Below are 57671 nucleotides of genomic sequence, written 5' to 3'. Positions count from 1 at the left end.
CTGTGCACGCCCCAATTCTCCAATCGCATGAAGGGTTTGAGGTGAAGGCAATCGCAAGTATGTATCGAGGGAGAGTTCAGAATGTACAGCGTAGCACAGGTATTCAACAGGTATACACGAATTGGCAGGACATGATCGATCAGGAGGAGTTGGACCTTGTTGTTGTGGCTTCCGCCCCTCCAAATCATTATGATATGACAATGGTAGCACTTCGCAAAGGAGTGCATGTGTTGTGTGAGAAGCCGCTAGGTATGAATGCAGTGGAAACGAAAGCGATGCTTGAGCAGCAGCGGCTCTCTGACGTGCGGGGTTTTGTTCATTTCCAATGGAGACTAACTCCCGTCAGACAAGCGATTAAACAAATCATCCAAAGTGGAAAATTAGGTCGTATTCAGCATATGAAATATCATGGCAGCTTCTCGGGGTATTCGATGTTAACGAACCAGTCACGCGGCTGGGAAGGCAGTAAGAGCGCGGGCGGCGGGATGTTGTTTGCGATTGGGTCGCATATGATCGATGCTTTACAATGGTGGATGGATAAGAAGATTAGCGATGTGTATGCGGAATTGAGCACGAAAGTTCCAACACATGCTAGTGCAAGTGATGATAGAGCGGAGCAGCGGGATGCAGATGATGCTTTTTCAGTTATCGGTCACTTTCAGCAAGGGGCATCATTTGTTGTAGATTTATTATTTTCAGCGGTGCGAGGAAATGGCTGGTGCTTGGAGGTTTACGGGACTAAGGGCACGCTTCGTATGACTAATGATACGGATGTCGAAGTGAGTGAGGGAGGAGCATTTGAACAGATTGCTCTGTCAGTGTGTGAGCCTCCGTCGGGGTTGGCTGATTCAGCAGTGCCGTATTACAGTGGTTTGTATCCGATGCTGAATGGTGTTTACCAATCCATTGTGGAGGGAAAGACGGCATGCGATATCCCTACCTTCGTTGATGGGCATCGTGTGCAGCTTGTGTTGGATGCGATTCAGCAGTCAGCTGAGCAGCATAGAAAGGTCATGATTGTATAGCTTATTCGTGTTGTAGAGTAAGACGGAGCGTGAATAGGTAGAGCGGATCGTGCACCTAATAAAGGATGATTTCGCATTCGTTATAAGATGCACGATCCGTACTTCACCTTCTATTTAAAATGGATATTCACGAGGCTCGTTCTGTGTAGATATCCACTGTAAAGTCGTAAACTCCTCAAGCGACCATTTGCCGCCAAAACGGCCTAATCCAGACATTTTTTCTCCGCCAAATGCAATGAGTGGCTCATCATTCACGCTCTGGTCATTGACGTGAACCATACCGGATACAATTTGTTTGGCTACCTGAACCCCTTTTTCTATAGAACCGGCATGCACAGCAGCACTTAAACCATAAGGACTGTCGTTCGCTATCGCAATACCTTCTTGTTCTGTTTTAAAAGGAATGATCGTCGCAACGGGCCCAAACATTTCATGTTGAGCGGTAGCAACGTCATTGGTATTGGAAGTTAAGACGAATGGAGACATGACGTTCCCATTTATTTGGCCCTCCAACACTACTTGTGCGCCTTCCTGTTTAGCCTTTGTAATGGTTTCCGTAATCCGTTCTACCGCTTGTTTGTTAATGAGTGGGCCAATCATATTGGAATGGTCTCGGGGGTCACCCACTTTCAACATGTTGGCAGCTTTCACGAACTGTTCGACAAAGGTCTCATAAATGCTTTCATGGACAATGATACGATTAATGGCCATGCAGATTTGACCATTATGAAAGAACTTTCCGTAAATGGCGGATTGGACCGAGCGTTCTACATCTGCATCTTCCAAGACGAGTAGTGGATTGTTTCCACCTAATTCCAAAGCAGCTTTCTTCATCGTTCTAGCACAAACTTGAGCAATATGTAGTCCTGTCTGTGTGGAACCGGTAAACGAAATGACCCGTGGAATAGGGTTTTCTGTGAAGCTATCCTCAATTTCACTGCTCGATGCGACGATAACATGCAAAAGTCCTGCTGGAAGACCAGCCTCTTCGAAAATTTTTGCTATCAACAAGCCTCCGCTAATCGCAGTTTGCTTATCTGGCTTCAAGACGACGCCATTTCCGGCTGCTAATGCAGGCGCTACTGAGCGCATAGACAAGTACATAGGGAAATTAAATGGACTGATGACGCCAACTACTCCAACAGGTCGACGGAAGACTCGATTTTCTTTATTAGGAATAAGGGATGGAACTATTTCTGCAACCATGCGCATTGGAAAGCTCGCCGCTTCTCTTGTAATAGAAATACAAAAGTCCAGTTCAACACTTGCTTTGGCATAGGTGGAACCAGTTTCCTTAATAAGAAGTTCACATATTTCATCACGCCGCGCCTTCATGATGGCAATGGCTTTTTCGAACACTTCTGCTTTTTGAAAAGCATTTACAGACTCCCATTCTGACTGTGCTTTTTGTGCGGCTGTATAGGCTTCCTGAACATCATTTTTGTTAGCAAGTTTAATAGTTGATATGATGTCATCGTTATACGGATTTTTATTTTCGTACATCGTGGTGCTGTTTCCCTCACGCCATTCGCCACCTATATATTGCAAGTTCCAATCGCTATATGTATTCATATGATTCCATCCCTTTCTATGATCATAGTAGTTATTAGATTTGAGGCTAGTAATATCAACTGTGAATGCTAGTCAAATTATGAATATGCAGAGAAAGAACTTATAACATTTTAAACGGGATTGAAATGGATGAATCTCAAACTTGTGTAGACAATTGCAGCATAGAAGGAAGGATTTGATGAGCAATGACGGGAATGCAATCTTACTATACTACAAGCATGAAGTGATTGGGTATGGACGATTTCAAAGACGAAAATAAATTTGATGTCACGAAAGAGAAAGTTATATAAAACAAAGAGAATGGAGAAATAATGAACTTCTCGTACATTGGTTATTTTTAGTATATAATAAATCCATTCATAGACATATAAAGAGGGGGAGCGAAATGAACGATATTGTATCTCCAGAGCTTCATCGCAAATTATTTAAACGTACCTTAATAGTAATCGTAATCTCTCAAATGTTCGGAGGAGCGGGTTTGGCGGCCGGAATTACTGTAGGAGCCTTGCTTGCTCAGGAAATGTTGGGCACAGACAGCTATGCAGGAGTGCCAGTAGCGTTGTTTACTCTCGGGTCTGCAGTAGCAGCGTTAATGGTAGGGCGACTATCACAGCGATATAGTCGGCGAGTGGGTCTCGTAACAGGATTTATGACGGGTGGAATCGGGGCAATTGGTATTGTAATCGCAGCTATATATAGCAACATTGTATTATTGTTTGCCTCACTGCTCGTATATGGCGTGGGCACTGCAACTAATTTGCAGGCACGGTATGCAGGAACAGACTTGGCCTTGCCGCATCAGCGGGCTACTGCTATTAGTATTGCGATGGTATCGACGACTTTTGGTGCTGTAGCGGGACCTAATCTGGTAGAGGTGATGGGGGCATTTGCTGCTTCGATTGGGGTGCCTGCACTAGCCGGACCATTTATACTTGGAGCAGTTGCTTACATACTCGCAGGTCTTGTGCTGTATTTGTTTCTCCGTCCTGATCCATTGGTGCTGGCGAAAGTAATTGCCGCTGCCAATGAGCAAGCCGCTATTCGAGATACGAATCAGGTGCATTCGCATTCAGTTGGTGTAAACAAAAAGGTTGTTGCACTTGGGGCAACGGTTATGGTCGTGACACAGTTGACGATGATCGCAATTATGACGATGACACCTATTCATATGATGCATCATGGGCATGGATTAAGTGACGTCGGACTTGTTATCGGTATTCATGTCGGAGCCATGTATCTTCCTTCGCTCATTACAGGTGTTTTGGTAGATAGGTTAGGACGCACAGTCATTATTGTCGCGGCAGGGATAACCCTTCTCTCTTCGGGTATATTGGCAGCGCTGGCGCCTCCTGATTCACTGCCTTTGCTAATTGCAGCGCTTGCTTTGCTTGGGCTTGGTTGGAATTTTGGACTAATTAGTGGTACGGCTCTAATCGTTGACGGCACGGAAACGAGCACGCGGGCTAAGACGCAAGGATCAGTAGATGTGCTGGTTGCGTTGGCAGGAGCGTCCGGCGGTGTTGTGTCTGGGGTTGTTGCGGCTCACTACAGCTTTGGTACGCTTTCGATTGTCGGGGGGTTGCTTTCGTTACTACTCATTCCGGCTGTAATTGGGGTGAAGGGGAAAACGAGGCAAGTACAATGAGGCCATCAGTATGTTAATCATATTTACGATACTATTCATAATAGTTAATGAAGCTTATTTTTGCGCAAGAACATACTCAAACATTCGTAAGAAGGATTCCATGGAATTATTGTGGCTAAGGATCTATTATGAAGTACCCCTTCTAAAAGTTCGAATCATATGATTTATAGTATAAATCAGGCCTGAAAGATGCTTTAAGCAGCAGCTATTAGGCTTTTTTTGTTTTTTTGTAACCAAATATCGATGGCAAAAAAAGTTGAATTGTATGTGGGTGGGGATATTTGGTACGATAATTATGTTGCATAGTAAAAATTAACCAACAAATATATGTGCAAGAAGGGCATGGTGTGAAGTAAGCCAGCTTTTGAAGAGAGAATGTAATTTTAGATAGAAAAACCAGAAACAAAAAGTGTGACATGTGAACGACAGCGCTTTAGAGGAGAGGATCTACCTTATGAAACATAGTTGGTTAGGCAAAGACAATCTTTATTTGGATGAGGTACATGTGACCACTATCGGGCATGTAACAATTGGCTGCTATGGAGGTCATACAGGATCAGGTTCATGGAAAAACGAAGATGGCGCATTTGTACTTGTCGATCCTCAAGGACAGTGGGCATTTACGATGGTGTTGGACGCCCATTACAGCGCTGAAAGTGCAGAATGGCTAATGGAGGCTCTAGAGCAGAAGCAAGAACAGTTGTTGTCTCTATTACGTGGCGAAGATGCTTTTGCAAAATTAGAATCTTTCTTTGTAAACCTCTTTCAAAGTGAATCATCGATAGAGGCTTGCCGCAGTATGAAAGGTGAAACTGCTTGTATTATCGTTTACCAATGTGGGCCGTATGTGTGGTGGTTGTCTGTAGGCGATTGCGCTGCCTATGTGCTTCATCCTGAGTTGAAGCGGTTAGGTCAAGTTGCACTGAACCAGAGGCAGTTTTTTGAATGGGTAGGCCATGTAAACAGTTTTTCTTTACCTGTACCGTGCTATACAGTGGGAAGGAGGCAGCTTCGGAAAGGTCGCAATGAGATCGTTGTGCTGACAGACGGTGTGCTGGATACGGAAGATAACTATTTTGACAATCTGAATCACTTGTATGAAGCGTTGTATCAGGAGCGTCCGACTTCAGCGTGTGTGGATGAAGTACTTCAACATGTGTATCGTATGGATGGCAAGGATAGCGCGACCATTGTTTGTTGGGGCTACCACAGTGAGGAAGAGGGATTAATTCCATCTGATCTTATGCAAAAGTAAACCATAACTTATAGAAAGAAGGAACGAATATGTCAACACTTGTTGAATCCAGACTTAAAGAGTTGGGACTTGTACTGCCAGAAGTAAGCAACCCTGCTGGAAGCTATGCGAATTATGTCGTTGTAAATGGAATGATGTTTGTTTCAGGGAAAGGGCCGTCTGGCAAGCCGAAAGGAAAATTGGGAAAAGAGTTTACAGCAGAGGAAGGCTACCAATTTGCGAGGGAAGCAGCTATTGAGGTACTAGCTGTGGTCAAGGATGCTCTAGGAACGCTGGATCGCGTGAAAAGGGTTGTCAAAGTGCAGGGATTTATCAATGCAGTGCCTGAATTTGAAGAGCATGCGAAGGTGCTGAATGGATATTCCGATTTAATGTATGAAGTATTTGCAGATAAAGGCGTGCACGCAAGATCAGTACTTGGGGCAATATCGGTTAGAGACAATCTCCCGATTATCGTCGATTCTATTTTCTTGGTAGAAGAATAAAAAAGGGATAGTTTCTTACTTTGTAGGGAGGGATCATACATGTTTGAGAAGAGTGCGCAACTATACGATGTTATATATAGCTTTAAAGATTATAAGCAAGAATCAGAGCAAATTCGCGAATATATTCAGAGCCGACATCCTGATGCAAAGTCGGTATTGGACGTAGCCTGCGGCACAGGTAAACATGTTGAATTTTTGAATCAACATTATAAAGTGGATGGAATTGATCTGAATAAGGAATTCGTAGCACTTGCGCAGCAGAGAAATCTGGATTCGAGCTTCTGGTGTGAAGATATGACTCAGTTTGATGTAGGTCATAAATATGATGTGGTCATGTGCTTGTTCAGCTCGATAGCATATGCGAAAACGCTAGATGCTGTTGTGCGTACAGTGCAGCAGTTTAGCAATCATTTAGAGGATGGCGGCTTGATATTAATTGAGCCATGGTTTACTCCTGATGCGTGGCAGCAAGGATTCGTCTCGATGATTCAGCACCAAACAGAAGAATATCACATTTGCCGAATGACTCATGCGGATACGGAAAATGAGTTGTCGATCTTGAACTTTGAATATTTAATAGGTTCGAAGGCAGGTATTGAACATAGGAAAGAACGCCATGAGCTAGGGTTGTTTAGGCAAGAAGAACTAACACGAGCCTTTGAATCGGTAAGGATGAAAGTGGAATATGATCCCGTTGGGCTGATCGGCAGAGGTATGTATGTACTACGTTTAGCGAGGTGGAAATAAGATGGATTGTTACCAAAAGTTAATCGTAAAACCGCTTACGGGTGATTTACGCCATGATACCTACCAATTTCTTGTGGATAATGGTCGTCCAGATACTGCACAGCATTGCTTAGATGTCGGGGATGAAGCGCGTAATATTGCTCTTCAATATGGTATCGATCCTGATGCAGCCGCCTATAGCGGATATTTGCATGATATAAGTGCAGTTATTCCGAACGAAGAACGGATCGCCACTGCGCAGGAGCTTAGCATTGAAGTGCTTCTGGAGGAGGAGGTTTTTCCGATGATTATTCATCAGAAGCTGTCTAGACAAATGGCGATTGATCTTTTTAAAGTGGATGACCATCAGATCGTAGATGCTGCAGGATGTCATACGACTTTACGCGCCAATCCAACAGAGCTAGATAAAGTACTATTCGTAGCAGATAAGATTGCGTGGGATCAACCAGGCAAACCTCCTTATTGGTATGAGATTAAACAAGCATTGGAACAATCGCTGGATAAAGCTTGTTTTAGCTATATCGATTATTTATGGCAGCGGCAGGCGCAGTTGAAGGTGGTTCATCCGTGGCTGCGAGATGCATATTATGAGTTAAGGGTTAAGTTATAAGCTTTATTACTCATGCGATAAATCATTTTTTTTTAGGAGGAAAATATGAACGTATTTATTAGAATAGCTAGTTCATTTCTTTCTTCGTTCCTAATCAGTTTCACGCTAGCCTATATCAATACGGTTCCTGAATCTGAACGTTTGTCTAACACCTATTACTTTTCTTTTTTTGATCAATTCATGTTACTATTTATAGTTTTGTTATTGATTTATATTGTAGTGGCCGTTCTTTATTCTATAGGAGTGGATAATCAACTTAGAACAATGAAAGTAAGTACTTCTATAAGAGAAATGATTGCCATTCTGTTATACATTGTTGGCGGATTTATTACGGTATTTATTTTCTTTGGATTATTAACTGGATTGTCTTATAGGGGATTTGTGATCGGGTCCGTTTTATATGGAGGAGCATTTGCACTTGTGTATTATTTGGTCACTAGAATGTTACAATTTGTTTGTATACGGATACTCAAAAATCGAGGAAGTAGGCACGCGTTGTAGATAATTGAACGAGAACTTTATTCGAATCATTTTAATGAAGAAGAGGGATATGACGTTATTGTACTGATGGGAGTAAAGAGATAAGCTGTCCAAGGGGAAAAACAAGGACTAGAAAGAGGCGAATAGAAAAAGAGCGATAAAGTGATTGATAATCAATCATTTTATCGCTCTTTTTGCTGTAATACCGATGGCCGGACTCGAACCGGCAAGCCTTGCGGCACCGCATTTTGAGTGCGGCGTGTCTGCCAATTCCACCACATCGGCAAATCGTATGGGGCGACCGAGGGGAATTGAACCCCCGAATGCCGGATCCACAAACCGGTGCGTTAACCACTTCGCCACGATCGCCATAACGTTTGCCTTACAAGAATATAATTTATCATACGTACGAATTGAACGCAACAAACAAATTATGGCAAATAAAGTGTGAGTCAATAATGTTGATGAAAGCACATCAGTTTCTCTTCGACATATGTCTGTACTCAGTAGCAAGAATATTTTATTTTTTCTTAAACGAATCTTTATTTCTTCTTTATTTATCGTCTGTAGACTAATGACATCTTATCTTGGTTCATTCCGATACTGTACTTGACTGTGACAAGGAACGCTAAAATTACACACATCGTACACACGTTGGTCACATGTACGCTGTATAGTGAGTCCACACCCGCACTTTTATAACCTCGCACAAGTGGACATCAGGGAGCCACTTACCCCAGATTTTTTACAACTTCAACAGAAGTCTATCTAATTGCTCATATATCTCCACATTATACTGATGGTGCAACGATACGGGATACTAGTGGTAGGATAGATGATAGGGAGGAAGAAAATAATGAGAAAAAATGTTGCTCCTGCTCATGTTTATGATGGTCATCGTTGTTACTTGAAGCGCCGCTACTGGCGACAATGCAGAAGGAGTGCAAACATTAGACGTAGGGCAGACAACCACCGAGCAGCATCGTGCAAGAAGGTGGCTAATTAAATGGAAAAGAAACTAATTCTCGTCGAAGGCTGTCCGAAGTGGGGAGAACGTATTCGGGAGCAACTAGCGTGTGATAGGGAAAATTGGATTATTCAATGTCATATCAACAAGCTAGAAAATTTTCAAGAATGTGTATCTAATTGTTCAGATTGTATTGATGCTGCTGTAGTTGATTTGCATGTAGAAGGTTATTTCTCGGGATTAGAGCTCTTGAGGAAAATTAAGGAGGAGTTTAATTGTCCGATTGTAGTGTTGTCATCTCATGTCGATCTCGAATGGATGATTGAAGCCAATCAAGCTGGTATGAATAATTTTTTGGGTAAAAGTTATCTTCATGAGCTGCCTAGCATTATTAGACATACAATGAAGCGTAATCCTCTATGGTCTAATTCTTCTGTCCAACTTCTAATAGAAAACCACTCCCGCTTATTATATGAAGCCCGCTCAAAAGTATTAACTCACATGGAAAAAGAAATACTTCGTTTAATTTATAAAGGATATACGTTGTCACGAGTACAAGAAGAGCTCTGCATTGCTGAGAGAACTGTCAAAAATCATGTCAATCGAATTTTAAAAAAGCTTCAAGTTAATTCTAGCAAGGAAGCGGCAAAACTTGCTCATCATAAAAAAATGCTTCATACATAAATGTGAGAGGGCATTGAGCGTCTATGCTCTAGTAATGTACTTGGCGAGTGCAGCTTTGATTTATGGTGGATATTACTTTAAAGGGTACCTAATAAAGTTAGTACTTATATCATTTTCCATATGGAACTATTATGGATGTAACAGAGCTAACCTGATTAGGGGGAATAAAATTGAACCTAGCAGCATTTATACAAATTTTTCTGTCAGTTATTTTTTTTGCGAGTGCAGCTTCTAAGTTTATGAATCCGCTACCATTTCGCAGGACACTTGAACAACTCGGTGTGGTTGGCAAGTTGGTTCCCCTAGGTACTCGAGTAATTCCGGCGACTGAATTCATCGTTGCGATCCTGATATTAGTAGAGGAGACGCGTGTAATCGGACAAATCGGTATTGGTGCGCTATTGCTAAGCTTTAGCTGGTCTGTATGGCGAGCGAGGGGGAAAGAACTGGATTGTAACTGTTTCGGTAATCTTTTGCCCGAGCAATTTGGAATGAAGACGATGGCTAGAATTCTATTGCTTGCAGCAATGGTTGTCTACTTATTTGTTTACTCGCAGCCGACAGGGCTTCAGGTGGCACAAATGCAAGAATGGCTAGCGGCCTTATTTATTACATTATCCATATTGACAGGATACGGGCTACTTAGCGCCATGCATCAATTTCGAAAGACAACGCTCAAAAAGTGAGGTGACGTAATGAATATCATGCAATGGGCCCAACTTGTTATGTTCGTGATGCTAATTGTGGTCACTATCTCGTTGGCACAGGTCTATCAGCGTTCTATTAAAAGGGAGCTTTATAACACGAATAGAGGTTTTTCAAAGGGGGAAGAGTTCCCTCTTCTGAGTTTACCAAGTATGTCGGGAGAAATGATATCTTTAGTCCGCCCGAGTACGGAAGGTACTATAGTCACATTCACTTCAACTAATTGTGCTTATTGTGCATCATTATATCCAACGTTAACCCCATTTCAAGAAAAACAGCCTCAGCTTAAAGTTGTCAGTCTTATGGTAGGAGACATGGAATCGATCACGGAGAAAGTTAATGAATTTAAGATAAAAACACCTATTTCACTGATCGAGGAAGATGATTTGTCGAGCTTTAATGTGAATGTGCTTCCTTTTGCCTACTTTTTAAACAAAGAGGGGATAGTGGTAGCTAAAGGATCGGTGAACTCGGAAGATGATTTAAAATTACTACTACAAATGTCACGATCCGCTTAAATAAATTTGAATGTAACGGAGGGGAGTTCACTGAGTGATAGTAGTCAGCGCTCCGCTTGGAAGGCTGCCGCAATTATCGGTGGTATGTTGTGGAGATTTGAACGTGGAATGTTCGTATTTACCGTGGTGTTATTTACTATCGTGGCAATCATTCCAGCCATACAAATATATGTGACGGAAGGTGTTATTAATGCGTTAGCACAAATCACCACATCGGAAGGACAGAACGGAAGTGCTGTTAATAAAACCTTCGTTTGGATTACCCTACAATCTGCACTGCTTATTGGTCTACTAGTTATTACTTTTCTAAGCGATCGAATTTCTTTACGCCTAAGAATGAAAATGGCCTATCACATTGAAGCACAAATCGCAGATAAAGCAGTCAAGCTCCCATTGATCACCTACGATCAACCAGACTATTACGACCGATTACAAAGAGTCTCTAACGGGATAAGCAATCGTGCCATGACCGTTATACAGGAATTATTTTCACTAGGTAGAGATAGTTTTTCATTCGTCGCCATATTCCTTGTACTTGTCGGGTTCCACTGGTCCATGGCAATAGCACTTCTCCTTATTGTGGTCCCTTCTTTTATCATCAATATTCGCATCGGACAAGCCCATTTTTGGCAGATGATTAGCCAAACTACGGCACTTCGCAAGTCTCGTTATTTGTTCTCGTTGTTGACTGGGCGAGATTCGGCCAAAGAGATTCGTACTTATGGGATAGCTCCTTATCTACGTCAAATATGGTCTAAGCTTTATTGGAAAAATGCAGATGAGCAAATTGAGTTACAGACGAAGGGCATGAGGTTTAATGCGGTTCAGGAGGGTGTCGTTGAAGGGGCTTTATACGCAGTAAGTATGTTATTAGTGTGGTTATGTGCAGGTGGAGCTCTATCTATCGGTTCATTTGTCTCTATTACGCAAGCGATTCGCGGATCACAACAGAGCTCTGAAGCGATGGCACGTAATTTATCTCATTTTTATCAAGATGCCTTACACGTAGGGGAATGGATTTTGTTTATGAAGATGGAAGAGGAGAAGCTACCGAAAAATCCGTTGATGTTGTGTGGACCATTGCAGAAGGGCATCCAAGCTCAAGAAATAACATTTCAATACCCGAATTCAACACAACCCATTCTGAAAGACATATCCGTGCAGATTAAACCGGGGCAGCGAGTCGCTATTGTTGGTCACAATGGAGCGGGGAAAAGTACGCTAGTGAAGTGTTTAATCGGATTATACACACCTCAGGAAGGAACCGTTATGTATGATGGGGTCCCGATCATTGAACTGGATCCGAAAACGTATCGTCAGCGAATTACAGCTGTTTTTCAAGACTATATGCAATATCAATTGTCTGTGCGTGAAAATATTGGATTCGGTCAATTGAATCATATCGACAACGAGGAAGAATTGATAGAAGCAGCGCGTAAAAGTGGTCTGGGAGGATGGGTTTTTGAGCAATCACAAGGTGTGGATACACCACTCGGCGTTATGTTTGAAGGAGGACAAGAGCTGTCTCAAGGACAGTGGCAAAAGATTGCACTTAGTCGAGCCTTTTTCAGAGATGCCGAAATTGTGGTATTAGATGAGCCTACAGCCTCCATGGATCCGATGGCGGAAGCCGAGTTATTTCGCTTATTCTCATCCTTAACCGCAAATAAAATTTCGTTGATGGTGTCACATCGGCTTGGCAGCTGTAAGCATGCGGATCTTATTCTCGTACTCGATCAAGGTCGTGTTATCGAACAAGGAAATCATAGGGAGCTCATGCAGATGAGCGGTCTCTATGCAAAGATGTTTCATGCTCAAGCAGAACTATACTATGACAAGGAGGTGATAATATGATAAATCCAACATATGATAGCAGTTGCTATTGTACTCAAGTTAAATGTGTCAATAAGAGAGTTTACAGAATAAGACAATGCGATAACAATAGTTTTTGCGATTGTTAGTAATAATGAAACAACTGGCTAGGGGAGTGGCAGGGGTAGATGCGCCGTTTGATAGTTGTAAGCATGTGGGTCTTACTCTCGTGCTGGATCAAGCGTATCCTTGAACAAGGGAGTTATAGAGAGCTAATGTAAATGGGTTCTCTATGCAGCAATGAGTTTCATGCTCAAGCTGAATGATACTATGACAAGGAGGTGAAACCATGATATTTACGCCATCTAATTGCATCTGTACTACGATTAAATGTATCGCAAAGGGATATAAAGAGTACAGAATTAGAGATTGTGGTAATACTAGTTTCTGTGATTGTTAGTAAATCTGAAGCAGCTGGTTAGGGATTGTTCCTAGCCAGCTGTTTTCCTGTTTACAGGTTATTACTATGCGACGGACTTTATTGAAGTACTCGCTAGTTAAGGTGTTGTAAAGATATGACAAAATTGATTTAATAAATAGTAGTGGAGGTGTGCATGTGGAAATCAACATGATCTCGGATACAGACTACACAGTATCAGGTGTATCGATACATAATTTCAGAGCACAGCGGTACTATGTGTTTGATTTTGAAGCAACAGGAATTAATCATGAGACAGAACGTAGCCGAGATTATTTGGATGAATTACTTGTTTAAGCGTTACGAGATTTACACCGAAGATTGCAGAAGACATGATGCATTGGGCGACAGTATATTAATTGGGCGAATCTTTTTGAGGCTGTTAGAAGAATTAGAAGCTAGAAATATTCAAAATATTGAGTTTAATGATCCCGTTGTCGTGAAGCGATTTCAGATTATCCCATTAGCATAGTTTCATTTAGTTTCAATCCATTCTAGCTTTGTGAAAAGGAGTATTATATATGAACCCTTATAAAGAAGATGATAGAGCAATTGAGATTGTAGAAGTGCAGGAAGAGGAAAAATCAATTCTTAGGCAACTGCTTGAGCTGTATGAATATGATTTTAGTGAATTTAATGATCGGGATGTCAATAAGCTAGGTTTGTATGGATATACCTACTTCGACCATTATTGGACGGATGATGATCGAGATGCCTATTTTATTAAAGTGAACGGTAATTTAGCTGGATTTATTATGATTAACGAGCATTGTCATTTATATCCAAATGAAACAGCCAAGTCGATAGCCGAATTTTTTGTTATGCGCAAATATCGAAAGTCGGGCGTTGGCATAGAAGCGGCAATGCATATTTTTGATAAGTATACAGGAAATTGGGAAGTGCTGCAGCACGGAAAGAACGATGTATCCAAGTTATTTTGGGAAAAAGTTATTCATGCGTATACGGATGGGAAATTTGAGTTGAAAGATGTTGTTACGGAAGATTGGACGGGTCAAGGTATCGTATTTAATAATGCTGCTCGATAGTTGTTGCGGCAAGGCAGGTAACCATAAGTAACAACATGCGTTAATCCAAGATGATGAACATTAACGTGAAAATGCTTAGCATTTTTTCCATTTGGATAAGGGGATGAGATTACTGCAAGAACAATTAATCACCATTATGCGAGTTAACAATCACTTGCTAAGAGACCTCGCCCTGGTTAAACAACTAAACTTACCTCATTGGTGTATCGCAGCAGGCTACGTTAGAAATGCAGTGTGGGATTACCTGCATGGATACACAGTTCCTACTTCATTGAATGATGTGGATATTCTTTATTATGATCCCAATCATCTGTGTGAGGATACAGAGAAGCTGTATGAGGCTGTATTAAGAGAGCGGGTGGGGGAATATAACTGGTCGATCAAAAATCAAGCGAGAATGCATCTTCGAAATGATGCAGGTCCTTATGCATCGGTTGTGGACGCGATGAAGAGCTGGCCTGAGACGGCTACGGCTACAGGAATCTACTTGGATGAAGACAATCAGATACAAGTTGTTGCGCCGCATGGTCTGGAAGATTTGTTTGACCTAGTGATTCGCAGGAGCCCTTATTTTAATAATATAGACTATTTCCATACTAGAATATATCAGAAAAAATGGCTTAATACTTATCCGAAATTACGTGTTATAGAGTGAGGGGAAATAAATTGTACGGGCGTAATGATAGCTGGATATTATGCAATAATTAAGGAGGACAAGATGTATACATACAGACCGATGCAAGTGGAAGATGCACATCAGTTAGTACAGATTGATCGCTCTGAGACGATTGATTATGTGTATGAAATGCAAGATGGTAAGTTGGTTGAACAAAATGCGGGGCATGAATGTTCGAGTTGGGACGATGCATTGATTGTTGAAATGAAAGAGCGATTCATCTATGAATTGAGCCATGGAGGAGCAGCTCTAGGAGCTTATGATGGCGATATACTTATTGGATTTGGTGTGCTTGGTCATCAGTTCCGTGGTGAAGAGCAGGATCGACTCGTTATCGACTTGATGTATGTATCTAGAAATTATCGCAGGCAGGGAATAGCTACAACGATCATGAATGAACTTAGTGATGAAGCGCGTAAAAGAGGAGCGAAATATTTATACGTGTCCTCAACGGAGACGCGGTCTGCCGTTTATTTTTATAAGCATCAAGGCTGTGATATAACGAATGACATTGATCAAGAGTTGTTCGCCAAAGAACCGCTCGACATCCATATGCTCAAACTATTATAATTGGCATAATATTGAAACGCAATGCATTCCTTTCTATGATTTAGCCGAGTGTTTGCCGCACTCGGTTTCTTTAAGTAGTCTAAGGACAGAAGCTGGAGAGGCATGGGCTCATGGCTTATTCAAATGAATGTGACTTTATACAAATAGATTATTTACTGCAAGGTAATGAAACGCAGCGGGAGGTCTATTCCGTGTTGCGTCGTTTAAACATAATGCAACTACTTCGCTCCTATAATCCGATTTTTGTCGGCACGATTCCAATCGATATACATGTATCAAACAGTGATTTGGATATTGTTTGTGAAGTACATGATTTGGAAGCTTTCGTGGACTATACGTCAGCTGCATTTCAATGGGAGGAACAATACCAGCACACGATTCATTCCGATATGCTAAATCCTTATGCAGTGGTAAACTTTCGCTTTCAAGATTGGGAGATTGAGATATTTGCTCAGCCAATACCAACAACACGTCAAAATGGGTACCGTCACATGATGGTGGAGCATCGAATTTTGCAGCTGTTGGGGAGCGATGGTTACGACGCAATTAGGCAGTTGAAGGAGAACGGATATAAGACGGAGCCGGCTTTCGCAGAGCTGCTGCAGCTTGAAGGAGATCCATATGAGAGACTGCTGGAGCTATCAGATTGGGACGAGGAACAGTTGAGCCAATTCATTATACGGTTTCGGAGCTTCAACTAATCCTATTTCATTTGGGGTGATCACATGAGTGCTTTTAAGCAGGCGCGCGCAGCCGAAATCGAGTATCACGAACAGTTTTATAAACAGGCGGAATTGTTTGAGTCTGGCACTTGGCTGTCCAAGCCGGTACAAGTGGTGCTTGATTACTTGGATAAGCTGCTAAAAAATAATTCGCTAGAAGACAATTTGCAAAAGGGTGCTGCGTTTCGAGTATTGGATCTTGCTTGCGGGGTTGGCAGAAACAGTATTCCTATTGCCAAGCGAATTCGTGAGCAAGATGGCGTCGTAGTATGCGTGGATCTTATTCCATCTGCCATTGATAAATTAATGGACAATGCTAGGAATCATGGAATTAACGATCGAATAGAAGGTGTTGTGGCGGATGCTGAACATTATGTGATTCATCGAGACTCATTTGACTACATCGTCTCTTGCTCCTGTTTGGAGCATATGTCGTCTGAAGAAGCTTTTCGTGCTGTGGTGAAAAGGATGATTCGTGGGACGAAAAGTGGCGGTGTGAATTGTATTTTAATGAGTACAGAAATAACCGAAGTCGATCAAATTACTAGGGAAACGGTTGCTGGCGTAATAGAGCTTAATCTGCGAACAGAAGAAGCTTTCCGCATTTTGCAGGAGCTGTATGAAGATTGGGATGTTCAATTGGAAAAGGGAAGCGGATTTATGAACAAGAATGAATGTAATGGTTCAAAGTTCAGTTAATAAAAATCGCCAATCAAGGGAGAATGCAGAGATGGAGAGGATACCTATGAGCACGATTCGATTGGAATATGTCACACCGCATCACCCAGATGTACAACCTACTGTTGCTAGACTGGATGAAGATTTGCTGCGACGGTACCCGCCTGAAGATATTTTTGGGATGGACTTCAATGATCCGCATATTGATGAAGTTCAATTTGTATTAGCTTATGATGGCGAAACTCCTGTTGGCTGCGGAGCCATTCGCCCATTAAATGAAGAAATGACGGAATTAAAACGCTTTTTCGTAGATGCAGCGTATCGACAGCAAGGAATCGCTGCAAAAATATTAATGAGGCTTGAGCTTCTTGCTAGAGAGCAAAAGTATACAACGATTCGCTTGGAGACGGGAGACAAGCAGCCGGAATCTATTCATTTTTACAAAAAATACGGTTTCTATGAAATTGAGCGATTCGGTCCATATGCTGATAGTGACAGCAGCCTTTGTTTTGAAAAAATTTTGTCAGACCAATTATCATGATTGTCATGTTTGATGTTCGTCAAGTATAATTGGATGGAGTTAATTATTGTAAAAATATGCTGGGGGTCGATGATATGGGACGTGTTGTATTATTCGAGCTAAATAGTCAGCATCCAGAACAGGCAGCGGCGTTTTATTCGAAGGTGTTCGATTGGAAAGTAACAGCTCAAGATTGGGGCTATCATTCCATCGTAACAGGTGCGGATAATCATGTAGGAATAGATGGCGGCATCGTTGAAGGGCCTGTCGATTATCCACACGGCACTCGGGTAACGATAGAAGTGGAATGTATCGATACGGCTATATCTCGGTCTGTGGAACAAGGTGCGAAAGTACTCCGGGATAAAATGGAGTTTGATGATTTTTATCTTGCTTATCTCGTTGATCCTACGGGAATAAGTTTTGGGCTTATCCAATATAGGAGTAAAGGCTAAAAGTGATTGCATAATCGCATAGAAATATAACAAAATGGAGCAGCCGAACTGCTCTATTTTGTTATACCTATACGAAAATAGAAGGACTATTTTTGACCTATATTCAAATTAGTATTGGAATAGAATAGCAATCGTTTAGTATAATAGTTGAGAGGATTGTAAAAGGGGAGGCTATGTCTATGAAATTCGCTGAGTTTCGCTATGAACGACCGGATATGCAAGCTGTAGGGGAGCAATTTAGACAGTTGATTAGTGCTTTTCATGCCGCAAATAGTCTTGAAGAGCAAGAGCAAGTAATTACAGAAATTAACAAGCTTCGTAATGAAATTGGAACTCTTGGTCAATTGGCTGTCGTACGTCACTCGATTGATACAACAGATGAGTTTTATAAGGCAGAGCAAGACTTTGTTAATGAGGCGCTGCCCATTTTTCAAGAATACGTCAGCGAGTACTATGAGGCGCTTGTGCAATCCCCATTCCGTGCACAACTGGAGCAAAAGTGGGGCAGCCAGCTGTTTCAATTAGCTGAGTTGTCCGTGAAGACGTTCAGTCCAGAAGTTATCGAAGACCTTCAATTGGAGAACAAGCTGTCTACAGAATATGATCAGCTTATCGCATCCGCGAAAATACCATTTGAAGGTGAAGAGCGTACGTTGGCACAGCTCGTCCCGTTTGAGATGTCCACAGATCGTGAACTTAGAAAGCGTGCTGCTGAAGCAAGATATCAATTTATGGCGGACAACGAAGCTGCGCTTGATCGTATTTATGATGATCTTGTCAAAGTGCGTACGAAAATAGCGAAGAAGCTTGGTTTTGAGAATTTTGTCGAGCTAGGCTATGCACGAATGAGTCGTACTGACTATAATGCAGACATGGTTGCGAAATTTAGACAACAGGTGGCAGATGGAATCGTTCCAGTGGCTTCTAAGCTTAAGGAGCGTCAGCGTAACCGCATTGGTGTAGAGCAGCTGAACTACTATGATGAAAACTTTACCTTTAAGTCTGGTAATGCAACGCCCAAAGGCGATCCAGAGTGGATTGAGAACAACGGCGCGAAGATGTATGAGGAGCTTTCGCCTGAAACGCATGAATTTTTCACATTTATGCAGGAGCATGACCTGATGGATCTGGTGAGCAAAAAAGGCAAGCAAAGCGGTGGCTATTGTACATATTTTAACGATTACAAGGCTCCATTTATTTTCTCCAACTTTAACGGTACATTGGATGATATCGATGTCCTTACACATGAGGTTGGTCATGCTTTCCAAGTGTATGAAAGCCGACATTTTGAAGTGCCTGAATATTTGTGGCCAACGATGGAGTCTGCTGAGATTCATTCGATGAGCATGGAGTTCTTTGCATGGCCTTGGATGGACAAATTCTTTGAGGAAGATGCGGACAAGTATAAATTTAACCATCTTGCCTCCTCATTGAGCTTCATTCCATACGGCGTCGCTGTGGATGCCTTCCAACACTATGTATACAGCAATCCGGAAGCAACACCTGCTGAGCGTAAGCAAGCATGGCGCGATCTGGAGAAGAAATACTTGCCGCATCGCAACTATGCAGGCAATGATTACTTAGAGCAAGGTGGATTCTGGCATAAGCAGAGTCATATTTTCACGGCACCATTCTATTACATCGACTATACATTGGCTCAAATTTGCGCCTTCCAATTCTGGAAGCGTGCGAATGAGGATTGGAAGTCAGCTTGGGCTGACTACTTAACGCTATGTAAAGAAGGTGGAAGCAAGTCCTTCACAAGCTTGGTGAAAGTGGCAGGGCTATTGTCTCCATTTGAAGATGGCTGTGTGGAATCTGTTATTGGCAACATTGAAAGCTATTTGAATGGAATTGATGATACAGTATTGTAAAATGAACAAAGGTTCTATAACGATGGAATAAAGGTAACGGAGCCATACGCTATGCGTGTGGCTTTTTTATATGAAAATCTATTGTTGTGAGGAATAATATGGTATTGTTAATATGGTTAACTTTTCTTAAATGAACCCCGCGATTAGAAAGAGTGACTCAATAATACGGTGATTTCTAGACAAAAGGAGGCATGCGACATGTGCAACTAAGAGGAGGTAACGACCAATGTGCAAGTATGAACAGCTAGAAGTCATGAACTTGGATCAGATTAGCAGCAGTATTCAAGATACGTATACGAACTTCGTGTTGAACAAAGTCAATGAAAGTTGTCTTCGAATCGCTGTCATTACAGGAGAATACCGATGGCACTATCATGAGACATGCGATGAAATGTTCATCGTGATTGAAGGTGAACTGTTCATTGATTTTCAGGATAGACCAACCGTTTCCTTAAAGCCTCATGATGTGATTACGATTCCTAAGGGAGTGATCCATCGAACTCGTGCTTTACAGCGAACTGTGAATTTATGTTTCGAACACTTGGACGGAGACACCGTATTCATAGACGAGTCAGCACTCTAATTCTATGAATTCGTGGGGTGTTATAGATGAGTAACAAACATAAGCAGAGTTTAATCAATCAATTGGATCTTATTATTAATGATTTTGTCGTAAAAGAATCGGTTCCAGGTTTAGCGATAGGCGTGGTATATAATAAGGAAATCATTTATACAAAAGGTTTTGGTGTTAAAAATGTGGATACGAAAGAGCCTGTGAACGAACACTCGTTATTCCACATGGCATCGGTTTCGAAAACGTTTGTCTCGACGGGCATTATGCAGTTGGTTGAGAAAGGGAGGATAGATCTGGATTCCCATGTTATCGAATACCTTCCTTACTTTCAATTGGAAGATGACCGGTATAAGAACATTACGATTAGGCAAATGTTAAGCCACGTATCAGGTATGCCAGATGAAGATGAGTTTAACTGGGATAAGCCTCAGTTTGATGATGAAGCTCTAGAGCGGTATGTAAAGAGCATTCGTGATCGCTCATTGATGTGGGAACCTGGCACTAAGTATGCGTACAGCAATATGGCGTATGAAGTATTAGGCGATGTCATTCATAAAGTGTCTGGCAAGTCTTTTGAGCAGTATATGAAGGATCATATTCTTGATGTTCTCGGCATGAATGAAAGTCACTTTTTGAAATTATCTATACCGGAAGAGAAGATTGTTACGCCGCATGTACTAAGCATTGACGAAGGATACACATCCATAGTTAGTGATATATTCCCTTACAACCGTTCGCATGGTCCAAGCTCTACCCTCATCTCTAATCCAATAGAGATGTGCCGATATGCATTGGCTCATTTGCAAAATGGCAGCTTGAATGGAGCTTGTATTGTAGAAGCGGCAAGCTATGCTGCGATGTGGCAGAGTCAGGTTATGACAGGGATGGGTGGAATATTCAACGAAATGTGCCTAGGCTGGTATTTTGGCGAATATAAAGGTCATCGCGTGTTTACCCATAGCGGTCGTGATACAGGGTTTAGAAGTAACTTTATTCTTCTGCCTGATCTTGGTGCAGCAGTTGTTCTTATGATAAATTCGGATTATATTGGCACTCAAATTATGTGTACAAGTATTATGGATGTGCTGATGGGTGAAGAAGTTCCATATACGAAGCAGTCGCTGGCCCGCTTGATGGCTAAGACGATCATCAATGATGGGATAGCAAAGGCATGGGACCGCTATCATGCGATCCGATTGGAAGGGTTGGAGCCGTATTTGCTCATCGAAGGTGAATTCAACTATGTAGCTTATGAGCTTATGAGAGCAGGGCGGTTGAATGAGGCGATCGATATGTTGAGCATCTCGCTTGCTCAGTATCCAGATTCCTCGAACTTGCATGACAGCATGGCAGAACTGCTCTTGATGCGAGGGGATAAGCAGCTTGCATTAGAGCATTATAAGCGATCTGTTGAATTGGACCCTTCACATGAAGAAGGGGTTCACATAATAGAGAAGCTATTAAGTGAACGATAGTAAATAGTTATTATCCTGAGTTCGATCAAAGAACAGAATGAGAAATGAAGCTGCCCGATAGTTGGTTTACATACCAGCTATCGGGCAGTTGTGATTTTAGAAGAATACTACTGAGATTAATATAATGATGACGAGTTAATTGTAGGGCGTTTTAAAGGGGCATTTCACGGGCGAGTTCTGCAATGCGTCGGTTAGCTTCTCCTATATACTTCCCGCCATGATAACAGATAACAGTATCGATTTCATATTGCGCAAGTTGGTGTAGGGAATGGTAGGCTGTACGTAAATCTAGCGTATGCATCGCATCGGGACCAAATAATTGTCCCTTCGTTACAACCATTGTGTCACCTGCGATGAGTGTTTTGCTGGAGTGATGATATAAGCTGATATGTCCGGGTGTGTGTCCTGGTGTCGGTATAACCGTAAGCCCGCCGCAATATGGCAGTTGTTCACCGTCTTGCAAGGTTCGATGAACATTTGCACGGGGAGGATGTTTAAGCATGAACAGAAAGGCGGAGCGCCATTGCTCAGGCAGCTGTGGAGGGAGTGAGGCTTCGGCCTGTTTAATGGCTTCGGGTGTGAGTTTTAATAACGTTTTATCTCCCTGTATGTAGGGTTGCTCGAAGGGGCTCGATAGTACCTCTATGTCAAAATTGGATTGCTTAATGATATCTGGCAAACTGCCGATGTGATCCAAGTCTTGGTGGGTAATGATGATACTTGTGATTTCCTTAGTGGACTTTCCTAATTTACGAAAAGCCTCTTCAAGCAAGGGTAATTGTCTAGGATATCCTGTATCCACGAGTACCAAATTGTTTTCATCCCATAGCAGTGTAGGGTAGATGGTTTCTACTTTACCCATCATAGAAGTGGAAAGAGTGAGCATTTCAATTTCGATGTTCTTTGCTAACGTCACGTTTATCCTATCCCCTTTCAAACATAGCTCTATGCAAGATGCTATTATACAAAAGAGGGATTAAAATGTAAATTAAAATATTAAATATAACATAAAAATAAAATAATGTCAATATGTATTTATTCTCATCTATTATTGATGATAAATATGCTGCTCATGTTCTGTATTGTAGTAAAGGGTTATGGTAATAAAGTATTTATTAAATTTTTGAAATATGTATATATTCCTATTTTATATAGGACTTTAGATTCTGTTTTTTTCTGTCAATTGTAGAAAAAGGGTTATTCATTTTGTCGAAAATATGCGAGAATAAAAGGTGATGCTATTTAAGCTTCCAGCATGAAAATAGTTGGAAGGTATGTAACGTTAAAATAAGTATGAATGCATGCTTTTATGAAATGGCATGCATACCTGTACACTTGATAGAGGAGAGGGGAATGGATGGAACATCATCATATGCACGGCACCTATGACGTATTGCTTGTCATTTTATCATTGATAATAGCGGTGGCTGCCTCCTATACAACATTGGACTTAGCTGGCCGTGTGGCAATGACAAGTGGGAAGAATCGTACAAGATGGCTCATACTTGGTGCTGCTTCTATGGGGATGGGTATATGGTCAATGCATTTTGTCGGTATGTTGGCTTTTTCGCTTCCGGTGCCAGTTTCCTATGATTTATTCATTGTCATTCTTTCTGTTATTATTGCAATCGCAGCTTCATTTGTTGCGCTGTATGTAGTTGGGCGCAAGCAACTTAAGCTCAGACAACTATTAGTTGGCTCCTCCTTGCTGGCAACTGGCATATCTTCGATGCATTATGTGGGTATGGAAGCGATGCTCATTGATATCACCTATGAACCGATCATGTTCTCGGTATCCATATTAATTGCAATCGTGGCCTCTATCGCGGCGTTATGGTTAGCTTTTTATTTCCGCAAAGAAAATGAAAAGTACGCTGTAAGTAAAAAACTCGCCAGCGGAGTCATTATGGGTGTGGCTATTGTAGGCATGCACTACACGGGAATGGAAGCGGCCCAATTTCATATGGTCGATGAAAAGTTGACGGTTGCAGGGATGTCCCTCGATCAGCGATTGCTGGGGTATGTCATTACAGCTGGAACAATGTTGACATTAGGGCTATCATTAATTGGCATATTTGTGGATAAGCGCTTGTCTCGCAAGGATTCACATATTAGGAAAAATGAAAAATGGTATCGATCTCTGTATGAAAACAATCGCGACGGCATTCTTTCTGTTAGTCTTAGCGGTCGAATTATTGGCTTTAATCCTGCTGCTACTAAGATTACAGGCTTGGAAGAGGATTATTTTTATAATCGTTCGATTATAGATATAGCTCCTATTGTTGTGGAAGAAGAGCGCAAGCGTACGAAGCGACTGTTTCTGCGTTCGCTCCGGGGCAAGACGATTAGTTATGAGACAGCGATTATTCATCAAAATGGCAGCCTCGTTCATTTGAGTGTCATTAATGTGCCCGTTTATGTTGAAGGTAAAATTGTAGGGCATTACGTGATTGCCAAAGATAGTACGAGAGAGAAGAAAGCAGAGCAGAAAATTCGTCATATGGCATTTCATGATGAACTAACTGGACTGCCGAATCGCCGGAAATTTGATCAAGTGGTTGTACAAGCGATTGAAAAGTACAAAAGTTCTGACCACACCTTCTCTGTGATGGTAATGGATATCGACCGCTTTAAAATGATTAATGACTCTTTAGGTCACGCTTATGGGGATCGTCTGCTTCAAATGGTCACACAACGTTTGCATGATGCTATAAGCGGCTATGAGGCAACGATTGCAAGAATGGGGGGAGACGAGTTCACGGTGGTGTGCTTCGGCAGTAAATCACACATTGAACCTATCTCATCTGAGATTGCAAGCCGTATGTTGAAGGAGGCCCAGCTTCCGTATCATTTGAAAGATAATGATTTTTATATTAGCGCTTCTATCGGAATAGCTATTTACCCAGAGCATGGAACAGAGTCTGCTGAATTGATGAAAAATGCGGATACGGCCATGTACGAAGTGAAGAAAAATGGAAAGAACGGCTACCAATATTATTCGGAGCATTTAGATGCCCATTTGCTAGAACGAATTGAATTGGAGGCTGATCTTCGCAAAGCGATTCAGCGCAATGAATTAATCATTTATTATCAGCCCCAAATTCACGCCCAAAATAGTTCATTGATTGGCATCGAAGCGCTCCTTCGCTGGAATCATCCAACCAGAGGGATTATTTCACCGTCTACCTTTATCCCTATCGCTGAGGAATCGGGACTTATTGTTGAAATTAGTGAATGGGTTATGCGACAAGCCTGTCTTCAAATGCGGAAATGGCAGCAGGAATGGGAACTGTATATTCCCGTATCTGTTAACTTATCTACACAGCAGTTTCATCAGAACAATCTGGCTCATAAGGTAGAGCAGATTTTGTTAGAGGTTGGCTTGGAGGCGAAGTATTTAGAGTTGGAAATTACAGAAAGCATGATGATGGATATTTGCCGATCTACGTCCACGCTGCAGGAGCTTAAGGACCTAGGCGTGCGCATCAGTATGGATGACTTCGGAACAGGGTATAGTTCATTGAACTACTTGAAAATGTTCCCGATCGGGAAGCTCAAAATCGATCAATCTTTCATTCGAGATTTAACGAATAGTGAGAGTGATAAAGCGATTGTAGCGACGATTATATCGATGGCTCATCATCTGAAAATGAACGTCATCGCGGAAGGCGTAGAGACAGCAGAACAGCTTGCCTTTTTGAAGGAGAGTGGCTGCGATGATATTCAAGGCTATTATTTCAGCCGCCCATTGCCTGCGAAAGAGCTGCAGCAGGTGTTTCTGGGTAAGTGTAAACAGGATGGGAAGGTTGGAGCTGCTGAATTTTAAAGATTTGACTTTGCTATGAACGTGAAAATAGCGCTCTTTTTCTGTTTGCTGCAGGAAGAGGGTGCTTTTTGCTATAGGCAATAAGGAGTTGCAAAAAAAGAATCGTTGTACCTATAATTGGTAGGGGAGACCTGTTAAGAGTTAGAAAGGAGCTGCTTTCGTGAGCGAATATTGGATTTTTACAGGTACTTACGGTTCGGCCGATCAGGAAGGAATTCATATTCTGTCTTTAAACAGCAAGACTAGCAATTGGGAGAAGATTGCGGGTGTGAAGGGCATCAATAGTCCATCGTTTCTAGCGATTGATGCGAAGCGTAATCTACTGTTTGCTGCTAGTGAAACGATGGATGGGGAAGTTGTTTCCTACCAAATTGATTCGCAACTGGTTACGCTAAAAGAGTTGAGCAGGCAGAAGACGAACGGCGATCATCCTTGTCACATTAGCATGGATGCGACGGGTTGTTGGTTGTTGGCGGTGAATTATACAAGTGGCAATGTATCTGTATTTCCTGTGGATGAGCATGGTGTTATAGGGGAGCTGTGCGATCATCTTCACCATGAAGGCAGCAGTATCCGTCAAGATAGACAAGAGGCACCGCATCCGCATTCTATTTTTAATATGCCTAACACTCCATTCTGGGTTGTGCCCGACTTAGGCTGCGATCAGTTGTTTGTATATAAGTTGGATACGGTTACCGGCAAGCTGCAGCAGCAGACCATCGTATCAACGATTCCAGGGGCTGGACCCCGCCATGCCGTGTTCCATCCACATCAGCCATGGCTATACATTATTGAAGAATTAAGCTCGACGATTACAGCGTATCATTATGATCGTGAAAATGGCTTCCTGCGAGAGATTCAACGTGTTACGACGCTTCCTGAAGGATACGATCAAGTAACGATTAGTGCGGATATTCATATTGATGCTGCTGGGGCTTATTTATACGGTTCTAATCGTGGGCATGATAGTTTGGCGGTATACCGGATTCAACACGATGGGACGTTGATTCAGATCGGGCACGTCTCCGTGGAAGGAGCGATGCCACGCAATTTTGTTATCACACCGGATGACCGCTGGTTGATGGTGGCGAATCAGGATTCTGATTCTGTGACTCTTTTTGAATTGATAGATGGTATGCCTGTGTATACAGGCAGGAAGCAGGGATTGTACAAGCCGGTGTGTGTGAAGGTGTTGGAAGTGGAGTAGTATGAATTAGTCTGAGTCCGTAGTTAACAGTATATGAAAAAGCATCTCAACACTCTCTTCAATAGACAGGAGTGTGAGATGCTTTTCGTTGTTTGCATTCCAATCTACCATTGTAATCTATGTGCTTATGTGGCTCTATCTACGTCTATGCGTGTTGTTTCAATCCGTTCTTTATCGGTGTAGTTTGGATCGTAATCAAGCTTTAACTAGAACGGCTTCATGCCAAGCGTATCGACTTTCTCAGCTGAAACATCAACCCCCATTCTGCTCGTTATATCGCGATAATGCCCTGCACGCCGCTTAATGGCGCCGTTTGTTTCATCTAAGTCCGCTTCTAATCCATTCAGCACCATAATGCTGACACCGAATCCAGCGGGAAGCAGTCCTTTTGCAATCTCATCAGCTGAAGGCTTCCATCTGCCGACCATGACGTCATGCGCAGAAGGCTTTGGTGCTTGTGGAGTCATCCAGAACAGAATCGCAGTTGCAAATCCGAGCTTGCCATCTGCTACGATAGATTCTGGATGTTTCAGTAATACGTTTTTATCACCATAGATGATTGCGCTCATTAATCCATAGTTAAAGTTCCAGCTCAGCATGATTGGGCCACGGCCGTAGTATCGCTTTTCTGGAAAGCCGGGGAACTCTTTGCTGCTAGCAGGGTCTACGAAGTTAGACTTGTTCTGTCCTGTTCTGCCTGCGATATTTTCATTCCAATATAGCCCCCAACGGAGCTCGCCACCTGGTGCTTTGTCCCAGCCGCCGCCTGTTTCGTGAGAGAGATTCGCTAATAACGCAGCTAGGTCGCGTTTGCGATCTTTTTCTAGCCCTTCATTTAAGAAACTGCCGAAGTCCACAATTTGAGAAACGATGGATTTATTTTTGTGTTCGACCGAATTGTAGTCAGCAGAGCGAACGATGAGCGTTTCTGTTTTTCCTTTTTTATCGAGTCGAAATATTTCTTGTGCAGAGGGGTTACCTTCACGATAGTTTACTTTATATTTAATGTTGGCTACTAGTCGTACGGCGCCGATTAAATTTTCATACGAATAGTAGTCGCCTTGTTGGTCGTTGTAATCTTTCTTATTTTTGTTGAAATGATGCCATTGCTCTGAGCCCAGTCGGTTAGGGAACAGCGTGTCATATTCCTTCTTAGGTAGTGCGGTTTCGACAGCATCGACTGCATTGGAGGGAGAAAAGTCATCGTCGATTCCTTCCCATAACATTTGGATTTGTTGTTTATTCAAAATGCGGCTCTCCCCAACGGCTAGCTTACTGCTTAGTAATTGTTCATGTTGGAGAGCTTTTTCACTTGTGCAGATGCAGCTTCCTTGGGCGGATACTGTTGTTGCTCCGAATGGAACAGCGAATAGGCTGGCTGCTAGTGCCATTGTGATGGCTTGTTGACAACCCCTCTTTGTAAGCGGATACATAATAGTGCGCATCATCATGTCCCCTTTATTAAATAACTAATGTTCCTCGTTGTTGTTCATTTATATGGTGAAAAATATGAAATATGATAAGGGGAAAAAGGTACTTCATAGTGAAGCACTGCTCTATATTGTGTATCCAAAATCAAACAGCTTTTATAAGGGCTTGTCTTTTATAATCAACTGGGCTCATGTAGTCTAACGTTCCATATGTGCGGTGCTTGTTGTACCAATTAACATAGTCATATAACTCCAACGTAAGATGTTGCAGGCTACGATAGTTCATTTGGTTAATAATTCTGTTTACACAGCCATCTGTTCAGGACTTTTACATAAGTTAAGTCGCTAACAACGACGCGTTTAGCTCATTGGGTTGTTGCTCTTCATTACAGAGCCTTGTGTGGCTTATGCTAGTATACTTGGCAATCGTGTACGTAGAAACGAGCCCCTGTTTCTTCAATAAAATAAATAAATGCCCCTTAAATAGGGGCATTTATTTATTTTATTGTATCTTACAAAGGAGTTGCTTCTTTCATAGTTATCACCTCCTTAAAGAGTATACTAATGCTATACGTAACTATTTATAACTATTCTTTTAGTTGAGAGTAATGCTATTTCTTCATTTATATATGCTTCTTTCAACTTGTTAAGTGTGCGATTAAACATGAGTACTCTACTTGATTGAGGAAGATAGATTCCTTTCAAAGCCATATTAGCAGCGACCTTCCATGTTTGTGCACATAAATTTATCTCTTCGACTAATGTTGAAATGTCATCATGAAAGTTCTTACCTTCTTTTAAAAATTCAGAATATAAATAACGAGAATTAGCTACTTCTGATAATGCAGTATATAATTGCGAAAAAGTTTCACCTGCTAGATCGTCATTCTCGTTAATACGATGCGCTTCCAAGTCTGAAATAAAGGAATGAATGGATTTAATACCAAATAACTTGTATAAGGTCGGGTCAAAAGCATTATTGTTTGGTATTCTTCCATCCAAAAAAGTGCAATTGTCGTTTATGACATGAAAGAATTGGTCATGTGTAATATTTTTATTTGCTCGTGAACAATCCAACCATTCTAATTCGCAATTATAAGGTTCATTTGTATGATCGAGAAAGTGTGAGATATTGACTGCTTCTTTAAGATCATTTATATGAATCTTATCTTTAATTTGATAGTGATCATCCAAGAAAACAAAATACTCATCACTATGTGCTATTAGTGTAATGCAGTGCTCCATATGTATTTTGCTATAATTTATATTTTTATTAAAATGAAAAGTGTCAACATAAACAACTACAGGTTCATTTATGCTTAATAAATAAAATATCTTTTGAACAAAGTCATCGAAGTCAGTAGACGCCTCTACATTAATAATAATGTTATTTATTAGATGAAGTTCTTCTTTTGAGGAGTAGTGCTTAGGTAGTAATGTGCCAATTTGATCATTACGATTATTTACATAGAATAGACCGATATGTTTCCACAATGATAAAAAGCCCTTATACCCTTTATGATCTAAAATGTTATTTATAGCTAATGTATAACAATCTTCTCCTAAAGCTTTTTGAGATCTAACCGACATATTTTCTAACATATTAACCCACCTTTTGTAGAGTTAATGAAAATATATGAATGCACGGATTATCAGGCAAGCGGATCGTATTAAACTCAGTTGCAGGATCTAGATGTAAAGTTTGAATCCATATTTTAGGTTTCAGTGAATGGATGGAACTATCTTTAGTGTGAACATAACCACATTCAAAGGCCACTTGTTCCATAAACATTGGATAATTTGATATCCAGTCTGTTAGAGCGAAAATATTGCGACTTTTTAGGTCATTATTTTGACGTAGTTCCATGTATTCTTTGTAAGAGCCATTTTCTGAGGAGCCCAATATATAAATTGTAGAGTAACTATCATCAGGAACTATAATGGATTGGTTTTCTAATTCTATGTTGTTAAACTTATTTTCTTTTGTGGGGAATATAAACGGGATTCCGTTAACTGTTATTTCATGCTCGTTTGGTAAATATTCAGCTGGATAAGATGAACCAAAACTTGTCAGATCACCTTTCGAAGACGATTCTTCATATGTAAAAGCGTTATTATTGTAATAAGAATTTAAGTTAATTTTATAATAATCCACAACAAAATCTCCTATTCTCATATTCTACTATGATTTATTAAGAGCACAATGATTCTTAGAAGAAGTGAACATAACTAGAACGATGGTCAATAGATGTTTTGCAAATCCCAATTACATTTTGATAAGCATTGCTATCAAATTCGCCCTCTAATGACATTGGTCATTACTTGATCATGCTGCTGTTAGTCACTTGGTTTGTTGTATAGGGGGTGGTTAAGGAATCCCTTGTTGGGATATTTTAAATAAGGTTTGGAAGAAAAAGTAACATTTGATTGTGTAGTATAAGCAAGTTCAATTCGATGTATGACTCAGATTACGTAGCTCGTGTTGAGGAAGTGTGATAAAAGTCCTTTTTGATTTACAAATTCTTGAATTAATTGGACATGTACAGTATGATTACACACATTTTTAGTTTTGTAAATATGTTTTTTTTAATTTAAGTTGTGACCTACACTTTGGGTAGCGTCAAGATTTTTGTGTAAATGAAAATAACCTTCCCTTGTAGAAGATTGCGTTAGTCCTTGGTCATGAACATAGCTTGAAGTTCGGTACGTGCTTGATAAAAGCCAAGGTGACAGCGAGTAGCAAATCGTTGGTTGTAGCCTTCGAACTGTGCTATTAAGAACTTTTCCAGTGCTTCTTCATGCGGAAACTAGTCAATTAATAAATTGCATAAACTATCTATTAATACTGAATATATCTGATAATACAGTTTATATTGAAAAAAGAATATCTTATAGTGATAATGAAAAAATGAATGAAGTGATTTATTGGTAAGAAACTATAGAATAAGGAAAGAGGCGCTATTCATACATGAAAACTAATAGCTATGATGTTGTTATTGTTGGAAATGGAGCGTTAGGATTATCTTTAGCGCTTACATTACTTAAAAGAAAATTACGGGTAGCATTAGTAGGCGAATCTCATAAACCATGGGCAGCATCGACAGCTGCAGGTGCGATGTTGGGGTGTTTTGGTGAAGTAACAAGTACGCTTTTGAAAAGTCAACCTGGTCGCCTTAAACATGAACTTGCGGTACGAGCAACAGCTTTATGGGATGAGTGGCTACATGAGCTGAATGATATTTCAGGCGTTGATGATGATCTGCGTGTGGCAGATGGTACGATTGTTATTAACAATACAGTAGGTTATTCCAATTTAGATGATGCTAACTTTGAAGCAATAAGACATTCATTGGTTGAATATAATGAGCCGTTTGAAGATATGGATCCTTCAGAGGTGAAGTGGCTAAAAGCAGATTCACTCTCACGTCCTACAAAAGCTATGTATATACCAAAAGAGCATGCCGTAAACTCGCTTAAATTATTACAAAAATTAGAGAGTGCTTTTATCTCTCTTGGTGGTACGTTAATCGCGGAATCTGGTGTTAAAATAGATTCTAATGCTGGTAGAGTTCATGCATTAGTGCTTCAGTCTGGGGAAAGAATTATTAGCAATAAAATTGTTTTAGCTGCGGGTGTCAAATCTCAGGATTTGCTAGATACTGTTCCTGATGTTGCTGAACGTATCCCACGATTGGTTAGTGGTTATGGTGTTTCTGCATTAGTAAGTACAGAGGGAATGCCAACTTTAAATAATGTTATTAGAACTCCAAATAGAGCATTTGCATGTGGTTTGCATGTTCTCCCGCGCAGTGAGGGAGAGGTGTACATTGGAGCAACTAATGTTATTTCTCCTAAGGCAGTAGACACACCTTTAATAGATGACGTTATATTCCTCTTAGAATGTGCACACCGCCAGTTGCGCAAGGACTTAGCTACTAATGGTCGAATAACAAAGCTCCAAGTAGGAAATAGACCTGTTTCACTAGATGGATTTCCTCTTTTGGGTGAAACCGATCTAAATGGTCTATGGATTATGACAGGGACTTATCGAGATGGGTTGACTCTCTCCCCGTATTTATCTCGAGAAATGGCTAAACTTATCTGCGGTGAGGCAGCCGATTCTGATTTAGAGATGTTTAAGCCAGTTCGTTCCCCTATCCAACCGCTCACTCGTGAAGAAGTTATACAGGAAGCTGTGGAACATATGCTAGCTACTGGATATGAAAGTGATTGGCGTATTCCTTCTGGATGGCATCACCATATCGAGCACAACTTCTTTACTGAATACGAGAACTTTGCCAAAAATCTTGATCCCGTATATACGCCGCCTGCAGACTTACTTGTTGCATCTACCAATAATCGTAGTATTATGAAAATCCTATATAAGTATTATAGTGCTGTAAAACAATTTGAAACGGTCTAAACTTTATTCAGTCCATGACATTTAGTGACTCTTGATATAGAGGCAAAAGGAATGGCCTCTTCTCTTGTCCTATTTATTTTTAGATACACATTTCAATAGTAAGTGTCATTATATCGTTATCGTTATGGTGGACGGCACAGTTTGCCGGTACCAATTTGTTACGTTTTCGTTAATGGCACTTACTATCGATCTATTTGCAGCTGTACTTGCCGTAAGGTTGAGCTATTGAATTTTCTTCGATAAGGCAATAAGTTCATTTTCTACTGAAGTATGATTGTTTTTTCTGAAAATCCAACCATGTATTCTAAAGCTATGGAATTATGTAAGGGGATAGTTGGGATGAATATAGAAAATAATGAATTCACATATTCTCTGACTCATGCGCAAAAAAGAATCTGGTATATTGAAAAGATTTATCCGAATACCTCGATCAATAATATTGGCGGGACAGTTAATATTAAGGGTTCTATAGAAGTTGAATACTTGGAAAAGGCGATAAAAACCTTCATTAAAGATAATGATGGCATCCGCCTTCAACTCACTGAAACAGGCGGAGAAATAAAGCAATATATAGCCGATTCCACACCTTCCAAGATTGATTTTTTTGATTTCAGTCAACTTGTAGATCCTAATATAGCTTTCTACAATTGGTTGGATGAAGAAAAAACGAAACCTTTTGAAATAGAAAACAAACCGTTGTATTACTTTGCTATTTATAAAATATCTCAGGATCACTGTGGATATTTTATAAAGTTTAATCATTTAATAGCTGATGGTTGGTCCATCAATATATTGACGGAACATATCAGTAAATCTTACGAAGCATTAATCATGGGGATTGCCTTAGACGAGAGGTCTAATCGATCGTATGTAGACTACATTGAACTAGAAGAAGGGTACTTTAATTCTGAGAGATTCAAGAAGAATAAAATATATTGGAACAACAAGTTTGAAAATCTCCCTGAATTTATAAATGAAAATAATACAGTTGTAGGTAAACGAAAAGAATACGTATTAAATGTAGATGTATCTACAAGCATAAGAAGTTTCTTGAAAGATTATAAGTGTTCGATGAATACTTTTTTCGTTAGCCTTTACATGCTGTATATTCATAAATCCACTCAATTAAATGATGTAGTAATAGGGACTCCGGTACTAAATCGATCCGGCAGAATAGAAAGAAGTATATTTGGTATGTTTACGTCAACGATGCCTTTAAGGTATTCAATCAAATCTAGCAACTCCATTATAGATACCATTAATGAAATCAGTAGAGAATTGACACAATGTTATTTTCACCAAAGATACCCCTATGATTTATTAATACAAGACTTAAAGCTTAAGGAAAAGTTTCAAACAGGTTTGTTTCATGTATGCGTTAATTATTATAATACGCAGCTTAATACTAAAATAAATGGATTTCCTGTTGAAAACATCGAATTTTATAATGGTAATCAATTTTATCCGCTGCAATTGATTATTAAGGATTGGTCCGAGACAGGAGAGCTCACATTATGTTTCGACTACAAAATCGATAGCTATACCGAGCATGAAGTAGATGGAATATACGAGAGTTTAATAAACCTGAACGAACAAATTGTAAATCATCCTACTAAATCGATAGAACAATTGATGTTGTTGTCCAGCCTAGAGATGGAGAATTTAGTGTACAGCTTCAACAGTTCTAATGGCGATTATCCATTACATATGACGATTATTGATTTGTTTGAAGAACAGGTATCGAGGACTCCTGAAAATATTGCAATAAGACATAATCATAGGGTTTTGACGTATAGGGAGCTAAATGAACAAGCTAATCAGCTTGCAAGAGTACTTGTTAATAAAGGCATAGGAACAGAAGAGATTGTTGGCTTATTAACGGTTCATTCCATTGAAACGGTAATTGGTATTCTCGCTATACTTAAAGCAGGAGGATCGTATTTACCGATCGATCCTAGTTTCCCAAAAGATAGAATTAAATATATGTTACAGGATTCAGGCGCTAAATTACTGCTTATGTATTCAATCGATGGGTTATTGGATTATGGTCTAGAAACGATTGATCTGTCTGATTCCAGGTTGTATACGGGTAGAGCTGATAATCTTAACGTTTCTAGCAATTGGAGTCATTTGGTATATGTTATTTATACTTCTGGCTCAACTGGAAAACCAAAAGGAACAATGATTGAGCATCGTAGTTTGCTTAATTACATCTGGTGGGCGAAATTGATGTATGTAGATGATGAACATAATGTGTTTCCACTATATTCGTCACTAGCTTCTGACTTAACGGTTACTTCTATTTTCACCCCTCTAATTAGTGGAGGGAGTATAGTTGTATACAGCGATGAAGATGATAAGGACTATGTGATTTACCGTATTATAAAAGAAAATATCGTGAATATTGTGAAGATTACTCCAGCACATTTGTCCCTGATTAAGGAAATGAACTGTAACAACTCTAATATTAAGCGTTTCATCGTGGGTGGAGAAGATCTTAAAGTTGGTTTAACAAGGACGATTCATGACAATTTTGATGGGAAAATAGAAATATATAACGAATACGGTCCGACGGAAACAACAGTTGGCTGCATGATACATCAATATAATTACAACACAGATAACAGAATTTCAGTTCCGATTGGTGTACCTGCAGCGAATGTACAAATTTATATTTTAGACAACAATCTGAAGCCTGTCCCGAAATTTATAGTTGGTGAGATCTACATCTCCGGGGATGGAGTGGCTAGAGGATATCTTAATAATGAGGAGCTTACAAACTCAAAGTTTATTGATAACCCATTTATTAAAGGGAAGAGAATGTATGCTACTGGAGATTTAGCGAAATTTATGGAAGACGGAACGATAGAATATATTGGGCGCATTGGCCAGCAGGTTAAAATTAATGGCTATCGGATTGAATTAGGTGAGATCGAAAGTTGTCTCTTGAATCATGAATCTATTCAAGACGCTGTAGTCGTAGATTATAAAAGTAAAGACAGCGGTTATCTCTGTGCATATATTGTAAGAAAAAATGATGTCTCGGATAGTGAACTAACACGCTATCTTGAATCATTTTTACCGAGCTATATGATTCCGCGATATTTTACCGTGATAGATAGCATTCCGCTCACTGCTAGTGGAAAGTTAAATAAAAATCTATTACCTGAGCCTGAATTTAAGGTTAGTAGTGAAGAATCACGGTCTTATCGATCAGAGCAGGAAATGATTCTTATTGACGCAATTATGCGGATATTGAATGTGACTGAAGTAAGCCCTCAGATGAATTTTTATCAACTTGGAGGAGACTCAATCAAGGCTATACAAATTGCTTCAAAATTGTTTCAAGAGGGATACAAACTCAAAGTTGGAGATATTTTATCGTTTCCTATTATTGAAGAGATGGCGAGGCATGTAGAGAAAATAGAACGATTTAAGAGCGCGCCGATTCTTTGTGAAGGAGAAATTAACTATACTCCAATTGTTTCGTGGTTCCTTTCCCTTAATCTTGCCAATATTAATCACTACAATCAAAGTATTTTGCTAGGTTTAAAAGTAGATTTGGATATTAATAACCTTGGAAAAATTATGAAGCAACTCGTCATACATCATGATTCATTTAGAATCAACTTGAATTTAAAAACGGGAAGTATGCGTTATAATAATGACTTGCTAAATAATGACTTTAGCATTAAAGTATTTGATCTATCAGATTTTTCGTATATGGAGCAACTTGAGAAGATAAAGGAATTAGGCACCCAATTAAAGAAAAGTTTCAATATTGAAAATGATGTATTGCTGCGTGCTTGTCTTTTTATATTATCTCCAGAAGATAAGAGATTGTTACTGACTGCTCATCATCTTTCTGTTGATGGTGTTTCATGGAGAATACTAATAGATGACATCTATCTGTTGATGAAGCAGGCAAGTAATGGTGAGCAGCTAACATTATTAACAAAATCACATTCCTATCAGAAATGGTCTGAAACATTAAATGAATTTATCAAAATGGACAATGAAAAAGAACTAGCGTATTGGCAGGAGCTTAACGCTGCTACGCCGTTCTTACATGTAGACTATCCTAATAATGAATCCCTCATTGAGTCAAGTGAATTGATATCCGCAAATTTATCACAACATGAAACGTTACTTTTCCTAAAAGATGCAAATCGAGCCTATAATACGAAATCCATTGATTTATTATTGTCCTCTTTGAAACTGACTGTGGATGAAACAATAAGTAATGAAAAAGTGATCGTTGAAATAGAATCTCATGGTCGTGAAGAGCTCGGTGACAGCAACGAGTATGAATTTAATAGCACTGTAGGCTGGTTTACCAGTATGTATCCTATAAAGTTGGGTTTCAACAGGAATGATTTAGGAGATTGTATAAAATCAATTAAAGAAGAAATTCGAAATGTGCCTCATAATGGGATCGGTTTTGGTGTGTATAAGTATCTTATGGGCGCATTGGAGATGTCGACAGAGGAACCCCCAATTCGTTTTAACTACTTAGGAGAAATCGATTATTCGATGTATTCTGATACTTTATCTGTCCTATATCAATGTGATACAGGCTTGGACTATGATGAGAAAAATGGTGTGACTGCCTTAATCGATATTAATGTAATCATTGTTGATAGTCAGTTACATGTTGAAATGAGGTTTAGTAACAAATTAAATAAGCAGACGATGAATCGTTTTTTTGATCAATATATGGATAATTTGCGGAACGTTATTCTCCACTGTACTACAAGTAAGAAAGTACAATTTACTCCTTCAGATTTTGAAACAGTCAAGGTTTCACAAAGAGAAATAGATTCATTATTTAAGTAAACTTCATAGAATTAGGTGATTGTTGTTATATGAATCTTTTTTGTATACCTCATCTTGGAGGATATTCCTCATCATTTGCTCCATGGAAAAGGAAAATAGATAGCAGTATTACAATACGACCATTAGAGTTACCAGGTCGAGGCGCTCGGATGTCGGAACCTTTATGTGGGGACTTTTCCAGCGCTGCAGAGGATATGTATAGAAAGATTAGCCAAACAGTAGAACGAGGAGAAAAATATGCAATTCTAGGACACAGTATGGGGGCCTTGCTTGCTTACGAGGTAACTGTTTTGATACAGCAATCGGTAATGCAACAACCAGATATATTATTCTTATCGGGAAGATGCCCGCCTCATATTGTATTAGATGAGCCGTTACTACACGATCAAAGTGATAGGGAAATTTTAGAGCATTTATTCAAATTTGATAGTATCCCCGAAGAGCTGCTTGTAAATCAAGAGCTGCAAAAAGTATTTCTTCCTATATTGAAAATGGATTATAAAATATTAGCAGACTATAAACCTAGTTCAACGGTTGTAAAATGTCCAATTCGCGTACTTGGCGGGATAGATGATGTGGGTGTAAAAGAGTCTCATTTATCACAATGGCAAGAATATACGACAGGGCCTTTTAAACTGCATATGCTAGAGGGGGATCACTTTTTTATCTATGAGAATTCTGAAGCTGTAATGAAACTTGTTTCAGAGCAGTTGGAAATATGAATCGGAGGGGAAATATCATGAGCAATGAACTAATATCTGATGTGATAGATATGTTGGTCGAAATCACAGACGGACAACGTGATTACAGTCGTGTTGTATTATCATCAAGTCTATTGGAATTGGGGATAGATTCATTTGAATTTGTAAAACTGGTTGTAATCATTGAAGCTAAGTATGATATTGAATTTGATGATGAAGACTTAAACTTTAAAAGATTTTCTACGATGCATAATTTAATTACCTTTATTGATGAAAAACGAAAAAAAGTCGAGTCTGATGAAAAAGAGTCTATGGAAGAAAGGGTATGACATTTGAACAGACTATAATAAGTTTGAAAGATAAATATCATGTGCCTGGGGTTGCAGTTTCTATAGTAAGTAGATCGGGTGACCCAAAGATGTATTGTTCGGGATGGGCTAATAAAAAAGATGATATTTACATTTCGGAAAAAACGAAATTTCAGGTAGCTTCAGTTTCCAAGCCAGTCACTGCACTAGGTATTATGAAGCTAGTAGAACAGGGGGATGTGGATTTAGATAAAGCTATTTCCCATTACGTAAATAGATGGAGCTTTCCACCATCTCCTTATGATACAAATAAAATAACCATAAGACAGTTGCTAAGTCATACTTCAGGTCTTAACTCACCATTATATCTAGGAACAACTGTTCAAAGGAATCCTTACCATATTGAACATTCGATGAATGGAAGTATGAATAGGAAAACGAGACTGAAAGTCATTCGTGAGCCAGGAACTGTTTTTTCATACTCCGGTGGTGGATACTCTCTTCTTCAATTACTAATCGAAGAAGTTAGTAATATGAGCTTTTCTTCATTTATGGAAAAAAATATATTCGAACCGCTAGGTATGAATAATAGTTCGTTTGAACATCCAATAAGACCGATGAATCAAATAGCTAAATGTTATGATAGTCTCGGAAGAGTTCTCCCTGATTACCTTTATATTGAAAAAGCTGCGGCAGGACTTTATTCTACGGTTGAAGATATGAGCAAATTTGCTGCGTGCAATCTAAGGATGTCGAGTGAAGAGGGGAGCGATGAAAGAGACTTTATACAAAGCAAATATGCAAAATTATTATATACAAGAGTAGAAAGATCCATCCCGCATAGTTTAGGATTTTCAATGTTATCAATCAATAATCACAAAGTGTTTTTTTATACAGGTTTAAATAGGGGATGGAATTCTATCATTATACTGGTTCCAAAATGCGAAGAGGGCTTGGTGATACTGACTAATAGCAACATCGGTGGAAATTTTATTTATGATGTGACGAAGTTATGGTTAGAGTCACTAATTGGGTCTGTTTCTGAGTATTACACGAAACGAATGAGGATATCAAAAAATAATCGGCTCTTCATTTTAATGAAAGAGAACTGGTATAATAAATGGGGATAATTTACATGAAAATAAATCGGAGGAATCGCGCATGTCTTTCATACAAGTAAACAATCTTAAAAAGCATTACGACTACTATGAAAAAGAGGTCGGTCTTAAAAGCTCTTTGAAAAATCTATTTTACAGAAAAAAGATGATTAAAGAAGCTGTAAACGATATTTCATTTACTATTGAAGAAGGTGAAATTGTTGGATTTCTCGGACCAAATGGGGCAGGGAAGACAACGACCCTAAAGATGTTATCGGGCATTTTGTTTCCGACTGAAGGAAGTCTTTCTGTGGGTGGATACATACCTTGGGAGCGAAAAAAGAATTTTAAAATGATGTTTTCTATTGTTATGGGCAATAAAGGTCAATTGAATTGGGATCTACCTGCGAACGAATCTTTGTTTCTTACAAAATGTATCTATGAAATTGAAGACGACCAATATAACAGAACAGTAGAAGAACTATCAGAATTATTGGATGTTAAAGACTTAATGAAAGTACAAGTTCGACGACTTTCACTAGGTGAAAGAATGAAAATGGAGCTTATAGCTGCACTATTGCATAATCCAAAAGTAATTTATTTAGACGAACCAACTATCGGATTGGATTTCATGTCTCAAAAAAAGATCAGGGAATTTTTCAAATTTTATAATCAGCAGCAAAAAACTACAATCATACTTACTAGTCACTACATGGCTGATATTGAGGATTTATGTAGTCGCTCAATCATTATAAATAATGGGAAGATTGCATTCGATGGTGAGCTCAAAAGTTTGAGTGAGCAAATAAGCACGGGTAAGTATGTTAAATTACAGATGGACAAAGAGATTGATGAAAGTGAACTTCGCAGCTATGGAAATGTCGTAAGTTTTGATGGCTACAATGCAACAATTGAAGTTCAAAAACAACTTGTTAATGAATGTATTATATCAATATTAAATAATTTTCCGGTTGTTGATTTCACTATAGAAGATATATCCATTGAAGAGGGGATATCTTACTTTTATAGAAAAGGTGAAGTAATTCATGAGACGGATTGATAAGTATATATACAGTTATAAAGTTGGATTTCAAAGTGCGACCGAATATAGAATGGATTTTATTCTAAGTATTTTCGCTAGTATTTTCCCGATTTTTGTTCAGTATTTTGTATGGAAAGCAGTTTTTTCCGCTACTCCTGTTTATAACGGATATACATTTAACAGCATGATGCTATACATCATTGTAGCAACTGTCGTTTCAAGGTTCGTATCAGCTGGTTTTGAATACGAAATTTCTTCGGATATAAAAAATGGGCATTTAAGCAGATTTATTACAATGCCTGTATCTTATTTGTTTTTTAGAGTTTTTAGATTTTTAGGCCAAAAAATTATACATTTAGTTATCTGCGCTCTTATCCTCATTTGTTTATCATTTATTATGAAAATGTTATCTTTTGAACTTGTTTATCATCAACTATTTCTATTTATTATTTCTATAATTTTAGCACTAATATTGAACTTTATTATCTTCTATATTGTATCTACAATATCATTTTGGATGGCGGAAATATGGGGAGTCGTTATTGCTCTTCGTCTTGTGATTAATATCGCCAGTGGCGGGATACTCCCAATTGCTGTATTTGGAGAAAGTATTGCAAGTGTACTAAACGTGTTGCCTTTTAAATATACAATTTCATTTCCGTTAAGCATTCTACTTGATGACATACCACTAGGTGAAGTGATGGAAGGGTTCGCTTTACAGTGCGTTTGGATTGCAGTATTTGCAATTCTAGCAAAGATCGCATGGGATCGAGGTATGAAAAAATATATTGCTGCTGGGGGATAAGTGAATGAAGCCTTACCCGAAATATTACTTGGTGTTTAAGACGTTCTTAAAAAACAACTTAATTGGTTATATGGAATATCGAGCTAACTTTTTCATGGAGTTTATTAGTGAAATAGCTTACGTGGCATTAAAATTGGTTTATATATATGCAATATTCAAGACAGGTGTATCCATTAATGGAAACTCATCGGCCTACATACTCGCAATCGGTGGTAACCATATGATATTAACCGGTATTTTTGTGGGATTCTTTATGATGAATTTCCTAGACCTATCATATAGAGTTCGAGATGGCACTCTTGATTTCTTAATTACCAAACCGATATCTTTACAATTCATGATTAGTTTCCGCTCGTTTCAACTAGGAGCTACTATCCCGAATTTTGTAATAGGAATAGCCATGCTTGTCATTGGTATTCGTGAGATGGGAGTAGAAATAAGCTTTTGGAATTTCATCATGTATCTCCTTCTAATGATATCCTCTATAATTCTTACGTATTCTATATTTTTAATTATGCAGCTACCTACCTTCTGGATCGTCAAGACTGATGCGTTAACAAATATTATGGAATCCATTTGGGATTACAATAATATGCCTATGAATATTTATGGTAAACGAATCATAATAGGAGGTATTTTCTTTATTCCACTATTTGTCATATCTAATTTCCCATTGTTAGCTTTAACAGGTCAGCTTGAGAGTCATTTAATGATTTGGGGGATAGGGGTTTCTGTTCCATTTTTGATTCTATCAAGGATTCTATGGAAAACAGCAATAAAACGATATAGCAGTGCAAGTAGCTAACGGAAATACCATTTACAGATGAAGTTGCTCTATTTCACTTTTGCGAAATTCAAGTTTCTTTAATAAAAATGTTATTGGGTGGTGAAATGATGTACTACAGTACAATTTTAGATAATTTGGGCAATACGCCCTTAGTTAAAATGGAGCTCAATAACCATAAGCAAGCTATGAATTTATATGCAAAATTGGAGTTTTATAACCCAACGGGAAGTGTTAAAGATAGAGCAGCCTCTTACGTCCTAGAAAAACTATTGAACAACAAAGAAATAAACTATGATACTACCATTATCGAATCAACATCAGGAAACTTTGGCATTGCTCTATCCTCTTATTGTAAAAAATATGGATTGAAATTTTGTTGCGTTATTGACGCAGCGATAACCGATACGAATGAAAATATAATTAGAAGCTTAGGAGCTGAGGTAATTAAAATTACTGAAGCAGACAGCAGTGGTGGGTACTTATTAAATCGTATCAAAAAAGTGAATGAAATATTGGTTGAACGACCGAACTCATACTGGATTAATCAGTATGCTAATCCCTATAATGCAGAGGCATATTATACGGGGCTAGGTAATGAGTTGTGTGAGCAGCTGAATAATATTGATTACATTTTTATCGGTGTGAGTTCAGGCGGAACCATTACAGGGATATCTCGCAAAATTAAGGAGAGGTTTCCTCATGCAAAGGTGATTGCAGTTGATATTGTAGGCTCTGTTATTTTTGGTGGAAAACCACAAAAAAGGCATATACCAGGTATGGGTTCGAGTATGAGACCAGAAATATTAGCACATTCGCAAATAGATGACATCATAATAATTGATGAAGTTTCTTGTATTTTTGGTTGCCATGAATTATTAGAAAAACACTCCATTTTTGCTGGAGGTTCCTCAGGAGCTGTATATTCTGCAATTAATCAGTACTTTGATAGTCGGAATACGAGTGAAGTGGTAGATGTTGTAGCGTTATTTCCTGATCGAGGAGATCGATATACAAGTACGATATACAACGAGCAATGGTTGAGAAATTTCGTAGTAAAGGAAAAAACTTCATCTATATAATTCCGAATATGAAAAGAGGAAAAATATATGCTGTATATTAATGAACAAAATATATTGAAAGTTGGAATTGACTGGACGTCCTTAATCCATGTAATAGCTGACACCGTTCACTGTATAAATAATAATGATGTTGTTCAACCGATAAAGCCTTATCTTCGTTTTAGAAACTTGAAAAATCGCATCATTGCTATGCCTGCTTTTGTTGGAGGAAACTTTAATTCTGCCGGAATAAAGTGGATTGCAAGTTACCCAGATAATATTGAGAAAGGGGTACCTAGAGCACATAGTTTAGTCATTCTCAATGACGTAGACACGGGTCAACCATTAGCTATAATTAACACCCCTTTGCTCAGTATTATTCGGACGATATCAATAAGCGGATTAGTTCTTAAATGGTTCGATAAGAAAAAAAGCCTTACCGATGTAAAATTGGGGATTATCGGATGGGGGCCTATTGGACAGTACCATCTTCGAATGTGTGCAGCAGTATTAGGTGAAAGACTTTCAGAGGTGTACCTGTACGATCTAAACAAGTCGATAGATGTGTCCCAAATCGACTGCGTTGATCAATCCAAGGTACGTATAGTAAGCAGTTGGGAAGAAGCTTATTCGGTGGCAGATGTTTTTATAACCTGTACCGTTTCGAATAATCGCTATATTAATAAAAAACCAGTGGATGGATCGTTACATTTAAATGTGTCGTTAAGAGATTATGATTCCTCTACTTACGAATATTTCAAAGAAGCAATTATAGTAGATAATTGGGAAGAGGTATGTCGGGAAAATACGGACATCGAACAGTTTCATTTGAATAATGGCCTCTCTAAAGAGGGGGCATTTTCCCTGGTGGATGTAATTATTAATGACGCTTTAAAAAATCATGATTTCAACAAACCGGTAATGTTTAATCCAATGGGATTAGCAGCATTTGATATAGCAGTAGGTCGTTATTATTTTGAGAAAAGTTGTGAAATGAAAGAAGGAATCGAATTGTTATAATGCAATAACTCGTAGGTGGGTTATGATATTCGTGATGATAGGAGGTAATAATAGTTGAATCGAACAGAAAAAATAGATGAAAGTAATGTTGAAGATATATTGGGATTATCCCAACTACAAGAAGGAATGATATTACAGTATTTAAAAGATTCTGATACTGAGCAATATAACATTCAACTGGTTATCGGTATTTCTGGATTAGTAGATTTTAATTTATTTAGACAGGCATGGAATGTTGTGACGAGTTCTAATGAAATGCTAAGAGTAATATATCGTTGGGAAGAAGTTACGAATCCGTTGCAAATCGTTCTGAAAACATATGAAACTAACATTGATTATATGGATCTGTCGAATCAAGAAAATGTAGAGACGAAATTATATGATATTAAAGCGAAAGACAGGAACAAGAAATTTGATTTGAAACAGGTTCCATTCAGAATAACATTAGTGAAAATAAACAACGTACAATATGAAATGATTATATCTAATCATCACATTATATATGATGGTTGGAGTAATAGTATCCTATTAAAGGAATTTATGGATGCGTATCTCCAATTGGAACAGGGTAATCAACCGCATCGAGTATCCAAGAGTAAGTATAAAGAATATCTGAAATACTGTAGCTCGCTAAAAAACATGGAGCAAAAGGACTATTGGGAAGATTACTTTAAAGATTTTGAGTCAAAAACAACGTTTCATTTTGGACAAACTAAGACGAACGGATTAATTAAACAGGCTCAATATACCGCCAATCTATCAAAAGAAGATGTTATTAGGTTAGAACAATTTGCAAAGGATCATAACATTACGATAGCTTCCATCTGCTACACGGCATGGGGGTTGTTGTTACAAAAATATTGTTATAGTAATGATGTACTATTCGGAATAACTATCTCTGATAGACCCCCATACTTAACTGACATCGAACAAACTGTAGGTTTGTTTATTAACACCCTCCCTTTACGTATACAACCATTGCACGAATCAAATTTAATTGAGTTGGTTCAATCCGTCTCAAAAACCGTTCATGAAATAAAGGAAAATAAACATTCATCTTTGGCTGCCATTAAACAAAAATCAGGGATTGATGCTGCAGAAGAGCTGTTTGACTCCATCGTTGTGGTAGAGAATTACCCTTTAGATACTAGTCTAATGGATCCAAATCATAATATTTCATTTCATTCATGCTCCATAAATGAAATGACTCAATATGACATTACTGTTGGCATATTATTGTTTAATGGTCTTGAAATTGAATTGGCATATAATGTGGAACGGTTCGATCAAGAGATGATAAGTCAAATGTCTTCCCATTATATAAACATCATTCTTGAAATCATGAACAATTCTCAAAAAGCAGTTGCTCAAGTTGATGTATTAACGAAAAAAGAGAAAGAACAATTGTTATATCACTTTAATGACTCTAACGCAGAATACGAAAAGCACAAAACTTTACATCAATTGTTCGAAGAATCCGTAAAAAAACATGCTTCCGCAATAGCTGTTACGCATCAAGATAATTGCTTAACTTATGAAGAATTGAATCAGAAAGCGAACCAATTAGCTTCTGTATTGAGCGATAAAGGCATTAGGGAGTCAATGATTATAGGACTAATGCTAAATCCATCACAAGATATGATTATTGCGATTTTAGCGATTTTAAAGGTCGGTGCTGCTTATTTGCCTTTGGATCCGGACTTGCCTATTAAAAGAATAGAACACATTGTCAAGGACAGCGGCATAGAGTTTCTAATTGCTGATCAAGTTGAATTGGATCGAATTCATCCCATCAGCTTTGCAGGTGAAAAGATTAATTTGTCAGCTTCACTTAATGCTCACTTTGGTCGTGAAGACCAAAGTGTATTTGTTAATATAGGGACCCCCGGCAGCTTGGCATATGTTTTGTACACGTCTGGAACAACTGGAATGCCAAAAGGAGTAATGATTGAACATCAAAATGTAGTAAATGTAGTGAGTTGGTATTCACAACAGTATGAAATAGGAAATAAAACGAATATGTTATTATTGACAAGTTTATCTTTTGATCCAAGTGTAGAGGATATTTTCTCAGCTCTACTACATGGTGCCACGCTTCATATTCCAAACAAAGAGATGGTTTTCGATTTACCACAACTTCGTGACTATATAAATAAAAATCAAATCAATATTATTAACTATACACCCACATTACTCAAAGAATTATTGAATTACGATGGAAAATTAACTAGTCTTCATACTATTGTAGCTGGTGGAGAGCGACTTGATGAATCGTTTAAAGAACTGGCTTTAACGAAAGGCTATCATTTATATAATCATTATGGACCGACTGAAACAACGGTCGATGTATTATCTTCTCAATGTGGAAATGATGAGATTACGTTAGGTAAGCCAATTTCCAATACGAAATGCTATATAGTGGACAAAAACTTGAGTTTATGTCCCAAAGAAGTAGTAGGTGAACTATGCATTTCTGGAGATGGTTTGGCAAGAGGTTATGTAAATAATGAAGAGTTAACAAATCAGAAATTCATTCAAAATCAATTTGACGAGTATGAGCGTATGTATCGAACTGGCGATATGGCAAAGTGGACAGAAGATGGCAACATTGTATTTGTTGGACGAATAGATAATCAGGTGAAAATAAGAGGATATCGAATAGAATTATTTGAGATTGAAAAGACCATTGTAAGATATGAAGGAATAAAGCAAGCAGTTGTATTAATTAACAAGGTTGAACATTATGAAGATCAGTTATGTGCATTCATTGTACCCGAATTATCAGTAATTGAAGACGACCTTGAGAGTAAACTCAAAATGTTTTTAAAAGACTATTTACCAAATTATATGATTCCTGATTTGATGCTTTCGCTTGATCAAATTCCTGTAACCAATAACGGAAAAATAGATAGAAAAGCTTTGTTGGATAGTTTAGTTGCTTATAAGACCAGTCGGATATTTGTTCAAAAGCATCCGAGCAATGAAATTGAGCGACAAATACATGGCATCTGGTCAGAGGTATTGGCGGTAGAAGTAATAAGTACGACTGACGATTTCTTCAAATTAGGAGGAAACTCCTTGAAAATGATCAGAATTCATTCGTTATTGAATCATGTATATCCTGCAATTGTAAGTGTTCAAGATCTGTTTGATAATCGGACAATTGAAGAACTAGCTCAGGTTGTTGCAATGAAATTAGGAATTATAAAAAATGAAGAAGAAGATTCTCTAATAGAACAAGTTCAATTCTAGGAGGTTCCAGATGATCATTTGTGGATTAAAGTTAACTCATGATGGGACGGTTGCATTAATAGATAATGGAAAATTAATTTTTAGTGTAGAGTATGAAAAGCTTAATAATAATCCTCGATATTCAGAAATTTTAGATACAGCATCCATTTCGACGGTTTTAAATGCTTTTGGCTACAACGTCAGTGATGTTAATTATTTTGCGATTGATGGCTGGGGAGGAGATAATCAGGATGAACTTGCAATCCAGCCGAGATTAGAAATTGATGAGGGATTCAACCGATTATCCGTTTTTAATAATCATGTACCGTATAAATTGAATGTTGGATTGTATGAGGAAAAATCATTACAGCATAGTATTTTTCAAGAGTGGAAATTTGATGGATTACAAATTGGTGATCACAATGTGGAATATTACAGTTATTTACATGCTTCTAATCATTTAATGAGCGCTTATAGCACGAGTGACTTTGCGAAAAGAGGAGAAAGTGCTTATATTTTGATTTGGGATGGGGGTATGTATCCACGACTATACTTCTTTGATCATGAAGCAAAGCAGGTAGAAAATTTAGGACCTATATTTCTGCTGATCGGGAATATTTACACTATTTTTTCTCAGCACTTTGGTCCATACAAAGTGGAGGGAAGCTTTGCAAAAGATAATCTATCCGTTGCTGGTAAAGTTATGGCCTATATTGCTTTGGGTGAAGTTCGCCGAGATTTATTTCAACACTTTGAAGAGATTTATAATCACCATTATAACTATCCAATGGGGTTCGCTAATGTATTTGCAAATGAATTTAAGAAAGTGATTGAAGATCTAAACTATTCGGATGAAGACATACTATGTTCCTTCCATGTTTACTTAGAGGAGCTATTGGTGTCTAAGCTAGAGAAAAAATTGAGAAGACACGGAGCAAAAAGTAGAAATCTTTGCTTGACGGGTGGATGTGCTTTAAACATTAAATGGAATTCTGCAGTAAGAGAAAGTGATTTGTTTGACGAGGTATATGTTCCTCCTTTTCCGAATGATTCAGGAAGTGCTATTGGTGTTGCATGTAACGTGATGTTTAAACAAACAGGAATGCTTGCATTGGATTGGAGCGTTTATAGCGGGCCTAAAATAATTAATAATCATAGTTTGGTGGACGGATGGACGAGCAAACAATTCTCTATAAATGAGCTAGCTGAACTTCTGCATTCCACTAAAGAGCCGGTTGTTTTCCTGAATGGGCAAGCAGAGTTAGGACCGAGAGCTCTTGGAAATAGAAGTATCATAGCTTCGCCGACTTCAGATCAAATAAAGGAAGTCCTTAATGATGTTAAGAAAAGAGAGTCCTATCGCCCTGTTTCTCCTATTTGTATGGCTGAACATGCTAAAGATATTTTTATTCCAGGAAGCAAAGATCCATATATGTTATTTGACCATAAAGTTAAAGCGGAATGGGTAAATAAAATTCCAGGCGTTATTCACCTTGACGGTACGGCGAGATTACAAACACTATCAGAAGAAGATAATGCGCTATTTTATGAATTATTGAAAAAGTTTGCCGAAATAAGTGGAATACCGCTGCTTTGTAATACAAGTGCAAATTTGAATGGGCATGGTTTTTTCTGTGACGTAACATCGGCAATGACATGGGGGAAAGTGAACTATGTTTGGTGTGAGAATACGCTGTATGAGAAAAAAGAAAAGATACTATTCAATTTGTAAATAAGATTGGTTGAATGATAACGTTTTGATTTCTTGGAGGTGCATAGATTGTGAAGGACATCGCTATCATTGGAATGTCGGGAAGATTCCCTGATGCTAACAATTTAGATGAACTTGTGACTAATCTAAAGCTGGGAAAAGACAGCGTGAAGAAAATTCCAGACACTCAAATTGTTGAGCGAACACTGGACCCTAATCGGAAATTCAGATCCGTTGGTTACCTAGAAGATATTGATAAGTTTGATCATGAATTTTTTAATATATCAATGGGCGAGGCTCAAGTTATGGACCCATATCAGCGTCTTACACTAGAGTCTGTATACAACACAATTGAAAATGCCGGCTATAATCCAAAAGATTTGAGTGGATCTAGGACATCTGTTTTTGTCGCTGATTTTATGCCTGATTACTATAAACATGCTGATAAGTTTGTTGACAGTTTAATTTCAGGAAACTCACCAGCTTTTTTATCTACAAGAATTACAAGACATTTTAATTTTACGGCCAATGCTACGATGATTGATACGGCATGTTCTTCAAGTCTAGTGGCTATACACATGGCTTGTAATGAACTAGTTTTAGGTGATGCAGACTATGCAATTGTTAGCGCGGCCAATATATATTTATTTCCTTATAGCGATAATGATTTTGAGTTTAATATTTGGTCACCTGATAATAAGTCTAGAGCTTTTTCAGCGAGTGCTAATGGAATGTCTTGCGGTGAAACAATCGTTAGTGTTTTATTGAAGCCATTGGATAAAGCAATGAGAGATAGAGATAACATTCAAGCTGTGATAAAAGGTACTGCTGTTAATAATAATGCAAATCGTTCATCGAGTCCGTCTGCGCCTGATAGCATAAGCCAAGCCGAGGTAATAACGATGGCATGGGACAAAGCAGGAGTCAATCCAGAAGATATTGGATTCATTGAGGCACATGGATCTGGCACGCAATTAGGAGATAGCCTGGAAGTTGAAGGGTTGACTCATGCATTTAATAAATACACAAACAATAAAAATTTCTGTCCGATTTCTACGATCAAATCCAACACAGGGCATGCATATGCAGCATCTGGTTTGGTGGGTATGATTAAAGGTGTTCTTTCCTTAAAGCATAATCTGCTGTTTCCGACTATACATTTTGATGAGCCTAACCCTCTCATTGATTTTGAAAATTCTGCTGTATACGTAAATGAGAAGTTAGTTGACTGGAAAGCGGCTGAAGGAAAACCAAGATATGTAGGGGTTACCTCCTTGGGAGCGAGCGGAACAAACTGTCATATTCTTATAGCGGATGCTCCGGAAGTCGCGACCAATAATGCAACTAATCAATTGAAGACTAGCACGAAGTCTGAGTTGTTCACATTTTCATCCAAAACTAAAAAAGGATTAAATCGTAACGTAAGTGAATTCCTAAATTATATTTCTAATAAAGAAGATATCTCTTTAACGGATGTTAGTTTTACCCTTAATAAAGGTAGAGATCACTTTGGTTATCGTTATGCGGTCATTGCTGATAGTGTGCAATCTTTAAGAGACGCTCTTCAATACGATATTCAAAATAATGCTTTGGATGTAAACAATGAGACAATAAAAAAATTGATTATCATGTTTTCTGATTGTTCTTCCATTGATCAAGGCACGATTGCTTATTTCCGTACGAAATATGAGATCTTTGATCACTATTATACAGAGTGTGAAGCGATATCAAATTCAAAGCAAAGTAATGCAGCTTCCTTTAGTTTCCAATACAGTATGTATAAATGGTTAGAAAGTAAAGGGATGTACACGAAACATATTCTAGGAATAGGGATTGGTAAAATAATTTCCAATGTTATTCTGGATAAATTATCTTTGACAGAAGGTTTGCTCTTAGCTGAGAAGTATGATGGTGAAATCGAATCAGACCTTAAAACGAGAGCGAAATTATTATTCGAACGAGAATGCAAAGATGGACGGGTACTTTTTATTGGAATGGGTAACGGTACTGAGTTTGAGGAATTATTGATTAGAGAAAGTGCGCCTTACAACGCTGATTTCTTTGTGATTGGCAAAAGCGTAGAAGATGATAAGGATAAAGGTTTGCAATTGTTACAACTATTATATACCTCGAATTTCTATATCGATTGGGACCGCTACTATCACAAAACGAATGCTAGGAAAGTTGAGCTTTCAGCTTATCAATTTGAGAGAACACGCTGCTGGATTCGTGAAACGCCCAACTATATGTATTCTGTCATTGACGAACAAGAGGCAAGAAGTAGTCATGTTACTCCAAAACATAAATTCACAAATACAATACAGCAAAAAGTTTATGAAATGTGGAGAAGTGTCCTTGGCGTAACTGACATTACCAGTGAGGATAACTATTTTGAAGTTGGCGGAGATTCAATTCATGCAACTAAAATTATATTGGGGTTAAATCAAAAGTTTACTATTAAATTGGATTTTGAAGATATATTTGATTTTCCAACAATCTCTTCGTTATCAACCTACATTTATTCTTTGTTAGAGACGAAAGAGAAGTTAAGAATTATTTGGGCAGATGTATTAAAGAACGAACAAATTAATTGGAGTGACAGCTTCTTTGATTTGGGTGGTCACTCATTGCTGGCAAACCAAGTTTTACTCAGTATTAGGCAAGATCTTAAGGTAGATCTTAATTTCGAAGATATATTCGGGAACCCGACATTGGAATTATTAGCTGATGTAGTGGACCGTAAGGCAGCCCAACATTCACTTGCTATAGAAAATGATGCTATCAAATCTGTAAATACACAAGACTACTATGAACTTTCTTCCTCACAAAAACGATTGTGGATGATTAGCCAATTTGATGGTGGTTCCACTGCATATAACACTCCATTCTCACTACTACTTGAGGGCCTGCTTGATATCAACATATTAACAAAAGCAATAGGGAGTGTCTTTGAAAGACACGAAAGTCTGCGTACTGTATTTAAAGTAGTGGGTGGGAACCCTCAACAAGTTATTCTTAATCCCCATACTACTAAGCTGCCTATCACTGTATTTGATTACACTCAAATAGCCAATAATATTCAAGCTGCAAAAGAATTATTAGAAAAGGATGCTAATCTTCAGTTTGATTTAAGCAATGGTCCGCTGCTAAAGGTAATGATTATAAAGCTTGGTTTAGATAAACATGTTTTATATATAAATTCGCATCATATCATTAATGACGCCTGGTCTACTCATATTTTTTATGATGAGATAGTTACCGTGTATAATGCATTGTTTAATGGAGCAGAGTATCCCCTAGAACCTCTTACATTTCACTATAAGGATTATACAGCTTGGCAAGAACAACGATTAAAAGAATTAAATCAAGGTGCATATTGGAAAGAACAACTAGGCGATGAACTTCCAATCTTAAATATGCCACTTGACTTCGTTCGTCCTGCTATTCAATCCCATAATGGTGACACATTAGAATTTACATTTGATAGAGAATTAACACAGGGTCTTAAGGTATTGAGTCAACAACAAAAATGTACATTATTTATGGTGTTACTTGCAGGGCTTAACACGTTGCTTTATAGATATACGCAACAAAATGATATTATTATCGGTACTTCTGTGGCGGGTAGAAAACATAGAGACTTAGAAAATCAGATTGGACTATATATTAATACGTTAGCCTTACGAACTAGATTTGATTCGGAAGCTACTATTGAGAATATGCTTGAAAACGTAAGAGAAATCACGTTACAAGCTTATGAGAATCAAGAGTATCCTTTTGACAAAGTAATAGAAGAGCTGGATTTAAAAAGAGATATAAGTAGATCACCTATTTTCGATGTGTTCTTAGAGCTTCAAAGCTCAAGTACCTTGTTCTCTAAAGTTAATTTTCAAAACACGACATCCATAGAATTTGATAGGTTAAATCATTTTAGTATTTTTGACTTGAATATTGAATTCAAGGAAGAAAACGATGGAATCTTATATGGAATGTTAGGTTTTAACACGGACCTATTTAAGAAAAGCAGAATGGAACGATTAATTAAGCATTACAAAACGATAATGCAACAATTTGCTAATCATCAAAAACAAAAAATTTCAGACATCGAGATTTTAGAGGAACAAGAAAAACACCTTTTAATGAATGAATGGTCTAAGGGAAGTACTTTCCCTGTTGAAAAAACGTTCTGTCAATTGTTTGAGGAACAAGTATCCAAAACACCAGAGAAAATAGCGGTTGCATGTAAAAGTGAGCAAGTTACCTATAAGGAATTAAATGAGAGATCTAATCAAATAGCTAGTCACTTAAGAGATTTAGGTGTGCAAAATGGGTCTATTGTGGCCATGCTAACGGAAAGATCTATTGAAATGGCTACCGCAATTCTTGGAATATGGAAAGTCGGGGCAGTCTATTTACCGATTGATCCGGAATATCCTTTGGGACGAATCATTGATTTATTAAATGACTCTGAGAGCAGTTGTCTTATGTTATCTTCTGAATCATTTTTGCAATCTGAGGAATTCCTTTCTTCTGTAACACTTTGTAAATCACTTAAAAGCATTATATATCTAGGCAATCTTCAAGATGTTATTACTGCCAACGGATTAATTGATCTTGGAGATATTCAAATTACAGATAACAGTAGTTTTCAACTTTACTCCACGGACTTTACTTCTGAAGTTTCACTTGATGACTTGAGTTATATCATCTACACATCTGGTTCGACTGGCAAACCAAAGGCAGCAATGATTGAACATAAAGGCATGATTAATCATATGCATGTGAAAATTAAAGATCTAGAAATCAATGAAGAGAGCATTATAGCGCAAAATGCGAATCATACTTTTGATATATCCATTTGGCAGTTTTTCACTGCTTTGACTGTCGGAGGAACGACAATCATTTATCAGAAGAATGATATTTTAGCACCAAATAAATTTATATCAAACATTATTAACGATAAGGTGACCATACTTGAGGTAGTACCTTCATATTTATCTGTATTGCTAGAGTTGATGGAGATTCAATCATTGAAATTGGAGCAGCTGAATTATCTAGTAATAACAGGTGAAGTAGTTAAGCCGTCGTTAATTAAGAATTGGTTTGATATGACCTCCAGCGTAAAAATAGTGAATGCTTATGGACCTACAGAAGCTTCTGACGATGTGACACATTTTATCATAGATAAATATATGGACTATGAACGTGTTCCGTTGGGGACTCCTGTAGGAAATATGAACATCTATATTGTTGATTCTAACATGAATGTATGTCCTATTGGTGTACCAGGGGAACTCTGTGTGTCAGGGATAGGTATAGGAAGAGGTTACCTGAAGGATGAAGTTCGAACGAAGCAGTCTTTCGTCACCAACCCATTCTCTAACGGGCTTGATACGCTTTATAAAACAGGGGATTTAGCTTGCTGGACTGAAAATGGTGTCATTGACTTTTTCGGAAGATTAGATGACCAAGTTAAAATAAGAGGTTTTCGGATTGAAATAGGCGAAATCGAACGTAGTATTATGGCCCATCCGAATGTTAAAAATACATTAGTGATAGTAAAAGAAGATGATAAAGGAAGCAAGTATCTTTGCGCATTTATAGTTGTAGAAGGTCAGATCGAAAATTCTCAAATTGAAAAGCATGTAAAGAGTATGTTGCCCGACTATATGGTACCTGCAAGTTACGTACAATTAGACCATTTCCCATTAACCGAAAACGGGAAAATGGATAAGAAGTCCTTATCAAAAATGGAAGTCATTAAGCAAAATTCCAATTTTATGGAACCACGAACCGAGATAGAGAAGGCGATCACTAATGTATGGGAAGAAGTACTCAATGTTAAGAAAGTCGGTTTGATGGATAACTTTTTTGAGTTGGGTGGAGACTCAATTAAAGCATTACGAGTTACGGTTAGTTTGCAAAAACATAGCATTTTTGTTGAGATAAAGGATATATTTCTTAACCAAACTATTTTGGCACTAAGTGAATATGTTTCTGATCAGTTGCCTAATGAGAATAGTAACGTGGAAAAGGAAATGTACCAATCTCAAGAAATTAATAAATTAAATATTATTAAAGAAATGGATAGTATGAAACAAACTTTGATAAGCGGAAGTAATGACAATATTGAAGATGTATACCCTATGAGTGATATTGAGATCGGCTTGTTGTTCCATACATTCCAAAATCCTGGTTCCATTATTCATCATATTCAATGTGTATATCATTCGCAATTTGCTGAAATGGATATGGAAAGATTTAATAAAGCCCTTGAACTGACTGTAAAAAGGCATCAAGCCTTAAGATGTAGTTTTAATGTAAAAGATTTCGAGAAGCCATTAAAAATAGTACACAATAATATTGACATTGATCTGGAGTATTCGGATATTTCGAATAAGACAGAAGCCCAACAACAAGAGTTTTTACTGAAGTTTATGGAGCAGGATAAGCTACACTCGTTCGATTTTGAAAAAGGACCTATATGGAGAATGCGTATTTTTGAACTGGCTGAAGGTAAGCTTGTATTCTTATTTATCTTTCATCAGGCAATTATGGATGGTTGGAGTAATGCTATGCTTATGTCTGAGCTTAATGAAGTGTATATCCATCTTGAAAATAATAAAGAATACCAGCCTGAACCATTAAAGAATACGTATAAAGAATTTGTCATCGAGCAGCAATTAGAGAAAACGAAAGATAAAAACATAGCATTCTGGAAAGAGGAATTGCGGGAACACAAGAAAATTGATTTTTCAGAAATTGCCTTGGCAGATACTAATGTTTCCGACAGGAATACGTACCGCTACAGGTTATCAGAGAGCTCGCTTGAAGAGATATCTGCAATTGCTAAAAATCTGGAATCCTCTGTGAAAGTAGTTTGCTTCTCTGTATATGTGAGATTGCTTCAGTTCATTTTAGGAGAAGAAAATATAGTAACATCTGTCCTTACACATAACAGACCTATTTGTGAAGACAGTGATAAGATTATTGGATTCTTCCTAAATATGGTTCCGGTGAAATTAGGAGCGGCAGAAGACTATTCTTGGAGTGAATTTATACAACTAGTTGATAGGAAATTGTTGGGGTTAAAGCAATTTGAAAGAATGCCTCTCGGTGAAATTGCACATTTAATAGGTGATAAGAACTATGGTGAAAACCCAATAACGGATACCATGTTTAATTTCACTAATTTCAACATTGATAACCATATTGAACAATTTGTTTTTGAGGAAACGGCTATAAATAAACTTGGGGTAGAGTCTGTAATTCAAACGAATACTATTTTTGATTTTAATGTTGATGTCACTTATGGCAGAGTGGACTTAAAGATAGATACTTCCATATTTAATGAATCAATTGTTGAAGGTTTTGTAAAATATTTTGAAGATGTTATTCAAATACTTACGGAAGATAGCAGTAGAAAATTGAGCGATGTAAGTATGGACTATGGTTTGATAAGAGCCGGAAATCGTGCAGAAGAGTTTGATTTTAATTTCAATTTTTAGATAACTTCGAGGTGTAAATCGTATAGTAGAGGTAGTTGCATGACCACCTCTACTATCTCGGTTTTGTGTTCAAGGTGATCATTTTGATGAAAAAGCGATGGAGGAAATAAATGATTATGAATGATAGAGGAGTTAAAGCTTCAATAGCCGCGAATCAGAACAGTAAAGATAAAAACTATTGGATTAATAAGTTAGAAGGGCAGTTAGTAATAAGTAGTTTTCCATTCGATTATAGGTTAGCAAAAAAGAGCACAGATTATGATTTCGAGTCAATTACATTGCCTAATGATCTTTCGTATAAGCTCATTAGATTATCAAATGGATCTGACTATGCATTACATGTAATTTTGTTAACGGCTGTTTCATTATTGCTATCTAGATATTCGAATCATAATGATATCATTGTTGGAACTTCGATTTATAAACAAGCTAATACAGGGGAATATATTAATAAAGTATTATCATTAAGAAATCAGATTGAATCTGATATGACATTTAAGGATCTGCTCTTAGAAATGAAACGTACAGTTACAGAAGCGAATGATCATCAAAATTATCCGATTGAAGTACTCGAACGTCACTTGCAAATAGTGAACCCCACGAGTCGGAAGTTCTCTCTCTTTGATGTCGTGGTACTATTGGATAACATTCAAGATAAGCAATACATAGAGAATGTAGACGTAAACATGGTATTTGTTTTTAATAGAGAGCAGAGCGGATTAAGTGTTCAACTCCAATATAATTCAGCTTGTTATGATAACGAAACGATAAACAGAATCATGCAAAACTTACAGGCTATTTTAAACACCATGGTCATACATGTGAGTGAACCTATTGCTCAATTTTGTTTGTTATCGCTTCAAGAAAAAGATACGATTTTAAATGTGTTTAACAATACGAAGCGTGATTATTCAGAAGAAAAACACATAACTGAAATAATAGATCAGCAAGCTGAACGATACCCATATCGAATCGCACTAGAATACGAAAATGAAACAATGACGTACAAAGAATTAAGTGAAAAGACCGATGTAATAGCTAATGCACTACGTAACAAATATAAAATTAAGATGGAACAATTAGTTGCGATTGTTATGGATAGAAGTAT

General features: G+C 38.3%; 44 protein-coding genes, 2 tRNA genes and 1 pseudogene (2 of these 47 running past the window's edge). 38 read left to right on the top strand and 9 right to left on the bottom strand.

Features of this window, described 5'->3' with window-relative positions; translation table 11 throughout:
- Window positions 1-1025: the 3' portion of a Gfo/Idh/MocA family protein gene (locus H580_RS0117715; protein ID WP_028595972.1), read on the top strand. The gene continues 46 nt to the left of window position 1, outside the view; 1025 of the gene's 1071 nt are visible here — the last part of the coding sequence; its start codon lies off the left edge, out of view; it ends in the stop codon at window positions 1023-1025.
- Between the two features lie 114 nt (window positions 1026-1139).
- Here H580_RS0117715 and H580_RS0117710 read toward each other — a convergent pair whose 3' ends face one another.
- Complete coding sequence (locus H580_RS0117710; RefSeq protein ID WP_028595971.1) at window positions 1140-2597, bottom strand: aldehyde dehydrogenase family protein; 1458 nt, start codon at window positions 2595-2597, stop codon at window positions 1140-1142.
- Between the two features lie 385 nt (window positions 2598-2982).
- Here H580_RS0117710 and H580_RS0117705 point away from each other — a divergent pair, with 385 nt between their 5' ends.
- From H580_RS0117705 to H580_RS0117685, 5 genes are all read left to right on the top strand, one after another.
- Window positions 2983-4242: an MFS transporter gene (locus tag H580_RS0117705; protein WP_036605401.1), complete on the top strand. Its 1260-nt coding sequence runs from the start codon at window positions 2983-2985 to the stop codon at window positions 4240-4242.
- Window positions 4243-4696: 454 nt separating this feature from the next.
- Complete coding sequence (locus H580_RS0117700) at window positions 4697-5497, top strand: PP2C family serine/threonine-protein phosphatase (protein WP_028595969.1); 801 nt, start codon at window positions 4697-4699, stop codon at window positions 5495-5497.
- 29 nt (window positions 5498-5526) lie between these two features.
- Complete coding sequence (locus tag H580_RS0117695) at window positions 5527-5982, top strand: RidA family protein (RefSeq protein ID WP_028595968.1); 456 nt, start codon at window positions 5527-5529, stop codon at window positions 5980-5982.
- 39 nt (window positions 5983-6021) lie between these two features.
- The gene (locus H580_RS0117690) at window positions 6022-6729 is read left to right on the top strand and encodes a class I SAM-dependent DNA methyltransferase (protein WP_028595967.1); all 708 of its coding nucleotides are present in this window, start codon (window positions 6022-6024) and stop codon (window positions 6727-6729) included.
- A gap of 1 nt (window position 6730) precedes the next feature.
- On the top strand, window positions 6731-7339 hold the full coding sequence (locus tag H580_RS0117685) for an HD domain-containing protein (RefSeq protein WP_028595966.1): 609 nt from the start codon (window positions 6731-6733) through the stop codon (window positions 7337-7339).
- Between the two features lie 683 nt (window positions 7340-8022).
- On the opposite strand, the gene H580_RS0117675 is transcribed toward H580_RS0117685, so the two are convergent.
- A tRNA-Leu gene (locus tag H580_RS0117675) sits at window positions 8023-8104 on the bottom strand.
- Between the two features lie 8 nt (window positions 8105-8112).
- A tRNA-His gene (locus tag H580_RS0117670) sits at window positions 8113-8188 on the bottom strand.
- Window positions 8189-8825: 637 nt separating this feature from the next.
- On the opposite strand from H580_RS0117670, the gene H580_RS0117665 reads away from it, so the two are divergent.
- From H580_RS0117665 to H580_RS0117590, 16 genes are all read left to right on the top strand, one after another.
- Window positions 8826-9470 (top strand): response regulator transcription factor, encoded by a 645-nt coding sequence (locus H580_RS0117665; protein WP_028595964.1) that lies wholly within the window; start codon window positions 8826-8828, stop codon window positions 9468-9470.
- Between the two features lie 170 nt (window positions 9471-9640).
- Window positions 9641-10156 (top strand): MauE/DoxX family redox-associated membrane protein, encoded by a 516-nt coding sequence (locus H580_RS0117660; protein ID WP_028595963.1) that lies wholly within the window; start codon window positions 9641-9643, stop codon window positions 10154-10156.
- A 9-nt stretch (window positions 10157-10165) separates the two neighbouring features.
- Window positions 10166-10693 carry a TlpA family protein disulfide reductase gene (locus tag H580_RS0117655; RefSeq protein ID WP_028595962.1) on the top strand — a complete coding sequence of 176 codons (528 nt, stop codon included), beginning with the start codon at window positions 10166-10168 and terminating at the stop codon, window positions 10691-10693.
- Window positions 10694-10801: 108 nt separating this feature from the next.
- Window positions 10802-12547 carry an ABC transporter ATP-binding protein gene (locus H580_RS0117650; RefSeq protein ID WP_028595961.1) on the top strand — a complete coding sequence of 582 codons (1746 nt, stop codon included), beginning with the start codon at window positions 10802-10804 and terminating at the stop codon, window positions 12545-12547.
- Window positions 12548-13121: 574 nt separating this feature from the next.
- Window positions 13122-13280, top strand: a complete 159-nt coding sequence (locus H580_RS26265) for a hypothetical protein (RefSeq protein ID WP_157282973.1) — start codon at window positions 13122-13124, stop codon at window positions 13278-13280.
- Window positions 13234-13455 carry a PolC-type DNA polymerase III domain-containing protein gene (locus H580_RS0117640; protein WP_169449381.1) on the top strand — a complete coding sequence of 74 codons (222 nt, stop codon included), beginning with the start codon at window positions 13234-13236 and terminating at the stop codon, window positions 13453-13455. The genes H580_RS26265 and H580_RS0117640 overlap by 47 nt, the downstream gene beginning before the upstream one ends.
- Window positions 13456-13504: 49 nt before the next feature.
- Entirely contained in the window at window positions 13505-14029 is a 525-nt protein-coding gene (locus H580_RS0117635) for a GNAT family N-acetyltransferase (protein ID WP_036605400.1), read from the top strand.
- Window positions 14030-14132: 103 nt separating this feature from the next.
- Window positions 14133-14684: a nucleotidyltransferase family protein gene (locus H580_RS0117630; protein ID WP_028595958.1), complete on the top strand. Its 552-nt coding sequence runs from the start codon at window positions 14133-14135 to the stop codon at window positions 14682-14684.
- Window positions 14685-14747: 63 nt separating this feature from the next.
- Window positions 14748-15275, top strand: a complete 528-nt coding sequence (locus tag H580_RS0117625; protein ID WP_028595957.1) for a GNAT family N-acetyltransferase — start codon at window positions 14748-14750, stop codon at window positions 15273-15275.
- Between the two features lie 191 nt (window positions 15276-15466).
- Window positions 15467-15976, top strand: coding sequence for a DUF4269 domain-containing protein (locus H580_RS0117620; protein WP_245583586.1), 510 nt, complete (start codon window positions 15467-15469; stop codon window positions 15974-15976).
- A 24-nt stretch (window positions 15977-16000) separates the two neighbouring features.
- Entirely contained in the window at window positions 16001-16696 is a 696-nt protein-coding gene (locus tag H580_RS0117615) for a class I SAM-dependent methyltransferase (protein ID WP_028595955.1), read from the top strand.
- A gap of 31 nt (window positions 16697-16727) precedes the next feature.
- The gene (locus tag H580_RS0117610; RefSeq protein ID WP_245583585.1) at window positions 16728-17216 is read left to right on the top strand and encodes a GNAT family N-acetyltransferase; all 489 of its coding nucleotides are present in this window, start codon (window positions 16728-16730) and stop codon (window positions 17214-17216) included.
- 74 nt (window positions 17217-17290) lie between these two features.
- Window positions 17291-17650 (top strand): VOC family protein, encoded by a 360-nt coding sequence (locus H580_RS0117605; RefSeq protein WP_028595953.1) that lies wholly within the window; start codon window positions 17291-17293, stop codon window positions 17648-17650.
- Window positions 17651-17829: 179 nt separating this feature from the next.
- Window positions 17830-19524 (top strand): M3 family oligoendopeptidase, encoded by a 1695-nt coding sequence (locus tag H580_RS0117600; protein ID WP_028595952.1) that lies wholly within the window; start codon window positions 17830-17832, stop codon window positions 19522-19524.
- A gap of 226 nt (window positions 19525-19750) precedes the next feature.
- Window positions 19751-20107, top strand: a complete 357-nt coding sequence (locus H580_RS0117595; RefSeq protein WP_036605399.1) for a cupin domain-containing protein — start codon at window positions 19751-19753, stop codon at window positions 20105-20107.
- Between the two features lie 26 nt (window positions 20108-20133).
- On the top strand, window positions 20134-21573 hold the full coding sequence (locus H580_RS0117590; protein ID WP_028595950.1) for a serine hydrolase: 1440 nt from the start codon (window positions 20134-20136) through the stop codon (window positions 21571-21573).
- Between the two features lie 151 nt (window positions 21574-21724).
- On the opposite strand, the gene H580_RS0117585 is transcribed toward H580_RS0117590, so the two are convergent.
- Window positions 21725-22459 carry an MBL fold metallo-hydrolase gene (locus H580_RS0117585; protein ID WP_036605503.1) on the bottom strand — a complete coding sequence of 245 codons (735 nt, stop codon included), beginning with the start codon at window positions 22457-22459 and terminating at the stop codon, window positions 21725-21727.
- 471 nt (window positions 22460-22930) lie between these two features.
- Between H580_RS0117585 and H580_RS0117580 the strand changes: the two genes are divergently transcribed.
- Window positions 22931-25399 carry an EAL domain-containing protein gene (locus H580_RS0117580; RefSeq protein WP_051217523.1) on the top strand — a complete coding sequence of 823 codons (2469 nt, stop codon included), beginning with the start codon at window positions 22931-22933 and terminating at the stop codon, window positions 25397-25399.
- A gap of 160 nt (window positions 25400-25559) precedes the next feature.
- Window positions 25560-26606 carry a lactonase family protein gene (locus H580_RS0117575; RefSeq protein WP_028595947.1) on the top strand — a complete coding sequence of 349 codons (1047 nt, stop codon included), beginning with the start codon at window positions 25560-25562 and terminating at the stop codon, window positions 26604-26606.
- 206 nt (window positions 26607-26812) lie between these two features.
- Here H580_RS0117575 and H580_RS0117570 read toward each other — a convergent pair whose 3' ends face one another.
- The 5 genes and pseudogenes from H580_RS0117570 to H580_RS26705 form a co-directional block, all read right to left on the bottom strand.
- Entirely contained in the window at window positions 26813-28057 is a 1245-nt protein-coding gene (locus H580_RS0117570; protein WP_245583584.1) for a chitinase, read from the bottom strand.
- Window positions 28058-28181: 124 nt separating this feature from the next.
- The gene (locus H580_RS27075) at window positions 28182-28322 is read right to left on the bottom strand and encodes an IS3 family transposase (RefSeq protein WP_084509319.1); all 141 of its coding nucleotides are present in this window, start codon (window positions 28320-28322) and stop codon (window positions 28182-28184) included.
- Between the two features lie 281 nt (window positions 28323-28603).
- Window positions 28604-29638 carry a hypothetical protein gene (locus tag H580_RS0117565; RefSeq protein ID WP_028595945.1) on the bottom strand — a complete coding sequence of 345 codons (1035 nt, stop codon included), beginning with the start codon at window positions 29636-29638 and terminating at the stop codon, window positions 28604-28606.
- Window position 29639: 1 nt separating this feature from the next.
- Complete coding sequence (locus H580_RS0117560) at window positions 29640-30191, bottom strand: hypothetical protein (RefSeq protein WP_028595944.1); 552 nt, start codon at window positions 30189-30191, stop codon at window positions 29640-29642.
- Window positions 30192-30705: 514 nt separating this feature from the next.
- Window positions 30706-30843: pseudogene (locus H580_RS26705) on the bottom strand (IS256 family transposase); the annotation flags it as partial.
- Between the two features lie 161 nt (window positions 30844-31004).
- Between H580_RS26705 and H580_RS24680 the strand changes: the two are divergent.
- The 14 genes from H580_RS24680 to H580_RS0117490 all read left to right on the top strand — a co-directional run.
- Window positions 31005-32459, top strand: coding sequence for an NAD(P)/FAD-dependent oxidoreductase (locus H580_RS24680; RefSeq protein WP_036605398.1), 1455 nt, complete (start codon window positions 31005-31007; stop codon window positions 32457-32459).
- Between the two features lie 339 nt (window positions 32460-32798).
- Window positions 32799-37295 (top strand): non-ribosomal peptide synthetase, encoded by a 4497-nt coding sequence (locus tag H580_RS0117550; protein ID WP_028595943.1) that lies wholly within the window; start codon window positions 32799-32801, stop codon window positions 37293-37295.
- Between the two features lie 29 nt (window positions 37296-37324).
- Window positions 37325-38017, top strand: a complete 693-nt coding sequence (locus tag H580_RS0117545) for a thioesterase II family protein (RefSeq protein WP_028595942.1) — start codon at window positions 37325-37327, stop codon at window positions 38015-38017.
- A 17-nt stretch (window positions 38018-38034) separates the two neighbouring features.
- Complete coding sequence (locus tag H580_RS24675; RefSeq protein ID WP_036605397.1) at window positions 38035-38325, top strand: acyl carrier protein; 291 nt, start codon at window positions 38035-38037, stop codon at window positions 38323-38325.
- On the top strand, window positions 38322-39434 hold the full coding sequence (locus H580_RS0117535; RefSeq protein WP_028595941.1) for a serine hydrolase domain-containing protein: 1113 nt from the start codon (window positions 38322-38324) through the stop codon (window positions 39432-39434). The genes H580_RS24675 and H580_RS0117535 overlap by 4 nt, the downstream gene beginning before the upstream one ends.
- Window positions 39435-39465: 31 nt before the next feature.
- Window positions 39466-40461: an ABC transporter ATP-binding protein gene (locus tag H580_RS0117530; RefSeq protein WP_028595940.1), complete on the top strand. Its 996-nt coding sequence runs from the start codon at window positions 39466-39468 to the stop codon at window positions 40459-40461.
- Entirely contained in the window at window positions 40448-41248 is an 801-nt protein-coding gene (locus H580_RS0117525; RefSeq protein ID WP_028595939.1) for an ABC transporter permease, read from the top strand. The genes H580_RS0117530 and H580_RS0117525 overlap by 14 nt, the downstream gene beginning before the upstream one ends.
- 4 nt (window positions 41249-41252) lie before the next feature.
- A complete protein-coding gene (locus H580_RS0117520) occupies window positions 41253-42053 on the top strand; it encodes an ABC transporter permease (protein ID WP_028595938.1) in 801 nt (266 codons plus the stop codon).
- A gap of 86 nt (window positions 42054-42139) precedes the next feature.
- Complete coding sequence (gene sbnA / locus H580_RS0117515; RefSeq protein WP_028595937.1) at window positions 42140-43114, top strand: 2,3-diaminopropionate biosynthesis protein SbnA; 975 nt, start codon at window positions 42140-42142, stop codon at window positions 43112-43114.
- A 27-nt stretch (window positions 43115-43141) separates the two neighbouring features.
- Window positions 43142-44113: an ornithine cyclodeaminase gene (locus H580_RS0117510; RefSeq protein ID WP_028595936.1), complete on the top strand. Its 972-nt coding sequence runs from the start codon at window positions 43142-43144 to the stop codon at window positions 44111-44113.
- A 54-nt stretch (window positions 44114-44167) separates the two neighbouring features.
- On the top strand, window positions 44168-47365 hold the full coding sequence (locus H580_RS0117505) for a non-ribosomal peptide synthetase (protein ID WP_028595935.1): 3198 nt from the start codon (window positions 44168-44170) through the stop codon (window positions 47363-47365).
- Window positions 47366-47375: 10 nt separating this feature from the next.
- A complete protein-coding gene (locus H580_RS24670) occupies window positions 47376-49076 on the top strand; it encodes a carbamoyltransferase N-terminal domain-containing protein (protein ID WP_036605395.1) in 1701 nt (566 codons plus the stop codon).
- Window positions 49077-49126: 50 nt separating this feature from the next.
- Window positions 49127-56563, top strand: coding sequence for a non-ribosomal peptide synthetase (locus H580_RS0117495; RefSeq protein ID WP_028595934.1), 7437 nt, complete (start codon window positions 49127-49129; stop codon window positions 56561-56563).
- Window positions 56564-56673: 110 nt separating this feature from the next.
- Window positions 56674-57671 carry the 5' end (the start) of a non-ribosomal peptide synthetase gene (locus H580_RS0117490; RefSeq protein ID WP_028595933.1) on the top strand. It continues 3904 nt past the right edge of the window, so 998 of the gene's 4902 nt are visible here — the first part of the coding sequence; the start codon lies at window positions 56674-56676; the stop codon falls past the right edge of the window.

It is taken from the genome of Paenibacillus assamensis DSM 18201 (assembly GCF_000422445.1).
In the GTDB taxonomy this organism is placed as follows: domain Bacteria; phylum Bacillota; class Bacilli; order Paenibacillales; family Paenibacillaceae; genus Paenibacillus_B; species Paenibacillus_B assamensis.
This window is presented reverse-complemented; position numbering and strand designations above follow the sequence as displayed.

Bases quoted from the DNA above. Each gene is read 5' to 3' on its own strand.
- H580_RS0117710 (WP_028595971.1), bottom strand. From the start codon at position 2,597: ATGAATACATATAGCGATTGGAACTTGCAATATATAGGTGGCGAATGG.
- H580_RS0117705 (WP_036605401.1), top strand. From the start codon at position 2,983: ATGAACGATATTGTATCTCCAGAGCTTCATCGCAAATTATTTAAACGT.
- H580_RS0117700 (WP_028595969.1), top strand. From the start codon at position 4,697: ATGAAACATAGTTGGTTAGGCAAAGACAATCTTTATTTGGATGAGGTA.
- H580_RS0117695 (WP_028595968.1), top strand. From the start codon at position 5,527: ATGTCAACACTTGTTGAATCCAGACTTAAAGAGTTGGGACTTGTACTG.
- H580_RS0117690 (WP_028595967.1), top strand. From the start codon at position 6,022: ATGTTTGAGAAGAGTGCGCAACTATACGATGTTATATATAGCTTTAAA.
- H580_RS0117685 (WP_028595966.1), top strand. From the start codon at position 6,731: ATGGATTGTTACCAAAAGTTAATCGTAAAACCGCTTACGGGTGATTTA.
- H580_RS0117665 (WP_028595964.1), top strand. From the start codon at position 8,826: ATGGAAAAGAAACTAATTCTCGTCGAAGGCTGTCCGAAGTGGGGAGAA.
- H580_RS0117655 (WP_028595962.1), top strand. From the start codon at position 10,166: ATGAATATCATGCAATGGGCCCAACTTGTTATGTTCGTGATGCTAATT.
- H580_RS0117650 (WP_028595961.1), top strand. From the start codon at position 10,802: ATGTTCGTATTTACCGTGGTGTTATTTACTATCGTGGCAATCATTCCA.
- H580_RS0117640 (WP_169449381.1), top strand. From the start codon at position 13,234: ATGAGACAGAACGTAGCCGAGATTATTTGGATGAATTACTTGTTTAAG.
- H580_RS0117635 (WP_036605400.1), top strand. From the start codon at position 13,505: ATGAACCCTTATAAAGAAGATGATAGAGCAATTGAGATTGTAGAAGTG.
- H580_RS0117630 (WP_028595958.1), top strand. From the start codon at position 14,133: ATGAGATTACTGCAAGAACAATTAATCACCATTATGCGAGTTAACAAT.
- H580_RS0117625 (WP_028595957.1), top strand. From the start codon at position 14,748: ATGTATACATACAGACCGATGCAAGTGGAAGATGCACATCAGTTAGTA.
- H580_RS0117615 (WP_028595955.1), top strand. From the start codon at position 16,001: ATGAGTGCTTTTAAGCAGGCGCGCGCAGCCGAAATCGAGTATCACGAA.
- H580_RS0117610 (WP_245583585.1), top strand. From the start codon at position 16,728: ATGGAGAGGATACCTATGAGCACGATTCGATTGGAATATGTCACACCG.
- H580_RS0117605 (WP_028595953.1), top strand. From the start codon at position 17,291: ATGGGACGTGTTGTATTATTCGAGCTAAATAGTCAGCATCCAGAACAG.
- H580_RS0117600 (WP_028595952.1), top strand. From the start codon at position 17,830: ATGAAATTCGCTGAGTTTCGCTATGAACGACCGGATATGCAAGCTGTA.
- H580_RS0117595 (WP_036605399.1), top strand. From the start codon at position 19,751: ATGTGCAAGTATGAACAGCTAGAAGTCATGAACTTGGATCAGATTAGC.
- H580_RS0117590 (WP_028595950.1), top strand. From the start codon at position 20,134: ATGAGTAACAAACATAAGCAGAGTTTAATCAATCAATTGGATCTTATT.
- H580_RS0117585 (WP_036605503.1), bottom strand. From the start codon at position 22,459: ATGCTCACTCTTTCCACTTCTATGATGGGTAAAGTAGAAACCATCTAC.
- H580_RS0117580 (WP_051217523.1), top strand. From the start codon at position 22,931: ATGGAACATCATCATATGCACGGCACCTATGACGTATTGCTTGTCATT.
- H580_RS0117570 (WP_245583584.1), bottom strand. From the start codon at position 28,057: ATGATGATGCGCACTATTATGTATCCGCTTACAAAGAGGGGTTGTCAA.
- H580_RS27075 (WP_084509319.1), bottom strand. From the start codon at position 28,322: ATGAACTATCGTAGCCTGCAACATCTTACGTTGGAGTTATATGACTAT.
- H580_RS0117565 (WP_028595945.1), bottom strand. From the start codon at position 29,638: ATGTTAGAAAATATGTCGGTTAGATCTCAAAAAGCTTTAGGAGAAGAT.
- H580_RS24680 (WP_036605398.1), top strand. From the start codon at position 31,005: ATGAAAACTAATAGCTATGATGTTGTTATTGTTGGAAATGGAGCGTTA.
- H580_RS0117550 (WP_028595943.1), top strand. From the start codon at position 32,799: ATGAATATAGAAAATAATGAATTCACATATTCTCTGACTCATGCGCAA.
- H580_RS0117545 (WP_028595942.1), top strand. From the start codon at position 37,325: ATGAATCTTTTTTGTATACCTCATCTTGGAGGATATTCCTCATCATTT.
- H580_RS24675 (WP_036605397.1), top strand. From the start codon at position 38,035: ATGAGCAATGAACTAATATCTGATGTGATAGATATGTTGGTCGAAATC.
- H580_RS0117535 (WP_028595941.1), top strand. From the start codon at position 38,322: ATGACATTTGAACAGACTATAATAAGTTTGAAAGATAAATATCATGTG.
- H580_RS0117530 (WP_028595940.1), top strand. From the start codon at position 39,466: ATGTCTTTCATACAAGTAAACAATCTTAAAAAGCATTACGACTACTAT.
- H580_RS0117525 (WP_028595939.1), top strand. From the start codon at position 40,448: ATGAGACGGATTGATAAGTATATATACAGTTATAAAGTTGGATTTCAA.
- H580_RS0117520 (WP_028595938.1), top strand. From the start codon at position 41,253: ATGAAGCCTTACCCGAAATATTACTTGGTGTTTAAGACGTTCTTAAAA.
- sbnA (WP_028595937.1), top strand. From the start codon at position 42,140: ATGATGTACTACAGTACAATTTTAGATAATTTGGGCAATACGCCCTTA.
- H580_RS0117510 (WP_028595936.1), top strand. From the start codon at position 43,142: ATGCTGTATATTAATGAACAAAATATATTGAAAGTTGGAATTGACTGG.
- H580_RS24670 (WP_036605395.1), top strand. From the start codon at position 47,376: ATGATCATTTGTGGATTAAAGTTAACTCATGATGGGACGGTTGCATTA.